Here is a 57,671-nt window from a genome sequence, read left to right on the forward strand (position 1 = left end):
GCAATGGAAACCCTCTATCGAAACAATTCTATATAAAATATGCTGAACCGCCGTATACGGAACCGTACGTACGGTGGTGTGAGAGGACGATAAATAAAATAATTATTTATCTCCTACTCGATTTTATCCTAAAATTGATAATTTCAAAGATTTATTTACGTACAATTTGCAAATATATAGCGTGATAGGGTTTTCATGATGGAATTTATCCAAAGCAATACAGAACATTAACTTTGTGTTAACGAAAGTCGTTCGAAAACAAGGTACACTACGTTTGTAACATAAGGAGGATCTATGAAAAGAAAAGAACGCTGTGAAATATTGATACATTGTAAAGAAAACTTTCTTGATAAATGGGCGGATAAACTAGAAAACAGTGCACAGATGACATTGTTAGAAGAACCAGCAACCGGACTTGTTATGGTCAAGATGAGAGAGAGTGCTCAAAATTCCTTGTTTTATTTAGGAGAAGTATTTGTTTCAGAGGCAAAGGTATCTTGTAATGGACATATTGGAATTGGCATCATTACTGGAAATCAGCTACAGAAAGCATATGACTTGGCAGTGATTGATGCGGCTTATAAAGCAGAGCTGCCCTTGTTAAGTGAGTTTGAAATAGAGTTAAAGAAAGAAGCGGTACGTTTACAAGAAGAACGTACACAAAAACATCGAAAGATTATGAAGACCAAAGTGAACTTCGATACGATGGATGTATAGGGAGAACAATATGAAATTTGATATGGTATTTGATGTACAGAAAGCATTTCGTAAGGTAATAAAAGCATTCTCCTATCCAGGAGATATTCACTCCCTTGCGGAAGAAGTGCAATATATGGATCATGATTGGAGTTGTTATCCATCGACACGTTTGCTTATGCATATGTTGTTGGATACAGATACAAGTTTTGCATTAGCAAGTAGTGATTCAACACTTGCGGTGGGGTTTAGTAATATGACGTATTGTCCTTGTGTGGATGTGAGGGAAGCTGCCTATATCTTTGTATGTGGTGCTTCTTCTACCTCTTTACAAGAACTCATTGAACAAGCAAATGAGGGAACCCTAAAAGATCCTCAACTAGGCGCAACGATGATCATTGAATGTGAAGAATTAAGTTCTAGTCATCAGTATCGCGTGCAAGGTCCAGGGATTCAAACAGAAAAATCAATTGGTATTCGAATGAAAGAAGAATGGATGCTGGCAAGAAATGAAAAGAATAAAGAATTTCCACTGGGAATCGATTTGATTTTTGTGGATCGTAAAAACAATATGATGGCGTTACCAAGAACCACAAGGATAGAGAGGAATTAGCACATGGCATATGTAGCAGTCAAAGGTGGCAGTGAAGCCATTGAAGAAAGTATTCGTCGTTTGAAGTATGAAAGAGTCAAACAAGGCGTATGTGCAGATGTAAAAACGATTGAAGGAAGTATGCGTCTATTGATAGATCAAGTGATGAGTGAAGCTTCTCTATACGCTCCTGAACTAGCAGCACTAGCAATCAAACAGGGAGAGGGTTCTATGGAAGAAGCAGTCTTTCTTTTAAGGGCATATCGATCCACTCTTCCTAGAAAATATTATTCCACAATCATTGAAAGTGAAAGCATGCAAGTAGAACGTAGAATATCCGCAGCATTTAAAGATATACCACAAGGACAGATTTTAGGATCTACGTATGATTATACGCATCGTTTGTTGGATTTTACATTGAGTAAAGAGAAAGAAAAAGATATCAAAAAATACCTACAGGAATTCTTAAATGAAAAAGAAATGGGGACAAGTGATGATTTGCGAATTCCTAAAGTAAGTGAATATTTAAGAAAAGAAGGGTTGTTGCCTGAAGTTGAAATAAATAATCAAAAACCAAAAGATACAACGAAACAGATGTTAACCTTTCCAACCGTGCGTAGTGAACGCCTTCAAATCTTAAGTCGAGGAATGACGCAGGCAGTTACGGCATTGGGGTATGCATCCTTACGAGGATATGGCGTTGTACATCCTACGGTAAGTGAACTTCGTGTTGGTGAATTACCAATTTATATCGCAGATCCTTATGGAGAAAGCAAAGATGAAGATTGTTATTATATTGGAGATATCAAGGTAACAGAAGTAGAAAGTTTGATTCCTGTAACGAAAACAAATAGTAAGGGAGAAAAAGAGTTAGAGTTTCAAATTGGATATGGGCTTACGTATGGGCAAAATGAAACAAAGACCATTGCGATGAGTATATTGGATCATTGTTTGGAAAGTGAAGAAAAGAAGTTTGCGGTAAATGATGAAGAGTTTGTGCTTTATCATATCGATTCTATTGAAGCAACAGGCTTTATTTCTCATTTAAAGTTGCCACATTATGTAACTTTCCAATCCAAGTTGAATGCGATGCGAAAAACTAGAAAAGAGGCAGACGATGAAAAAGAAATATAATTATGCATTCTTTGATGAAGGAAGTAAGCGTGAAATACGCCGATCCATCCTAAAAGCAATTGCGATCCCTGGGTATCAAGTACCTTTTGCCTCAAGAGAAATGCCCATTGCTAGAGGTTGGGGAACAGGTGGTATTCAGTTGACCTTATCCTTGATAGGACCAAAAGATAGTGTGAAAGTGATTGATCAGGGTAGCGATGAAAGTGTTAATGCCATTAGTATCAAAAATTTAATACAAGAAACTACAGGAGTAAAGTTGGTAAATGATAGTGAAGAGGCTAGTTTGATTCAATCAAGACATCGTATTCCAGAGATTGGGTTGCATCAAGACCAAATCTTAATCTTACAAGTGCCGACTCCAGAACCATTGCGAGAATATGAACCAAGTGAAAGGGTTACGAAACAACTTCATGCGGAAAAAGAATATACAGGAGCTTGGTTGATGTTGTATGAACAAATTATGAAGTTTGATGATATGACAAGTGGAGCGGATCATCCTGTGATGGTACATGATCGTTATGTGATGGCACCTTCTCCCATTCCTAAGTTTGACAATCCAAAAATGCATGAGAGTGAAGCTTTAATTTTGTTAGGGGCAGGAAGAGAAAAGAAAATCTATGCAGTTCCACCTTATACAAAAGTAGTTTCACTAGACTTTGAAGATAAACCATTTCAAAGGGAAAATTTTCAAGGGAAATCTTGTCGTTTATGTGGGGCAAAGCATGTGTTCCTAGATGAAATCATTCATGAAGAAAATGGAACTGTCTATTATCAATGTAACGATACAAGCTATTGTTTGCAAAGAAGAAATAAGAGAGGATAAGTATGGAGCAGGAAAAACCAATGATGCGTGTACGCAATCTAAACAAACAGTTTGGAGATGGATGTGTACATTGCAAAGATAAACCAGATGCATTACAAGGAAATTATTGTCCAGTTTGCGGGACCGTATATGCTTGTCAAGATATTAGCTTTGATGTATACGATGGAGAAATTTTAGGAGTCGTTGGAGAGAGTGGAAGTGGGAAGTCAACGATGATGAAGTGTTTATACTTTGATCAAGATGTAACGAGTGGGGAATGTAGCATCCGTACCTATCAAAATGGGGAAGCCAATATGTTTGCACAATCATCTCAACAACAGCGCTATATTCGTAATCATGTATTAGGTATGGTGTATCAAAATCCGTATTTGGGATTACGTATGAATTTTACAAGTATCGCAAATATTGCGGAGAAATTGATTGCGGCAGGAAATCGCAACGTTGCCTTTATGAAACAGCGCGGAGAAAATCTATTGGATGAAGTAAAAATACCTGTATATCGAATGAAAGAAGAACCTCGTAATTTTTCTGGAGGTATGCAACAAAGAGTACAAATCGCGAAAGCATTAAGCAACAATCCGCCAGTCTTATTACTTGATGAAGTGACAACTGGATTGGATTTGAGCGTACAAGCCAATGTATTGGACCTAATCAAATCAATACAACGAGAATTGCATGTATCCATGATTGTTGTTTCACATGATTTAGGCGTCATTAAAATGTTGGCTGATCGCACGATTGTGATGTTGGATGGAAAGATTATTGAACAAGGATTAACTGATCAAATCATGGAAGATCCACAACATCCATACACGCAACAACTTGTATATTCACTACTATAAAGGAGCTCATATAAGATGAAAGCAATTACAAATGGAATCATTGTTTTAGAAGATAAAATATTGAGGGATCATGTAGTACTTATTGAAAATGATTGTATTGTGGGGATATTACCAACGATGGATATGCCATTGGTGGATGAAGAATATAACGCTTATGGTGGGTATGTGACACCTGGTTTTATTGATATTCACTCTGACCATATTGAAGCTATGGCTGCACCTCGTCCAAGTAGTGTTATGGATATGGAATTGGCGGTTTATGAATTTGAAAAAGAATGTTGTACACATGGGATTACAACGATGTTTCATTCTGTAAGTATTTGGGAAGGTGTAGGTGCATCTCCTATGAGAAAGCCAGAACATGTAAAGAAATTAGCAGATATCATTGAGAAGAGCCATTCTCAATTGCATTTGATTCATCATCGCTTTCATATGCGTTTCGAGATTGATAATATCGCACAATTTCCTTTGATGATGGAATATTTGAAAGAGAAACGTGTACACTTGATTTCATTTATGGATCATACACCAGGACAAGGTCAATATCGTAATATTGAAACATATCGTAACTATGTACGCTCTGCGAAGAAATTAAGCGAAGAAGAGGTTGAACAAGAAGTACAACGTCGTATGGATGGAGAAAAACTTACCTTAGAAATGATAGAAGAAGCAGCGACGCTAGCGAAACAACAAGGAATTTCTATCGCATCACACGATGATGATACGATAGAGAAGTTGGATATCGTAAAGGGGTTTGGTGCAGTGATTTCAGAGTTTCCTATTACATTAGAAGTTGCGAAGAGCGCAAAAGAAAAAGGGATGTACACAGTTGTAGGTGCCCCAAATATCTTGTTGGGTGGTTCTCATTCAGGGAATTTGAGTGCGAGTGAGGCAGTAGAAGCAGGGGTTGCGGATATTCTATGTTCAGATTATTATCCAGCAAGTTTATTACATGCCATATTTATTATGGAAGAAAAGGGACAGACAATTTGGGATATGGTCGCAAAACTTACGATACATCCAGCACGAGCAACAGGAATTGATCATATCGTGGGTTCTATTGAAAAAGGAAAAAAGGCAGACTTGTTGATCATACGTAAATTACCGAATGGATTACCTGCCATTACAGATGTGTTTGTGGATGGAACTTGCATTGCGCAAAACCATTATAGGGTATAAAAATGAAATTAGGTAAAGAGGTTGTCATCGGGGAAGATGTGGTATTGGATGAGGTAGAATTTAGTACATATAACAAAGTGGGAGATAATAGTGTTTTAGAACATGTTGTGATGATGGATTATTCCTATTGTGAACCAAATTGTATGTTGCAAAATACAACCGTTTTAAAGTTTGTGGATATTGCGAGAAATGTTCGTATTGGAGCGACGCAACATCCTTTAGAAAGAGTGAGCGATCATCATTTTACATATCGAAGGAAGATGTATGATATGGATGATCATGATGATGAAGAGTTCTTTGAGCGAAGAGAAATGAAGCGTACTTATATTGGAAATGATGCTTGGATTGGACACGGTGCGATTATTGAAGCTGGTGTGAAAATAGGAAATGGGGCAGTCGTTGGTTCTGGGGCAGTGGTGACCAAAGATGTTCCTCCTTATGCGATTGTTGCAGGTGTTCCCGCAAAGATACTCAGATTTCGCTTTGACTCTGAACAAATAGCCGCATTAGAAGAAATCAAATGGTGGGATTTTGAGGATGCATATATACGAGAAAATTTTCAGGATTTTCTGTTGGATATTGATGCGTTTATAAAAAAATATAAAGGAGATTACAAACATGGAGAAAGATAACTTGTTGGAAATAGAGAATCTAGGTAAAACATTCCACATGTATGTCAATAACGATAAGGTGATTCATGCGTGTAAAGGGATATCTTTGAGTATTAAAAAAGGTGAATTCGTTGGTATTACTGGAAAAAGTGGTAGTGGAAAATCAACAATCTTAAAAGGTATATATCGAACAAATCTTCCGGATGAGGGTTCTATAGTATATGATAGTGAACGCTTTGGAAAGATGGATATATGCCATGCGAGTGAGCGTGAAATGATGTATCTTCGAAAGCATGAAATTGGTTATGTTTCTCAGTTTCTTCATATTATGCCAAGAACGAGCGCAAGAAGTATTATCGAAAATGCGGTGATGGAAATGGGGAAAACAAAAGAAGAGGCGCAAGAAGAGGCGATTGCGATGTTGAAGCATTTTGAACTTGATGCCTCGCTTTGGGATATGTATCCAAACACTTTTAGTGGTGGAGAAAAACTTCGTTTAAATATTGCGGCTGCCATGGTAAAACGTCCAAGATTATTATTGTTGGATGAACCTACCGCAAGCTTGGATGCGAGTAGCAAACAGAAAGTTCGAGATTTGATTGAACAATTGAAAAATGAAGGAACAACGATGTTGGGGATATTTCATGATTTAGAGTTTATGGAAGGTCTTTGTGATAAAGAATTTAATATGCAACAGGGCTTGATGGTATGAACACAGTAGATTTACACATTCATAGTGAATATAGTGATGGATCTTGTAGTGTGGATGAAATCTTAGATATAGTCGAAGAAAAGGGGATGTATGCTTTTTCGATTACAGATCATGATACCTTTGCGGTATATGAGGAATTAAAGAACAAAAAGTTTTCTGGACAGTTAATCAAAGGAATTGAACTTTCTTGTGTAGATACAAGGACACAAAAGGATGTTCATATCCTTGGATACTGTCTGCCAGAGAAGACAGAGCATATTGATATTTTATGTGCGAAGACAAGAGAGAGATTGCATGAAAAGGCATTATGGCAAATTCAACAATTGCGAGCGCATGAATATGAGATAACAGTAGAAGAAGTACAACAATATGCGAAAAAAAGTGGGACGATTTATAAACAGCATATTCTTCAGGTTTTGGTAGATAAAGGGTATTGTGATGAACTATATGCTCCATTGTATCAGACATTATTTAAAAATTCTGGTATCTGTCAAAAAGAAATGGAATATCCAAGTGTTAAAGAGGTGATTGAGGCAATTCATGAGGATGGAGGTATCGCTATATTGGCGCATCCATATCAAAGTCATGTGGAAGAGGAGTTGTTGCGGTTTTATGAACTTGGTATCAACGGAATCGAAGTTTATCATAGTTCACACAACAAAGAGCAAGTGGAATATCTCCATGCATTTGCGAAAAACTATCACTTGTTACAAACGGGGGGGAGTGATTTTCATGGTAAGTATGGCAAGGAGCCGATGATTGGTGAAGTTCAAAGTGAATGGAGAAGTGAGGAGCATTGTTTATGCAAAATGAAATACTGGAAAGCACAATATTATTTGTAAAAGAATGCGGCAAGTTTTTACGTAAGGAATATACCAACCAAATACGTGAAAAAGAGGGATGTTTTGACTTGGTAAGTGATTTGGATGAAGAAATAGAGAGAAGGATTACGACTTACCTGTCTACGAAATATCCTACTCATTATTTTCTTGGTGAAGAACAACATCGAGAAATGGGGGAAGATTTATGGATTATCGATCCGATTGATGGGACAACAAATTTTATAAGTGCACATCAGGACTTTGCGATATCTATTGCATATTATCATGATTATTTGCCAGTGTTTGGAATTGTATATGATGTGATGAAAGACGAGATGTTTGTTGGGGTTTATGGGAAAGGCGCTTATTTGAATGGAGAAAAGTTGGAAGTTATAAAAGATAAAAGGTTATCAGAGTGTGTGGTGGATGTAAGCTTGCATACCATGGCTAGCGTTTATGAGCGTTATGGGAAACATTTGATAGCTCTTCAAGGAAATATTCGTGGTCATAGAAGCTTAGGGTGTGCTTCTCTTAGTATTTGTCATATTGCGAGTAGGGCGTTAGATGCGTATATATCGATGCATGTGAAATGTTGGGATTATGGGGCTGCTATGATTGTTTTAAAAGAGGCTGGTGGGTTTTGTGAAATACAGGGAGACTTTTTCACATCATCTTCTACTGGAGCTGTGTTTGCGAATACAGATGGGGTGTGCAAAGAATTAGTAACGTTTTTATCAAACTAGATGAGGGTATAGGTAGATACAGCAAGTTTGATATGAAATCTTATAGGATATAGTTCCATGTTAGTAAGGCGTGTATGTTCTGGATAGAGGATATGCACTTTTTTTTAGGTTAGAAAGGATGTGTGATAGGGGAAGGAAAATCAAATTGAGGGAGAAATTGGAAATATAAAATTTTTATTCGCAAAATTCAGCGATAAATAAAGGGGAATTTAGAAATATATTATAAAGTGAATGGAGAATTTTTTTGAATATGCTATACTTCATTTACATTATAAAAAACGTTTACTATACGTTATAAATGATTGCGAGATAGGACAAGAAAAAAGAGTTTTGTGATAGTTTTATAGTATTTAAGGATTTTTTCATAATTGGATTGTTATACTTGAGACATCTTAAGGAGATAGAAAGGAACTGAATATATGTTATTTCAAATATTAAAAAAAGATATGATGAAAAGAAAAGGCGTAAATGCTATCCTCTTTTTGTTTATCACATTAGCTACTATATTTCTATCAAGCAGTGTAAATAATATTATGATTGTCTCATCTGCCGTTGATTATTATATGGATTATGCAAACATTCCTGATACTAATGTTGTATTGAACTCAGAAAAATATAATGCAGAAATTAACGCATGGTTAAATACGCAAAAAGAAGAGGGATTGGTTACAACGTATGATTATAGTACTTTTCGAATGCTTCCAAACAAAGCGTTGGCGCAAGTAGATGGAGATGAAAAGAAAAGTATTGATAGCAATGGAGCTTCCTTATATATATGTGCAATGGATGTTGATTATAATAAAGTATATGATCAACAAGGAGAATCATTTGCACTAGCTTCAGGAGAGGTGGCGATGTCCACATCGCTTATGAATCGCAATAAGTTGAAAGAAGGAGACAACTTAATTTTATCAGTAGATGATAAAGAACGTTCGTTTAAAGTAACCGTGGAAATGAAAGATGCGGCTTATGGAAATGAAATGGTTGGAATGAGTCGTATTGTAATGAATGAGGATGATTACAAGGAAGTAGGAGAACATTTTACGACACTTGGATTATATTACATCATGTCTCCTGATGAAGTTACATTCTCTAAAAAACTTGATGATCAAGGGTTTCCAAGTATCTTTAATGCAGTTTCAAAGAGCATGTATAAGATGGTGTATTCGTTTGATATGATTATGGCAGGGCTTCTGATATTGATTGGTGTATGTCTAATTTTGATTGCGATGTTAGTTCTTAGATTTACTTTGGTATTTACGATGGAAGAACAATATCAAGAGATTGGAATATTGAAAGCGATTGGTCTTCGAGATTTTCAAATTAAGAAATTATATCTAATTAAGTACTTGGCCATTGTAAGTGTTGGTGCGTGCTTGGGATTGTTTATAAGTATTCCAGTAAGCAACTTTATGATTGCAAGTGTAAGTGAAAATATGATTATGGCAAGTGGGGATATTAATATAGGTATCAACCTATTATGTGCAGCCTTTATCATTATCATGGTGTTATCGTTCTGTTATTTCTGTACACGCAAACTAAATAAAGTTTCTGCCATAGCAGCAATCCATGGAGGTAGTAAAGGCGAAAGCTTTCATGAAAGACCAGGGTTGAGCTTGGCAAAACGTCTCCATATGCCAGTTTTCCTATATTTAGGACTCAATGACATATTTGTTCATATTCGTCGATATGCAGTTTTGATTATCACATTTTGTCTTAGCTGTATTCTTATGACGATACCTTTGAATACACTTAATACTATGACAAGTAGCGAGATGGTTACCAAGTTTATGTTAAATCCGAATAGTTCTGTCTTTGTACGTGAAATAGAATCAAAAGATGAAGGACAGTATTTGAGTGTAGATGATTTACAAAAAGGGATTACCAGATTACAAAAAGAAATGAAAGAAAAAGGATATGAAGCTGAGTTTACATCTGATTTAATTTTCTTCTTGAAATTTCGTGAAGATGAAAACGCAATGAGCCGCAAAGCCATGAGTGTTCAAGTGATGGGGAAAGAAAACGATTTTGCGCATTATTCCCAAGGAGAGGCGCCAAAGCTTATCAATGAAATTGCATTTTCAAAATCTATCATGGAAGAAGAAGGCTGGGGTGTTGGAGATTATGTAGAGACAACCATTAATGGGAAAGAACAGCGTATGTTAATCACAGGTTCTTATACTGATTATATGCAACTAGGAATGAGTGCACGTTTGAACCCACTTGTGGATACAAGCGAAGAAATTATGTTTGATTATTGGAGTGTGATGGTTCATTTGGATAGTGATTTATCTCAAGAAGAACTTGCGAAGAAATTGAGTGTAGACTTTCCAAATTATGAGTGGTTAACAGGACAAGAGTTGGTAAATCAAAATGTGGGAGGAATACAAGATATTTTAGGACAACTTGTGGTTCCAATGACTGCGATGCTATGCTTGGTGATTATGTTGATTACATTGTTGATGGAAAAGTTATTTATTACTAGAGAAAAAGGGGAAATCGCGATGATGAAAAGTGTTGGATTCCGCTATCGTTCCATTTGCAATTGGCAAGTAGGTAGAATGACTTTGGTAGTATTGGCTTCCTTCCTGATTTTGGTGCCTTTAAGTTTATTGAGTAACCAATATCTATTAAAACCTATCTTTGCTATTATGGGTGCAGAAGTAGATATACAAATTGACTTTTTACAAGTATATGTTGTGTATCCTGGGATTTTATTAGCGGGTGTTATGATTGCGACATTATTGGCAGTTCATGGTGTTAAACGAGTAGATATTCGTGAAATGAATAATCTTGAATAGGAGGAGAATCAAAATGCAAACATTAAAGATAACGAATCTATGTAAAACATATATAGTAAATAAACGACAAAACAATGTGCTACGTAACGTGAATTTTGAAATACAAAATGGGGAAATGGTCGCTATTATGGGACCTTCAGGATCTGGGAAGACGACATTATTGTATACTGTAAGTGGGATGGATCAGGCAACAGCAGGAAATGTTGACTTTTTCGGGAAGGAACTCACATCTTTGAAATCAAACGAAATGAGTGATCTTCGTTTACAAGAGATGGGATTTGTTTTTCAACAAATGTATATGCTGAAAAATCTTTCTATCTATGATAATATTGTATTACCAGCATATCAGAGTAAAGAAGGGAAAAATGCACAGGGAAGAAAAGAAATCAAAGAGCGGGCACAGCTACTTATGAGTAAACTTGGTATCAATGAAGTAGCCCATAATGGGGTAAATGAAGTTTCTGGTGGGCAATTACAACGTGCATGTATATGCCGAAGTTTAATCAATAACCCTAAGATTGTATTTGCGGATGAACCTACAGGGGCTTTGAATAAACAAAACTCATTAGAGGTTATGGAAGAGTTGAATCGTATCAATGAAGATGGAACTAGTATTATGCTTGTTACGCATGATATGAAAGTTGCGTCCAAATGTGAGCGAGTTCTCTATATTGAAGATGGAGATATTCGTGATGAAATCTCCCTTGGAAAATGGAGTACTGCGCAAGATTTATATGCAAGAGAGCGAATGCTGAATGAGTGGTTGATAAAACTTGGATGGTAGCAAAATGAAAGATATCTTACTGATTGAAGATAATAAAGAATTAGCAGAATTAATGAAAGCCTTTCTAAACAAGGAAGGTTTTTCGCTATACCACGCGACCAGTGGCGAAGAAGCTATTCTTTGGCTCAATGAACATACTACAAAACTACTTTTGTTGGATATCATGTTACCAGAAATGGATGGTTTTGCTGTTTGTAAAGAGGTACGAAAACAACAAAATATACCAATTATCATTATCAGTGCGAAATCAAATAAAAGTGATCAATTGATGGGATTTGAATTAGGTGCTGACGATTATTTAGAAAAACCAGTTGATATAGATATCCTTTGTGCAAAGATACGTGTTTTAATGCAGCGGTTTTATACGAAACAAATACAGAGTGATTTGTTATATTCTGGCGCAATTTGTATTCATGAAGAAGCTCATCGTGTTTTCCTTCATGACAAAGAACTTGAACTTAATGTAAAAGAGTATGAATTGCTTATGTTACTTGTGAAAAATACAGGAAAATCTTTACAAAAGGAATACATATTTAATCAGATTTGGGGATTTGATAGTTTCAGCGAAAATCAAACATTAACGGTGCATATCAAAATGCTGCGTTCAAAAATAGAGGATGATCCTCGCAACCCAAAACGTATTCAAACTATATGGGGGATAGGATATCGCTATGAAGAAGTATAATCAAATGATTATCATAGTGATTCTATTGTACTTTGGATTATCAATATTTGCAGGAGCTTCTTTAGTGAAAATGGAGCATGATAGTCAAAATCAATATCGAATTGAAATAAATCGTATATTAAAACAATTAAAGGATAAGGAATCATTAAAAAATTTACAAATAGAAAAGTTTACGTATGTTAAAAATGTAGACTTTTTAAGTGATTTTGAAAATAATGCAACTGTAATTAGTGAGTTTTATCAAGAAGAAAGTAGCCTCAATGTGATGATAAAACCATGGCTTGAGGATAATCAGTTAAAAGGTTATTTAAAATTCACATATCAACTTCCTAGATATAATGAAAAAAATATACTTGTCTTGGTCGAGGGATGTCTATTGTCTTTGTTCATCTTCATATTATGTATTATGCTTTACATTCGTAAATTCATAGTTCGTCCTTTTCACCAACTAAGTGATTTGCCAGAGAAATTAGCATATGGACATTTTAAAGGGGATATAAAGATAGAAAAAAGTAGATATTTTCAAAAATTTCTATGGGGGATGAGTCAACTTAAAGACACGTTAGATACATCAAAAAATCGACAGTATGATGTGTTGAAAGAAAAGAAACAAATGCTTCTTTCTTTATCACATGACATAAAGACTCCATTAAACTTGATAAAGCTATATGGGAAAGCTTTGGACGAAAACCTGTATGAGGATGAGAAAACTCGAAAACATGCCATCCATCAAATTCAATCAAAGAGTGAAGAAATCGATAGATATGTTGAGCAAATTATAAAATCTTCAAAGGAAGATATAATCGATTTTACGATAGAAAATACAGATTTTTATCTAGCTGATTTAATAAAAAATGTAGTTACAATCTATGAAGAGCAATGCGTATTACGAAATATTACATTACATGTAAATCCTTATAAGAATCGTTTGTTGAATGGGGATATTCATCGTGCACAAGAAGTGTTCGAGAATTTGTTTGAGAATGCATTTAAATACGGAGATGGAAGATTGATTGAAATTGATTTCTATGAGGAAGACTATTGTCAGTTAATCAAAGTTTACAACACAGGGAATTGCGTATCAGATAATGAATTCAATCATTTGTTTGATAGTTTTTATCGTGGCTCAAATATAGATGGGAAATCGGGAAGTGGACTTGGATTGTATATATGCAAAGAATTGATGAGGAAGATGAATGGCTCTATATTTGCGCAACAAGAGATAGAAGGAATGTCATTTGTACTTGTATTTCGTTGATGATAGATGTTACACTAAAGCTATAAGTGTGAGGTATCATGAATACAGAAAACATAAGAAAACGATTGAGAATTGATTGCGAAAAATGCTGCGGACTGTGTTGCGTGGCGTTTTATTGTGCAAAGTCAGACGGGTTTCCACAAGATAAACAGGCAGGAGTACCTTGTGTGAATTTAGATGATAATTTCAAATGTATCAAACATGAAACTTTGGTGTCAGATAAACGAAAAGGGTGCATATCATTTGATTGTTGTGGTGCAGGTCAAAAAACATCACAAATTTTTGAAGATCAGACTTGGAAAAATCATAAAATTGATTCCAATGAAATTTATCAAACGTTTTATAAGGTTATGAGACTTCATCAAGTGATTTGGTACTTATTAGAAGTATATGATAAAACTGAGGTCCAACAGTTACGAGATAGAGTTTTGCAATTATTGAATACATATGAGAACATTGATTTTAATGAAAAAGATAATTTCAATAATTTTGATGTGGAGAATTATCAATCATCTGCCAATGTTGTTCTAAAAGAATTTACGAGAGAGTATTTCCATAAAAACAGAACGCACTTTAGCAAGAAAAAAGATTATGTGGGTAAAGATATGCGTGAAATAGCTACAGCAGGCATGGATTTCACTATGGCATATTTGATGGCAACCAATTTTGAGAAATGTAATTTACGTGATATTAATTTCCTTGGAGCAGATATAAGGGATGCTAATTTTAAGGGTAGTGACCTAAGCGAAAGTCTGTTTCTGACTCAAATGCAGATTAACTCATGTATCGGTGATAGCTCTACAAAGCTTCCTAGATACCTCCAATTTCCTAAGCATTGGAATCGATAGGATATAAGATGATAAGAAGAGCATAAACTATTACGAGTGGAGGGATGATCATGCGTTTAAAAACATCTATGATATGTGTTGTGATTGTAAGTTTAACAATGATAACAGGTTGTAAAGTCCGTGAATATAAAGTTAGCGAACAAAAGGTAACATCACAAAAAGTAGATAAATCCAGCTATTCATTAGCAGATCAAGAGATAAAAACTATTGAAAAGAGTGAATATGAAGAGAGTGATATAGTCTATTATGTAGAAGACGAATTTGAGCTAGCGAGGATACTTGAATACAATATCAATAAAGGTGTATCAAAAATTTCATATCAAGCGCCAGATAAAATGGATATGGATAAGACTGCAAATTATTTAAGTTATATTGAACCCTATGATATTTCTTTACAATTATCTACGACAGATTATGAAAATCATCAAGGAAAGCTAATTTATCGCTCTAATGAAGTGGAAATAATAAATCTAGATGAAAGATACCAACAAGCAAAACAATCTGCAAAACAAGTGTATAGTGAAATAATCACTCCGGATATGGACGCAGATCAGAAAATAAAAGCAATCCATGATTATCTAATTAAAACGACCATATATAGTGAAATTGGTGAAGGGAACAATTCCAAATATCCAAATGTATTTAAAGCAGCTGGAGCCTTAGTTGATAAGAATGCAGTGTGCTCTGGCTATAGTAGAGCATTTATGATGTTAGCACGACTTGCGGATATACCGGCTATCTATGTATCTAGTGATACAATGAATCATGGATGGAATTTAGTATATGGTAATGCAGGGTGGAGATATATAGATGTAACATGGGATGATCCAGTTCCTGATAAACCCAATCATGCAGAAGAACTTTATCTGAATGTTTCTATAAATGAGTTTATGAGAGATGGGAAACACATTTTTGATGAAGATAAATCTAGTGACTATTTTTTAGATGTCGCAAAAAGTTATTTTAACAAAAACGAGGAAGTATTTCGTTGAGTATTATGGTATCATTATAAACGAGGTGATTTGATGAAATTGATAATGTTAGTAGCTGGTGACGAGTATGCAGATGAAATTACCTCTATATTGGTAGATAACAATTATTATGCTACAAATATTGGGAGTAGTGGAGATTTTTTGCAATATGGACATACTGTGTTGTTGTTAGGAGTTAAGGAAGAAGAAGTTGAGAAAGTTACGAATTTAGTCAAGAAAAAAGGACAAATTAACTCTGATGATTTTGATTACCGCAATGAAGTAATGATTCATGTACTTAACATAGATGACTATGTTAAAATTCATAAGGGAATTGTTGAATAATTTCTTAGTAATATTTTTAAAATAAAAATTTCAGCATGATTTTTGATTGGAAGAAAAGCCTGTATTTATCGGTTTATTTGATGTTTTTTTAAGCCAAATATAAATTTATAAAAAAAGCTAAAAAAATATTGACAGAAGAAAGTTCAGATGGTATTATATATGAGCGCTGTTCCCCAAAGGGAAGTGGCTGCACCGATAAAATCGTGGAGGTTTAGCTCAGTTGGGAGAGCGTCTGCCTTACAAGCAGAGGGTCGGGGGTTCGAGTCCCTCAACCTCCACCATGATGTGCCGACTTAGCTCAATTGGTAGAGCAACTGACTTGTAATCAGTAGGTTGTGGGTTCAATTCCTATAGTCGGCACCATTATTTAAAAAGAGCTGGGGAGGTAGCGAAGTGGCTAAACGCGGCTGACTGTAACTCAGTTCCTTACGGTTCGGCGGTTCGAATCCGTCCCTCCCCACCATCTTAAATTTTTTATTGGGGTATAGCCAAGCGGTAAGGCACCAGACTTTGACTCTGGCATTCCACTGGTTCGAATCCAGTTACCCCAGCCAATATTTATTTTCGCAACTATAAATGACCCGTTAGCTCAGTTGGTAGAGCATCTGACTTTTAATCAGAGGGTCGGGCGTTCGAATCGCCCACGGGTCACCATTTATTGTTGCGGGTGTAGTTCAATGGTAGAACTTCAGCCTTCCAAGCTGACTACGTGAGTTCGATTCTCATCACCCGCTCCATATAGCGAACCTAAGATAGATCATATGATGGTCTATCTTTTTTTGCGCGAGGCTGGTGTTCTCGTGGCGATTAAACATGAAAGTCAGATTTAAGGCTGGCTGGGGTAATGCTTTATATGGCTGAGTGGAATGCTTGTGCGCTTGGCTCCCCAAAAAAAATCGCTCTTTTTAAATTGTGGAGGACACGTGCTTCCCGACCCTACATTTTCGAAGAACTTTAAAAATTCACAATTTTTTAAAATAATTTAGGATTTTTCATTTTTGATTTCGTATATAAATAGTATAAGAGATAAAAAGGAAGAATCTTATGAGGTTGTTTTGGTATAGGTGATTTATCTTCTACGCCAAATTAAGGAGAAATTTCAACTTTTTTAATTTTTTTCAAAATTATTTAGGATTTTCAACTTTTTTTCTCGTATATAAATAGTGTAAGGGATAAAAAGGAGGACTTTTATGTATTTGTGTTTGAAGTTATATTTACAAGTAGATGCTACATTAGAGAAGTATTTGTTAACGTATGAACAAGGTTTCAAAAAGGAAGTAGTGAGAATTTGTGATTTGTTTAAACAACGGGGAAAAGTATTTGAATATCCATATCGTTACTTCAATAAATCGATTTCTTATAATAGCAAGCATTTAGTTCTTGCGACAGCAAAAGAAATGTATTTAGCAGATATACAAAAGAAACGCTTTACATATGGATTTTCAAGTTATTGGAGTAATTCCTCATATACAATAGATGATGATTTAAAATTAGAGCTTGGTTTAGATTTCCATCGTGATAAACTTTTGGTGCCATACTATCTCAATGCACATACCTTGAAAAGAATCAAAGAAGGTAAGTTGATGAATATGAAGCTGATCAAAAGAAAATCTGGATGGCATGCGCTTATATATGTTTGTTACGAACCAGAGCCTACGAAAAGTGAGCGTTGTATGGGAGTAGATATTGGCATCAAAGTCCCTGCAGTATGTGCTATATCGCAAACACAGTATCGATTCTTTGGAAACGGTAGACAAATCCGCTTTGAACAAAGGCGATATTGTGCTCATATAAAAGCAATGCAAAGAGGTAAGCAGTTTGGAAAACTGAAAAGATATGAGCATAAATTGAGTCACATTTTGAATAACTTCGACCACCATATATCTAGCGAAATCATTGCATATGCAATAGAAAACGATATTGGAGTTATCAAGTTAGAAAATCTTACTGCAATCAATCAGAAATTTAAAGTATCAGGCACGCCTAATATTTATCTTTGGTCATATCGTCGTCTTCAAGAGTATATCGCATACAAGGCGAGTTTAAATGGCATAAAAGTAAAATATATCAATCCATACCACACCTCTCAGATTTGTCCTTCTTGTGGACAGCTGAATCATGCGAAGGATAGGAAATACATATGTAGTTGTGGCTATCACAATCACAGAGATATTGTTGCGGCAATCAATATATTGAACGCACTTTGAGCTGTTTTTTAGCTTGGCCTACAGTATTCTTAAGGGATACAGCTGTAGGATGGATGAAGGCGCATCCTATTGTTTGAAAAAACGAAATCCTGCCATACGGTTCGAACCTCAGCCTGCACGAAAAGCGTAGCTAACTTTTTGTGTGGGTTTTTAATTCTTTAGAATGAGAACGAAATTAATCAACATACTATTTATGAGGTGATAATTATGGAACAAAATAATTTGGTAGAAGAGATAAATCAACTGTTGAAAGGCTCTCATATGGGAGCATATGTATTTCAAGATTTAAAAGAAAAACTGAAAAGTAAAGAATTGAGAGATGTATTTAATCAAATTTTGGATAATTTGCATACACATGAAAGAGCCTTAACAGCGCTTGTGATTTCAGAACATGGCGATCCACAAGATAGTGCTGGTGTAAAGGGCACAATTGCGGATTTTATGCAATCCGTGAAAAACATGGCATTATCCAATGATAAAGAGATACTCGATGAAGCGGTGAAGGCAATGGAAATGGCAATCAAGGCGATCAAGGATTTCGATGAAAAGCATTTCACATTGAAAGAGGATATGGAGAAAACCATACGTATTATGATGGATGACTATAGTAGCACCTACCATATGTTGCATAAATTTAGTATCGAATATAGGTAAGATAGTAGAGACTTTTCTGAATTCATTGTATAATCGTGTATAAGGAAGGTCGATAATTATGAACGTACAAGAACGATTTTTAAAATATGTAACATTTGATACACAATCTGATGAAAACTCATCAACAACTCCTAGCACTTTGAAACAACTGGAGTTAGGGAAGTTTTTAGTAAATGAACTTCATCAATTAGGTATTGAAAATGCGCATTTAGATGAGTATGGTATTGTGTATGCATCTGTATCTGCGAATACACAAGGATTGCCTAAAATTGGTTTCATTGCCCATATGGATACATCTCCTGATATGTTAGGTAAAGATGTAAAGGCAAGAGTCATCGAGAATTATGATGGTAATGATATTGTGTTAAGCAAAGAACTTAAAATATCTATGGGACCACAAGAATTTAGTAATCTTTCTACAAAAAAAGGAAAAAGACTGATTGTTACAGACGGTACTACGTTGTTAGGTGCTGATGATAAAGCAGGTATTGCGGAAATTATGACGATGCTGGAGCGATTGTTGAAGGAAGATAAGGCACATGGAGACATACGTATCGCTTTTACTCCTGATGAAGAAGTAGGTAGAGGTACAGAACATTTTGATATCAAGAAATTCGATGCGGATTTTGCGTATACTGTGGATGGTGGAAGTGTGGATTGTGTCGATTATGAATGCTTCAATGCAGCAAGTGCACATGTAGAAATCCAAGGAAATAGTATTCATCCTGGTGATGCAAAAGATAAAATGATCAATGCATCTTTAGTGGCGATGGAATTTCATTCGATGTTGCCAGTGCAACAAAATCCAGCTTATACACAAGGGTATGAAGGTTTTCACCACTTATGTGATATGCAAGGAGAATGTGAACATGCATCCTTATCTTATATCATTCGAAACCATGATGAGCAGCTTTTTGAACAACAGAAAAAGACATTCTTAGATGTTGCGCAGTTTTTGAATAAAAAGTATCCCGCTAACACAATACGGATAAAGTTAGAGGATAGCTATGCGAATATGCGAACAATCATTGAGAAAGATATGCGTATTGTAGATTTGGTTAAGACATCTATGAAACAGCTTGGAATAGAGCCATATTCTCAAGCTATTCGTGGAGGAACGGATGGTGCTCGTTTAACCTTTGAAGGACTTCCATGCCCGAATTTAGGAACTGGTGGCTACAATTATCATGGGAAATATGAGTATGCTTGTATTGATGAAATGGAACAAAGTGTAGAACTTTTATTGAAAATTATAGAAAACGCGTCTACCTATCAATAAAAAGATACCATAGGATGTGGTAGTATTCACATTCTGGTATCTTTTCTTATTCTGAATCAAATTCATCTTTTATAACAACACCAAGTAGGCCAATCAATTGCAGTGCTTGTTCACTATTTAAAATAACACCTTTCATATGTTCCATCGTCAAACTGATGCCTTCAATATTACTTGTAGAAAGATCAATTCCGTTCAAAGAAGTATTATGAAATTCACATTTACTTAAGTTGCAATGATCATAGATAGTTTTCTTGTACTCGCACATAATGAAACTACCATCGTTGAAATCACAATTATCGAAGATAACTTGTTTGAATTTTGAGCCTGACATATTCGCATAACGTGCTTTTAAGTCTTTCATTCTCACGTTATTGAGTAGGCAGTCCGAAAAATCAATCCCCATACAACGACAATTCTTAAATTCACAACGATGTATTGCGCCCATAGTGAAATGAACATTACTCATTTCGCAGTTCTCAAATACGACGTCAATCATGTCGACATGGTCAAAATTACAATCTTCGAACGCTACATTTTGAAACTGACATCCATCTAAGTGGAGGGAAGGGATCTCTAGCGAAGAAATGCAACTATCTTTAAATAACTTTCCTTCGACATATACATCATCTGCTGTACAAGCTTCTAAAGAAGATTCAACTTCATAATCTGGACGGATTTTTACTGCATCAATTTTTAGCATATAGGTACCTCATTCTATTTGTAAGTAATATTGTAACGCATTGTTCTTGGAAATGATAGAGAAAATCTACAAGCATAAACTTTAAGATTTGTGAAGTCTTGTTTTCAACGAGTTAAAATTCTATAATAAATGCATTGAAAGAAGGGATATCAAATGTTGAATGAAATTGATATTCATGGTATGCGTGTTCTTGAAGCAAGTGCAATGATAGATCATTATCTAGCTACATTACCTAAAGGTATCCATGAAGTGAGTGTTGTTCATGGGTATCGCGGAGGAACAGCTTTACAAACTTTTATTAGGAAGCAATACCACCATCCACGCGTTTTGCGTAAAATGATGAGTATGAATCCAGGAGAAACGATTTTAGTTTTAAAGGATAAATAATGGAAATTAAAACTTACATAAGGAAAAGAAAGAGGTATCGTTATGGAACATATCATAGAGCCAATTGCTAAACAGTTGGGTATTACTACAGAACAAATCAAAAATACATTATCTTTATTACAAGAAGGGAATACGGTTCCTTTTATTGCACGTTATCGTAAAGAAGTTACGAAAGGACTTGATGAGGAACAAATTCGAGTTATTCAAGAGCGTTATGAATATCAGGTTAATCTTGAAAAGCGTAAAGAAGATGTACTTCGTTTAATTGAACAACAAGGAAAACTAACAGAGGAAATCAAACAAGATGTATTACAGTGCGAAAAACTATCACAAGTTGATGATATCTATCGTCCTTATCAACAAAAACGTAAGACTAGAGCTACGGATGCGGTTGCGAAAGGGTTACAGCCTTTGGCAGATTGGATTTTAAAACTACCAAATGGCGATGTGATGAAAGAAGCGCAAAATTATGTAAGTGATAAGGTAAGCAGTGTAGAAGAAGCACTGCAAGGCGCTAAGGATATCATTGCGGAAATGGCGAGTGATGATGCCAGTGTTCGTCAGCGTATTCGCTCCAGTATGGAACGTTATGGAAAGATTGTTACCAAAGAAAAGAAAAAACATGAAGATGAAAAGAAAGTTTATAAAATGTATTATGATTACAATGAACGACTTTCAACGTTAGCAAGCCATCGCATCATGGCAATTGATCGAGGCGAAAAAGAAAAAGTAATCAGTGTGTCCATTGACTTCGATGAAGAATATATCATGAATTGGACAACACGTCGCTTTACAAAAAATCGCCAAAGTTCTGTAAATGAAATCTTACAAGAAGCTGTTTGTGATGGATTAAAACGTCTTGCGTTTCCAAGCGTAGAACGTGAAATTCGTAACGAACTAAGCGAGAGGGCGCATGAACAATCCATTGAAGTATTCTCTTTAAATCTTGAAAGATTATTGTTACAACCACCAATGAAAAATAAGATGGTACTTGGTTTTGACCCAGCATTTCGTACAGGTTGTAAGCTTGCGGTCATTGATAAGAATGGAAAAATGTTAGAGATTAGCATCGTATATCCAACGCCTCCTAATGCGAAAATTGAGGAAGCAAAGAAAACGATGTTGGCATTGTTGAAAAAATATCCAATTGATATCATTGCGATTGGAAATGGTACAGCATCTCGAGAAAGTGAAGCATTTGTGGCAAATTTGATCAAAGAATTTCATTTGAATGTTGCCTATACCATTGTTTCAGAGGCAGGCGCTTCTGTATATTCTGCTAGTAAATTAGCTCGTGAAGAATTTCCTGATTTGCATGTTGAACAACGTTCTGCAATTTCGATTGCGCGTAGAATCATTGACCCATTGAGTGAATTGATTAAGATTGATCCACAATCCATTGGTGTTGGACAGTATCAACATGATTTACCTACAGCTCGATTGAAAGATCGTTTGGACTTTGTTGTATCAAAAGCAGTGAATCGCGTTGGTGTAAATGTAAATACTGCATCTGCAGAACTGTTGAAAAACATCTCAGGCTTAAATGCGTCCACAGCAAAAGCGATTGTAACCTATCGAAATGAACATGGTGATATTCACAGTCGTACAGAGCTTAAAAAAATTCCAAAAATCGGAGCGAAGTCGTTTGAACAATCTGCAGGATTCTTGCGTATAGAAGATGGAAAAGAAATACTTGACCGTACCTCTATTCACCCCGAATCTTATGCCCTAGCAAAGGAAGTCCTAAAGAAATTAAGCCTGACTCCAGCGAATATGGGAAGTGAAGAAGCCATGGAGGCTGTAAAAGCATTGGATGTTAAAACACTTGCGGAAGAAATGAAAGCAGATATGTATACGTTACAAGATATCGTAGATGCTATTGGCTCACCATTAAGAGATTATCGCGAACAATATGACGGACCGCTTCTTCGCAGTGATGTTCTAGAATTGAGCGATTTACATATTGGAGAACAATTAGAAGGCGTTGTAAGAAATGTTGTGGATTTTGGAGCATTCGTGGATATTGGACTACACGAAGATGGTTTGGTTCATGTATCAAAAATGAGCAGACAACGTGTCTCTCACCCAAGTGAAATGGTATCGGTTGGAGATATAGTAAAAGTGTGGGTCTACAAGATAGATGAAGAAAAACAGAAAGTACAATTATCCTTACTACAACCATAAGGGACAAAAAAGTCCCTTTTTCTATAATTTCACATAATTTTGCTTGTAAAATATAGTATAATATTTTTGTCAATTAATAAGGAGGACAAAAGAATGTACGATATCGAAGTACTAAAGGGACACGCCAACAATATCCGTAAGAATATTGTGAAAACAGTCACAGAAGCAAAATCTGGACATCCTGGCGGAAGCTTGTCATCTGTTGAATTTGCGACAGCAATTTATTTTACACAGATGGACATCAACAACGATAACATCAACTCAACGAATAGGGATCGTTTCGTGTTATCTAAGGGACATGCATCACCATTAATGTATTCTGTATTAGCAGAAAAGGGATTCATTGAAGAAAGTGAACTTTCTACATTCCGTAAAGTGAACTCTCGTTTACAGGGACATCCTAGTATGAGAAAATTAGCAGGCATTGATATGTCTACGGGTTCTTTAGGACAGGGGATTTCTGCTGCAGTTGGTATGGCAATTTCAAACAAATATCACAATGAACCAAGTCGCATTTATACACTTCTTGGAGATGGTGAATGTCAAGAAGGTCAAGTATGGGAAGCAGCAATGGCTGCATCACATTATAAATTAGATAACTTACTAGCAATCGTAGACCACAATGGTTTACAGATTGATGGAAAAGTTAGCGATGTTATGAATCCAACTCCAATTGATGAAAAATTCAAAGCTTTTGGATGGAACGTAATTACATTGGAAGATGGAAATGATTTAGAAGCAGTAATCAAAGCTTGTGAACAAGCAAAAACAGTTAAAGGACAACCAACTGTTATCGTTGGAAAAACGGTAAAAGGTAAGGGTGTATCCTTCATGGAAAATCAGGCAGGTTGGCATGGTGTAGCACCTAGTGCTGAACAATGTGCAGACGCTTTGGCTGAATTAGAAGGAGGATGCAAATAATGGCAAAGATGGCTACCAGAGAAGCTTATGGTAAAGCATTAGCTGAATTAGTAAAAGAAAATAAAAATGTAATGGTATTGGATGCGGACTTATCTGGCTCTACAAAAACTGCAGAAGCTAAGAAAGTAGCACCTGGACAACATTTTAATATGGGAATTGCGGAAGGAAATATGATTACGGTTGCGGCTGGTATGGCAACAAGTGGAAATATTGTATTTGCTAGTAGTTTCGCAATGTTTGCGGCAGGACGTGCATTCGAACAAGTACGTAACTCTATTGGATACCCACACTTAAATGTAAAAGTATGTGCTACACATGCTGGTATTACGGTAGGTGAAGATGGTGCAAGTCACCAGAGTATCGAAGATATTGCATTGATGCGTTCAATTCCTGGAATGGTTGTTGTTTCTCCAGCAGATGGTGTTTCTACGACTGCGGCTATCAAAGCAGTAGCAGCATATGAAGGACCATGTTATGTACGTTTAGGGCGTATGGCTGTAGAAGATGTTTATAATGCTGATAGCGTAGACTTCCAAATTGGAAAAGGAAACGTTCTTCGTGAAGGTAAAAATGTTGCGATTATTGCAAATGGTATCATGGTAGAAGCAGCATTAGCTGCGTATGACCAATTAAAAGAAAAAGGTTATGAACCAACCGTTGTGGATATGCACACAATCAAGCCAATCGATGAAGAATTGTTAGTAAAACTTGCAGCTACTCACGATTTGTTTGTGACATGTGAAGAACATAGCGTAATTGGTGGATTAGGTTCTGCTGTTGCTGAAGTACTAAGCAAAAAAGCACCAAGAAAAATTGCTATGGTAGGTATTCAGGATACATTTGGTGAAAGTGGAACTCCTGCATCACTATTAGAAAAATATGGTTTGACAGCAAACGATATTGTCAAAGTAGTTGTAGAAGCAAAATAAAAAACTTACATCTTAAAAAGAAGTCGGGATCAACGTACCCAACTTCTTTTCTTTTTTATTATAATTATCTTGTACTTGCTATGGCTTCATATACCTTTTTAGCATCCTTGATATGATTGTGATCACCAACAGGATCTCCTCCAGCTTTTGCGCTGATCATCATATACATATGATCATCATCCATTCTAGCAATACTAATCAAACAACATTGCGCTTCAGGAGTATATCCACTTTTACCACCAATGATTTCTCCACCTTCAAAGGTGATATCTCCACCATATTTCAAAAGAGAACTTTTAATTTCCATTCCATCCGGATGGCTTGCCAAACCCTCAATCGTATAATTTAATGTACTCATCATCTTCTTAAAGACAGGATTCTTCAACGCATGAACCATCATCATCTTCATCTCGTTTAAGGTTGTATAATGTTGATCATTATGTAACCCAATGGTATTTGTAAAATGAGTTTGTAACATACCCAAGGTATTCGCTTTTTTATTCATTTCTTCCACAAAGGATGGCGTATCTTTTGCGAGATTGTTCGAAAGGAAGTTTGCGGCATCTGCACCTGAAGATAAAATCAAAGCATATAAAGCCTGTTCATATGTCAACACATCCCCTGCTTTTAATCCTACTACATAGGCATTCTCTTCCCATAAACCAGCCAGATCTTTTTCTTGTACTTCACCTTTACTTTGTAAATTGGAAATTGCATCCAAGGCGACAACAGCAGTGAGGACCTTCGTCAAAGAGGCTGGATAAATTTTTTCATCAGCACCTTTTTCATACAATGTTTGATAATCTTCTAAATCAATCAAAATTGCATAACCACTATGCAGTTCTATATTTTTTAAGGCTTTAGATATCGCGTGTTGTTCATCACTCGCCTCAACTTTTGTATCTAAAATTTTCGTCTCTTTTTCCCAAACATCAGGGAAATATTGCTGGATACCCCACAATAAGGAAATATCAATCAGCAACAACACCAAAGAAACAATCGCAATGATGTACCATCTTTTTCGTATGTTCTTTAAATGTTTCAGTTGTTCATAATTTCGCATAGTATCCACTCCTAATGTACATGATACCACAGGAAAGTGATGAAATACAGAAAGAATAAAAGGAAATATCCCTTAATATTTTCTTACAATCGAAAAGTCGTCTCCCTAAGTGGTTGTAGATTTGCTATAATAGACACAAGGAGGGATCTATCATGCAAACAAAAATATTAGTTTTAGATGATGAAAAAGAAATTGCAGATTTGGTCACCTTGTACTTAAGCAATGAAGGTTATGAAGTACATGAGTTTTATGACAGTGAAGATGCAGTACGCTTTATGGAACATAACACGGTAGATCTGGCACTTCTCGATATCATGATGCCAAAAATCAATGGATTCGAGATTTGTAAAATGATTCGTGAAAAGTATACATTTCCAGTGATTATGTTAACTGCTAAAGTAGAAGATATGGACAAGATTCAAGGGTTGTCTTTAGGAGCGGATGATTATATCACAAAGCCATTCAACCCATTAGAAATGGTTGCGCGTGTAAAGGCGCAATTACGTCGTTATAAAAAGTATAATCAACAAAGTGAAAATGTAAATATCATAGATTTCAAAGGTTTGATTATCGATAACGATTCCCATCGAGCTTCCTTATATGATCAAACGTTGATGTTAACACCAATCGAGTTTTCTATTCTGTGGTATTTATGCAAAAACCGTGGAAAAGTGGTGACGAGCGAAGAACTCTTTGAAGCTGTTTGGAAAGAAAAATATTTCGACAGTAATAATACCGTTATGGTACATATTCGTCGTTTGCGAGAGAAAATGCATGAACCGCCAAGAAACCCCAAGTTTATTAAAACCGTATGGGGCGTAGGGTATCAAATTGAAGAATAGTGAATACAGACAGCTTCAAAAGCGTCTGATTTTCTTATTTTTGTTATTGAGTGTTCTTGTACTTGGAGGTATTTTCGTACTTATAGCTACGACCAATTATTATGCTAGTTTGTACGCAAGCCAAAGCTTGTTAAGTGATTCGGATTTTCTCATGTTTTATCTAAATTATTCGTGGGAGATCAATACCTTTCTATTTGTAGGGGCATTGACTCTTTTACTGTATGGTTTTTTGAGCTTATTCTTCCATAATATGAATGTTTTATTGAAAACCTTACAAGGAGAACAAAAGCGAACACCGCTTAATTTTAAGTTGTTTCCGCAATTTCAGAATGCAAAGGATAAAGTTGATGCGATGCTTTGTAAACGAAATGAAACACAAGAGCTATCCATTCAAGAGAAAGAACATAAGAATCAATTGTTAATGTATTTGGCGCATGACTTAAAAACCCCACTAACCTCAATGATTGGTTATATCAATCATATTTTAGATCATCGTGTAGATGAAACCCAACAAGAAACATCCATTCGTATCGCTTATGAAAAGGCTGAAAGATTGGATGATTTGATTGATGAGTTTTCGGAAATCTTACGTTATGATGATCGTGTATCACAATTAAATCTAGCTAAGATTAATGTGAACCAAATGTTACAACAACAACTTGCCGGTTTTTATCCCCTTATGGAAAAGCGAGGCATTACCATGCAAGTGGATTTGCCAGAAGAATTCTATGTTGTTGGAGATTACGATAAACTCCTCCGTGTGTTTGATAACCTTATGCGTAATGCGATTACATATAGTAATGAGAATTCTATTATTGAAGTCCAAGGCATTCAAAAAGATACTTCGATTCAATTGATTTATCAAAATGAAGGAGAAGCCATTGATGAGGAAACGGTAAAACATTTGTTTGATAAATTTTATCGTGCTTCTACTGCTCGTACCTCAACCAGTGGAGGGGCAGGTCTTGGTTTAGCCATTGCGAAAGAAATCATAGAATTACATCATGGGAAGATAGTCGCAAATGCGAATGATCATCACATTACTTTTACCATTGATTTACCTATTTCACAGGGGGTGTTTTTATGAGAAAAAATTACCTTCGTGAAGTAAAACGTAAACTATTTCTTAAATACTTCCTAGTAGTAGCGGGAATCACGCTTGGTGGAATCAGTGCCATTTATATCTTTGATAAAGTATTAAATGGAGTTGTTGTCGATTTTATTCATCTATTCGATGTAAGCGGAGATCCCTTTGAAGCAGTAAGAAAATTATATTCAGTCATCCTTCCTGCAGTGATAGTGGCAGCTGGGTTCATTATTATTTATTACTTATGCAAGGATTTAGTGAAATACATGCGTATCCTGATGGATGGAATGGATGATGTCATGCGTAAAGAACGCGTGAAAATTAACTTTCCAGCGGAGATGAAAAAAACAGAAGAAATTGTTCTTCAAATTGCAGATGAATACCAGATTTATTTATCCTCTGCACAAGAAGATGAGGAAAAGAAAAAGGATTTAATTTATCTATTAGCACAAGATATTAAAATGCCTCTTTCCAATATCTTAATGTATTTGGAATTCTTAAACGAAGAAAAACGCATTACTCCCGATATCAAACGTGACTATATCGTGAAAGTACTTCATAAATCAATGAATTTAGAAGATATGATCAATGAGTTCTTTGATATCACCCGATTTAATCTTCAATATGCAAAATGGAATCCAGATACGATGTATTTGGATCGTATGTTGGAACAAGTCGTAGATGAATACTATCCATATTTTGAAGAAAAAATGATGAGTGTAGATTTGCAAAGTCCAAAACATTTAGAGTTATATGCGGACAATGATAAGATTGCGCGTGTTATGCGTGATTTACTCCGTAATCTAATCGAATTAGGAAAAAGTGAAACGACCATAAAGATCGTTGTAGAACAACATGAGGATGCGTATGATGTTGTTATGCGTTGTGATTCCTATCATTTATCAGCGTATCAAATTGCACATATCTTTCACAATTATTACCGTTTAGAAGACATGCATGGAAATGATAAGTCACACGTGTTGGGGCTTGGTATTGCTAATCAAATCATTGATATGCAGAAGGGAAGTTTGCGTGCTTCTTCCATTGCAGATGAGTTGAGCTTTTATATCAGTATCCCAAAGAAACAATCCCCACAACAAGAAACTATTTCACAATAAAAAAAAGAAATATTGTGTTATAATGAACGAAAAAGAGAGGGCATAAAATGAACGCAGAAGTAGGAAGTGTGTTTCCAGTCAATATAGAAACTGAGGGAACCGTGATGGATTATGTCGATCATGAGTTCATGTTCGTAGTAAAAGATGAAGCATGGAGTGATTTTGAATGCAACGCACTCAAGAAACAACCTTTGCAAATAGATTTTGTATATAAATATGATATCGCAGTGTTTTTATTAACACTAGAAGATGCAATCGATACGAGCGATTTTATCTTTAGTTGTCATGATAATGAGTATGATGAATCCCTTTGGAGAAGTTTTACGGATGGAGATGGATATACTTGTGTATTGTATCTTATTGATGCAAATAACATCATCAAAGGAAAGCGAAAAGTGACGTTATCCCAGCCAGTATCCAACTTAATTTCATCAAAATTAAAGGCTCAAAAAGAAGCCCCTTATTATGAAGAAGAGTTCACCTGTAATCTAGAAGGATTGCAAAACGCATACGAGCCATTTGAAATGCAACCGCTTGCTTTAGCAACCCAAAGATTCAAATAAAAACATTTTCTATGAAATGTACACATATGTTTATCAAATGTGTACATTTGTTATATTTTACCTTGTGCTTTTAAAGATCTTACAGTATAATTTAGAATAAGATTTATAAAGGAGGAGAGCGGTATGAGAGCTGTCGTTAGTGTTATCGGAAAAGATATGGTGGGTATCTTAGCAAAAGTAAGCGTTGAGTGTGAAAAAGCAAATATGAATGTGATTGAGGTATCCCAGACATTGTTGCAAGATATGTTTGCGATGATCATGTTAATTGATATAACAAAAGGGAATTCTTCTTTGGCAGATTTTGCTGCACATATGGAAGAAGTAGGGAAAACATCAGGATTGACCATTCATGTTATGCATGAGGATATCTTCAATTCTATGCATAAAATATAGGCGGTGACTACATGATCAATGTACATGAGATATTAGAAACAATTAAAATGATTGATGAGGAATACTTAGATGTTCGTACCATAACGATGGGTATTTCTTTGTTGGATTGTGCAGACAGTGATATTGATAAATCTTGTGAAAAGATTTATAACAAAATCACTCGTTTAGCAAAAGATTTAGTAAAAACAGGGGATGATATCGAACGTGAATATGGTATCCCTATTATTAATAAAAGAATCTCTGTAACTCCAATTGCGATGTTAGCGGCAGTTAGTGGAGGAGACCCAGTGAAATATGCGCATACATTAGAACGATGTGCACAAAGCGTTGGTGTTAACTTTATTGGTGGCTATTCTGCTCTCGTTCAAAAAGGATGTGCTGCAGGAGATCGTGAATTGATGGAATCAATTCCTAGAGCCTTAGCAGAAACAGAGCATGTATGTGCTTCTGTAAACGTTGGTTCTACAAAAGCAGGTATTAATATGAATGCAGTAGAATTGATGGGGCGTATGGTAAAAGAAGCCGCAGAACTTACAAAAGATCGCAACTGTATTGGTGCTGCTAAACTTGTAGTGTTCTGTAATGCTCCAGAAGATAATCCATTTATGGCAGGTGCTTTCCATGGTGTTGGAGAAGCAGACTGTGTTATCAATGTAGGTGTTAGTGGACCAGGTGTTGTTCGTGCTGCATTAGCGAAAGCTGATAAAACACTTCCAATGAATGAACTTGCGGACATCATTAAGAAAACTGCATTTAAGATTACTCGTATGGGACAATTGGTTGGATCTATTGCGAGTGAACGTTTAGGAGTACCATTTGGTATTGTAGATTTATCCTTAGCTCCAACGCCTGCGGTTGGTGATTCCGTTGCCTATATCCTAGAAGAAATGGGTCTTGATGTATGTGGTGCCTATGGTACAACTGCTTGTCTTGCGATGCTAAATGACGCTGTTAAAAAAGGTGGCGTTATGGCAAGTAGTAATGTCGGTGGTTTATCTGGTGCGTTCATTCCTGTGAGTGAAGATGCTGGTATGATTGCGGCTGCACGTTCAGGAGACTTATGTCTTGAAAAACTAGAAGCAATGACTGCTGTATGTTCTGTTGGATTGGATATGATCGTTGTTCCAGGAGAAACAAAGGCTGAAATTATATCAGGAATTATTGCGGATGAAGCTGCCATTGGTATGGTAAACTCAAAAACAACAGCGGTACGTCTAATCCCAGCAATTGGAAAAGATGTTGGAGATGAATTAGAGTTTGGTGGATTGTTAGGAAGTGGACCTGTTATGAAAATCAATCAAGCAGATTGTTCTGTTATGATTCATCGTAAAGGTAAAATTCCTGCACCTCTTCAAAGCTTAAAGAATTAACACGTGAGAAGCGTGTTTTTTTCTTGTTTCACTCATCTTGCCATGATATGATAAACATATCAAACCACAACAATATTATGGGAAGGAAAGGGATACAATTATGAATGAACAAATCCAAGTAATAAAAAAAGAACTTAAGAAAGTCGCATCTGCAAAAGTGTATATGGAAACATTGAATCAACAACATCAACAAATATTGGCAGATATTGAAGTAGCCAAACAACAATTGGAAAAAGAAAATCAAGACGTTGAGAAATTACAAACCCTATCTTTTACTTCCATATTGGCACACTTTTCCAATGATAAAGAAGAACGCCTTGCGCAAGAAGAAACCCAAGCAATGCGTGCTGCTCTACATTTAAAACAATTACAGGCAAATCAAGATGCTATTGAAAAAGAAATGCGCTCCTATGAAACCTTTATCGCACAAGAAAAAAGCCTACAAGAACGTTTGAAAGCCCTCCAAACAGAAGATATTCACGCTTCCCATGCGGAAGGTCAAACACTATGTAAGCTTATGGAAGACATGGATAACAATCGTATACAAGATAAAGAACTTCAAGAGGCTATTGATGCTGGAGAAGTAGTACTTACAAAATTAGAAGAAGCGATAAAAAAATTAGATAGCGCAAGCAATTGGGGAATGTTTGATATCTTTGGAGGAGATTTGATTTCCTCTATGGTCAAACATTCTAAAATTAACGATGCACAAGAAAAAATCGCAGCTGTACAAGTAAGTGTTCAACGTTTTCAAAAGGAATTAAAAGATGTACAGGCACAGGAACTTTCTAATATCTCCATCAGTGTAGGGCTAGAAATGTTTGATATAGTGTTTGATAATATTTTCTCTGACTTTATGGTACAAAACAAAATTGAAAAAGCGAGAGACAATGTACATTCTTTTTTTCAGGATGTAAAGAAAATAGTAACTTCTTTGCATCGTCGTAAGGAAGAAAATCAAAAACAATACGAAACTATTAGAAAAGAATACGAAGCGAAACTTTAATTCATATAATTGAAGCAAATTAGAACAATACAAATCACGAAGTTCTTAGTATTACAAATGTAATGTTTCGTTCTCTACTATTGAATTCGTGGACTGTGAACAGTAGATAAGAATCAAGTGAGAATACAAGGCATCCTATGGTAACACTATAGAAGAAATAGATATACAATTTATAGACAATAATAGAAGAGTATTTCATAGGGTTAATCCTTATAGAAATGCTTTTTTTCATCTAAAATGAAATTTAATTTTCTCGAGCAAATCATTTCCATTGAAATAAAGTTTATTGTAAAATTAATTCGTAAAGTTATAACAAGGAGGAAAATTTAAAATGGAAAAATTTGTTTGTAACGTATGTGGTTATGTATATGAAGGAGATGCAGCACCTGCGCAGTGTCCTATCTGTAAAGCACCTGCAGATAAATTCACAAAACAAGAAGGTGAAATGACTTGGGCTGCAGAACACGTTGTAGGTGTAGCACAAGGTGCTAGTGAAGATATTATGAATGATCTTCGTATGAACTTTGAAGGTGAATGCAGTGAAGTTGGTATGTATTTAGCAATGGCACGTGTTGCACATCGTGAAGGATATCCTGAAATCGGTATGTATTATGAAAAAGCAGCTTATGAAGAAGCAGAACATGCAGCTAAATTTGCGGAATTATTAGGAGAAGTACTAAGTGATTCTACAGAGAAGAACTTACGTATGAGAGTGGACGCTGAAAATGGTGCGACAGCAGGTAAATTCGACCTTGCGAAACGTGCAAAAGAGGCTAACCTAGACGCAATTCATGACACTGTACATGAAATGGCTCGTGATGAAGCACGCCATGGAAAAGCATTTGCTGGATTATTAGATCGTTATTTCGCTAAGAAGTAATTTATCGACGTATTTGTGAAATTCACAGATACGTCTTTTTTTTGCGAACTACGGATAGTTTTGCTTTCTTCACAATTTATGGTAAAATAACAGTCGTTGATAGAAAAAGGAGTTTTAGTATGCTAACATTAGAAAATATATCCTTTGAAGTAGAGGGAAAAAAGATATTAGAAAATATCAATTTAACAATTGAAGACAATGAATTTACAGTCATAACAGGACCTAATGGTGGAGGGAAATCTACCCTAGCAAAAATCATCATGGGAATTGAAAAGCCAAGTGAAGGTAAAATTTTCTTTGATGGAGAAGATATTACTGAACTAAGCATTGATGAACGAGCAAAACGAAAGATTGCATTTGCCTTTCAACAACCACCTCGTTTCAAAGGTATGAGCGTACGAAAACTATTATCCTTAGCTCATGGCAAAGATTTAGATGAAGAACGTTGCTGTAGCTTCTTAAGCGATGTAGGGCTATGTTCAAAAGATTATCTAGATCGTGATGTAGACGTTAGCTTATCTGGTGGAGAGGTAAAACGTATCGAAATCGCAACCATCCTTGCTAGAGAAGTAAAGTTATCTATTTTCGATGAACCAGAAGCTGGTATTGATTTATGGAGCTTTGCCAAACTTGTAGAAACCTTTCAAAAGTTACAAAAAGATTCAAAACAATCCATTGTTTTAATTTCCCATCAAGAACGTATTATGCAACTTGCGGATGAAATAGTAATCATTGAAGGCGGTCATATTAAATCAAAAGGAAACAGGGATGAAATTCTACCTCAGTTAATGAGCGAGTTTGATACTTGTGAATATAAGAAATAGGTGAATTTATGGAAAAAATGGAAAAAGAACTTCTACATACAATTGCGGATATTAAAGGATTTATGCCAGGAAGTGCATTTAACCTTCGCAAAAATGGACAAGGAGTAGAACGACATTCTACAGAGAATATCAAAATTCAAGCAAAAACAGACAAACCAGGAATCGATATCATCATTGCGCCAAATACCATTGGTGAAAATGTACATATTCCTGTTATCTTAACAGATTCAGGAATCAACGACCTTGTGTACAATGATTTTTATATCGGAGAAAATGCAGATGTAGAAATTATTGCTGGTTGTGGGATTCATAACGATGGATGTCATCCTTCTCAACATGATGGGATTCATGTATTCCACATTGGGAAGAACGCAAAAATCAAATATGTAGAAAAGCATTATGGTGAAGGAACTGGAAGTGGAGAACGTATTTTAAATCCACAAACCATCATTCATATGGAAGAAGGCTCTTTCGCACAAATGGATATGAGTCAAATCAAAGGTGTTGATTCTACAAAACGAAATACAGAAGCATACATCGGGACAAATGCAAAACTTGTCATCAATGAAAAGCTTATGACTCATGGGAAACAAGAGGCAATCTCTGATGTATCCGTTCATTTAAATGGAGAAGATAGTGTGGTTCAAATTGTTTCACGCTCTGTTGGAAAAGATGAATCTATACAAACCTTTCATCCAATTGCCGTTGGAAACAACAAATCACGTGCACACATACAATGTGATTCTATCATTATGGATCATGCAAAAATCAGCAGTATTCCAGAAATAGCCGCAAATCATGTGGATGCAGAAATCATTCATGAGGCTGCCATTGGAAAAATTAACAACGACCAGTTGTTGAAACTGCAAACATTTGGTTTAAATAGTGAAGAAGCAGAAAAAGTAATCGTTGAAGGTTTCCTAAAATAAAGAAAAAAAGATATCTCTACTCATTTGTACTTATTACGAATGAACTATAGGAGATATCTTTTTAAATTTCAAAGTTTGTTTTAGTATTTTGTAGTATTTAAATTTGTATATGCATCAAGAGCTTTTTTTATTTCCAAATGAATGCTATTCAAATTTTCTTCTGGAATATCTGAGAAATTTTCATATCGAGAATCAAGGTCATAAAGACTAACAGTTCCATTGATATAATCATGTCCCATTTTTAAATAGTAGGTAGCAGAAAGCCCAGATATTTGCTTTTCAATGATTTCTTTGGAAGTATCAATCAGTATATCATCATATAGGTAGTACTTGATTTCTATTGTATGACTTCCATAAGAGATCGATGAATGTTGAGTAGCAATAGCTGATGCTGTTTTGTTATTAACAAATATATCTGAGACATTATTCGTAATAGCAAACTTATTATCTAACAGTACTCCTGTTTGCTTATAGTCTTCATTTATGATGTGACAGGAAGCGTCAGAAAACTCTTCCATTTTAAAATAGCGTACATTGCCTTTTAAACTAGAAGGACACTCTGTTTGCTTCCCCATTTCTGCCTTTACTTCACTGGGTTTTCCACACGCTGTACAAACGCATAAGATAGAGATGATACAAATCAATGCCCTTGTTTTCATTGCTTGATGACAAAATTGCATATTTGCTCTTGTATGATATTCTTGTACACTTGATACAGATATCATACTTCTCCTTTCTATCTTTTTGATTTATTATTAAATAGACACGTGTACTCTCTATATTTTGTGTAGTTTAACTACTGCAAGGAGACTATTGCCATTGGCCTATTTAATTTTTGATTGGTTGGATAAGTTGTAGAACTTTTATATCTAGCAAGAGTATTAGAATAGATCACCAATGGATTTGTATCACTGTGTCCAATGAAAGGTGGTCTTTTTTATGATCTACGTAGGCATCGATATTGCCAAACACAATCACTATTGTGCTATCACCACAAATTATGGTGAAGTACTATACTCCCCATTCTTAGTTAAGAATGACTACTCTAGTTTTAAAGAACTAGAAACTATCCTTTCTCAATTTGAGAAATCTGAAATCTTAATTGGTTTTGAATCTACTGCTCACTACGCAAATAATTTAAGCAGTTATTTTTCCTCTAGAGATTTCAATTGCGGTATCATTAATCCTTACCGTACTGCTCAGTTACGTAAGGTGTTAAATCCTGATACCAAAAACGATAAAGTTGATGCATTACTTATTTGCCAAGCTCTTCAAATGAAACTACATACTCCCATTAGATATCATCTTTTAATGTATGAATTAAAGGGTCTCTGTATTTCTTATCAAAACATCATGACTTCTAGGTCTCGCTCTAAAATTCAACTTACTACTTATGTTGACCGTGTGTTTCCTGAACTGGCTGCTTTTTTTAAGGGAAACCTTCATTTAAAGGTTTCATATGAGCTTTTAAAGCACTATCCTTTGCCTTCTAACATAAGTAAAGCCCGAATTGATACTCTCACTAACTTACTTTCAACAGCCTCTCACGGTCGTTACAAAGCAGACAAAGCTGTTTCCCTTAAGAACCTCTCCAAAAATTCTATAGGCATCAATAGTTCATCTGTTGGATTTCAAATCCAGTTAGCAATTTCTCAAATCGAGCTTTACACAAATCAGTTAGAAGAAATAAAATCTAGAATAACAGCAATGATGATTGAAATAGATTCGCCCCTATTATCAATCTCTGGCATTAATACCATTATGGCTGCCCTGATTCTCTCTTCTATAAAAGATATTACCTTATTTTCTAACTGGTGTAAACTCTGTTCGTTCGCTGGATTGAATCCAAAAGTTGTCCAATCTGGACATTTCAGTGCAAGCACTACTCGTATGTCAAAACGTGGAAATCGCATGTTAAGATATGCATTGATTTATTCTGCACACAATGTAGTTAAGAATAATCAAACCTTTAAAGAATACTATACCTTGAAGCGTAGTCAAGGTAAGAGTCACTATAATGCATTAGGTCATTGTGCTACAAAGTTGATTAGAATCATTTATAAACTCTTGAATGAGAATAAGAAATTTGATTTAGCATAACTACCATTACATCATATTTTCGAAATTCGGCTTACCTTAAGTCTTTTTAAGTGCGAATTATTTTATTTGATAATTTTATTAAAATTTATCTTGACTCTTCATAGTTGGTCTCCTTGTAACTTTCAATTTTTTTTAGCTTTTTCATAAAATAAATGATTTTTTAATATCCAACCTTCACAGCTCCCATCGCCCAAGAACTGCTAATTTGTTTATTATAGACACCCCAATTATCTATGCATTTATAATATCCTGTATAAATACCTGTTTCATAATACTGGTATACAGTTACCCAATGATTTCCATATGATGAGCCGTTAGAGTTTAACAAACCAACACAAATTGGTCGTAGAGTAGAACATTCATTAGAAACGGTGGAGAATGGGTTTGTAAGAGTAAATGTAGGCTTTACATATTTGTTAGGGCTATATTTACTAATAAAACCGCTTATTCCAGTGGAAACAAAATTTGGTATAGTGTTGGTCGAAAATGGAGTTTCACTAATCATTTTAGTAATTAGAGAACCAGGAGAGGTACTATTTACTTTACGTATACTATCAGGGATTAAATCATACCCAATATAATCATCATAGTATGCTAGCATTATTGATGCTGCGATAGGGCCACATACATTTGAAGTGTTTCTCCAACTTGTACCGTTATATCTTGAAAATCTTGTTTCCGAAATCCCTCTCCAAGATGCTGTAGCACGTGTTTTTCCAGAAATAGGAGAAACCTCATTTAAAAACTTACGATTTTTATCTTGTAATTCTATCAAATTATCATCACTTCTTAGTTTAGAGTTTGTAACAGGCTCTTTAGAGTTAATGTCTATCATAGTATTTCCATCTTTATATATGTAATTTAAAGGGCCATAATAATACAACATTTTATCCATAAACTTTTCATAAGGATTACTATTGTTAGCAAGAGAAAATTCTGAAATAGCTCCATTATTGACGTTTGAAATTATATAGCCATGATTTCCGGTCTGTATCAAGGTATAGTTTTCATCGTTATTTATATCATAAAGTGGCAGATAAGTATCAAATATTAATTCATTTGGATCAATATTTTCATCTAATAAAAGGATTTGTTCTTTAACATTTTTTAAATATTCAGATGTTAAATTAGTGGATGCATACAATTTAGAAAATGGAATTGATACATATGATAAGCATAGAAAAGATAAAAGCAATATCTTCATTAAAGTAATCATATGGTTTATGAGGCTTAATGAATATAAGCCCTGAAGGCATTATATTAAAATTATAGATTTTAATTTTCCTTCCCTCCCTTTTTTTGCGTATATACTATATACCTACAAATACATATATAGTATATAATGCATAACCCATAATTATAATCCCTATATTTATTATCAGTATAACATTTCATTATTGAGAAAGCAAAGATTTACAGCAAATAAAAATTCAAAATGAATATTTGAATCTAAAGATAATAAAACATACATTTGTAAATGCATATCAGTAATTTTAAGAATTTTAAAGAAGAGTTCTTATAGTGTCTGGTGTCTTATAGTGGAGAATATTCTTGTTCTATGACTATGCGAAAGTTTATCGAATATTTTGATGGGGAGATGAGATAATATAAAGGAATATTTTGGGATGATTTGCTTTATTTTGAGATTACATTTTGTGATTTTGGAATATTTTTATCCGATATTCTCTTATGTATAATGAAGGGAGGTAATTAGATGGATGAAATGATTCCAAAAGATATGGAGTTTAAAGATTTAAATCACGATGTTTGTGGGAGGGCAAGTGATGTCAGCTATTGATTTAGCAGAATTGTAAGGTGTTGATTCTACAAAACGAAATACAGAAGCATACATCGGGACAAATGCAAAACTTGTCATCAATGAAAAGCTTATGACTCATGGGAAACAAGAGGCAATCTCTGATGTATCCGTTCATTTAAATGGAGAAGATAGTGTGGTTCAAATTGTTTCACGCTCTGTTGGAAAAGATGAATCTATACAAACCTTTCATCCAATTGCTGTTGGAAACAACAAATCACGTGCACACATACAATGTGATTCTATCATTATGGATCATGCAAAAATCAGTAGCATTCCAGAAATAGCCGCAAATCATGTGGATGCAGAAATCATTCATGAGGCTGCCATTGGAAAAATTAATAACGACCAGTTGTTGAAACTGCAAACATTCGGTTTAGATAGTGAAGAAGCAGAAAAAGTAATCGTTGAAGGTTTCCTAAAATAAAGAAAAAAAGATATCTCAAGTCATCCGTACTTATTAGGAATGATACATAAAGAGATATCTTTTTCTATACTAGAATTTTATTTGAAATGGGGGCATTCAAATACTTTGATGTACTTTTTAAAAAGTTGCTAATAGGTATGGTTTGTGTTATAAATAAAAGAGGAGGGTGGGAGCTATGTTTCTTTATATTATTACTGATAATGATTTGGTTGGAAAAGAATTACTGGGGATATTAAACGAATTCTATAGTAACAAGTATGATATCTTACTACAGGAATCATTTGATGATTTAAATATACAACATTGTAAAGGTGTAATTCTTGATATAAATCTATTGTCGAATATAACGAACTGCGAATTTATATTGAGATTTGCTAGTATACCGTTTGTATTCTTAGCTGAGGATACAAATCCCTATAAAGATAAAGTGGAGTTTAGCTTTATTAATAAATCCCAGTTGGATAAAGATTTAAGCGCGATACTTTCTAATTTTGAAATGAAAGAAACAGATAAGCGAGAATTCATTATATATCAGCATGGTGTTCGTTATAAAATTGCATTCTCAGATATTGTTCACATATTTCATGATGGAAATTATATTCGTTTTGTAGATAAAAATAACAAAAGCTACAAGAAAAGAGGAAGTGTCATTGATATAATTACTTTCTTACCTAATTGTTTTTTTGAAGTATCTTACCATACGTTTGTTAATTGCGATTATGTTTTCAAATATGATGATAAATTATCGATAATTACATTGGATAATAATGCAGTGATTACAGTTTCTAGGACAAAGAAAAAAGAGATAAAAGAAGCTCTTAATTTTATAAATAGTAATTACATATATGATTTAGTACCTAAAAAGTAATAGAGTAATACCAAAGCATTGAAATAAAACTAAGATATTATATAATTCAATTAAAGTAGAAGCTTGTATTTCAGGAATATAAGTTAAACATTCTAAACGCTTCTTTTTTATCCTGGGTTTGTTGGCTACGGAAAGGAGAAGACCATGAGTAAATTAATGAAATCATTTTTTGCAGTAGGAATCTTCTTATCTGCGTTTGGTATTATCGGAGTAAGTGCTGGTGGAGGGTATTATGGACATAATTCTAGGATGAATGGAACTGTTGGATATGCAACGTCAACATGCTCTTCAAATTCTGCTTCTGTATCATATACTTTGCAAAAAAGTAAAGCAGCGGGTGCAGTATATTTGCTCACCACTAACGGAAGTACCATTGCTTCTTGCTCGGAGAGTACTGTTGGTAGAAGTTGCTCAGTTTCAACATACAATTCAGGTTATTTGGGTTCTAATCATCAACATAGCTTTGGTGATGCTTATATTTACTGATATATGCTGTAGTAGGCAAATTCGACTTAGAATTTGCCTATTATCCATTTTTTATAGCAAATGATTATTTAGTAATTAACATTCAAAAGGTAAAAGAGTTGGAATTCATTAAGGAGGGGAGTATATGAAAAAATTACTATATATAATTACTGTTATATTATCGATGCTAGTGTTTTATAACAGTTTTTCAGCAGAGAGTTTTGTGAACAAAACAGAGATTCAATCATTGAATTATAGCATAGGAACTACTATCTCAAAAAAGCCCTATATCCTTGGCTTCCCTCAAAATCCAATATCTTCACAGAGTAGAGAAAATATCATTCAAAGTTTTCTTGAATTTGCTAAGGAACATGATTTAATATTGATAAGTAGTGAAGATATAACACAGAATTTTATCACTGCGAAGGAAGTGTATCTTTACTCACAAAATGAAAGCATTCTCAAAAATATTCCTTTAGAGAAAACAAATACTATAGATTTTTCAAGAAATTCAAATCATTATATAAGCACTGATATGTATGATGAGAATGCCATGAATCACTATGACTTTATAGATAAGGCATTTAAAGAAAGTGAAAAGAAGGAGATTGTTCGTATCTATCAGATGGAACAATATATTGACAAGTTTATTGACAAAGAAAATTTTGGTATTGGAATACTATGTGAAAATCCAGAAAGTGTAAAGGAGTTAATTCCTAATTCTTCAATATCACAATATGTTCCTAATATTGATGCATTACCACCTGCATCTGAAGTTATGCCATTTGAAACTGACAACAATCAAAGTGTTCTGTATGCGTTGATTCTAATTATTTTCGTCTTATTTATGTTGTTGATTTTTTGCTATATTTCGAGGAGTAGAAAAGAAATTGGCATTCGTTATTTGATGGGAAGTAAGACTTCTAAGATTACAAGAAAGATGTTCATGAAAACACTTATGTTTTGTATAATTTTATATGCAATCATACAAATCGTCTTATTTTATTTCTTCTGTGGATCTGTACGTCTAGTAAATGAAAATTTAGTTCGAATTTTATTCTACTACTATATCATTTTTATACTGGCGAATGTTTTATCCTATATTATCGCGCGTATCATGATACAGAGATATACGATATCAACGATCTTGAAAAGTAAAAAGTCTAATCAAATTATCGTCGATGTTAATTTGATATTAAAGGCGATTATGACCTGTTTTATCATTGGGCCATTCTTGAGTGTGATGCCTTTTGTGTTAGGTAAAGGTTCCATGTATCTTACATTAGTTCAGAATAAATCTGAAATTGAGAAATATGCAACTATGTCTTCTATGGATAATGGAGGTAACATAAGAGAAAACGAACGAATGTTATATGAAATTGGCAATGCATATGGGGCAATTTATGAAGACTTTGATACCTATCTAATGGTATCTAATGTAGGAGACAATGAAACTAATGAAGTTATTTACCCGCATATTACAGTGAACAAAAATTATCTGAAGGATTATCAAATATACAATGTGAATGGAGAAAAAATTGATATCAATGATTATGGTGAGAAGTATACATACTTCATTCCTGAAACCTGTGATTATGATAAAGCTGATATCAAAGGTTTGAATGATTATGGCGGGGTCGTTGTTAAAATAAAAAATCCACCAACTATGTACTCACATGCTGCTTTAGGTCTATGGGGATCCATCGATCATCAAATTATTCTTTTGTTACCGGATAAACCAAAATATTTCAGTAGTTTTGGATCATGGAAATTTTATATTCCTCTGGGTGAATCTATGACCTTATTTCAAAATGAATTAAAGAAAACAGATATGAATGGAAGAGTGTTTTTCTCAGACAATGCAATTCCTTTGGCGACTACTCTAAGTGACTACCAATACCAGATTTTACAAGGAGCATTGTTGGTAACTGTTTATTTATCAACTTATATTGCATTTACGTATCTTACACTATCCTTGTATTTTGAAGAAAACAAAAAACAATTATCATTGCGGTATTTATATGGTAGAAGTTTCTTTCAAAGATATGGGAAATTCCTTTTGTTAAATGCCTCAATCTATCTTGTTCCAGTGATGCTTTCCTTCGTATGGTTGCATTTGAACCTTCTACATGTAATTGCTTATGTTTTATTCTTTGGAGTTGTAGAGTTAGGAATCGCACTTTATAGAATCTATAAATTTCAGAAAAACGGTATTGCATACGTTTTGAAAGGAGAATGACATACTGGTCGATGAAATAAATCATTTCATGATATTATAGGTTCGAAGATTTTATAATCTGATTAATGATTTGACTTACATTATGGAAATATAAGATAAACATTCTTTATTCAAACAACACACAGTAATGAATTACTTGCTCTCATAACGCAAAAACTATTATAAGATATGCTTTATGTATAGATGAATGACATATACATAGGAGGAAAATATGAAAAAACTATTATATATTATTACGATTATCTTATCTATGCTAATATTTTATAACAATTTTTCATCTGAGAGCTATATCAATAAAGCTAACATACAAATGATAAATTATAAGATAGGAACTGTTATCACAACAAAGCCATATATACTTGGATTGCCTCAAAATGTTGATTCACCTCAAAATAGAGAAGAATTCATTACTACAATGATTGAGTTTGCTAGAGAAAATAATCTTACATTGGTTACTAGTAAAATATTTACGGAAGAATTTGTAACAAATACCGAAACGTACATTTTTTCCAAAGATAAAGATATATTGAAAAAATTGTCAATGATTAGTAATGAAAAAATAGATTTTTCAAAAGATACAAACAAATATATTTCTACGGATAGATACGATACGAAAGCATATAATTATTATGATTATATAGATAAAATGTTTAATAATACAAGAAAAAAAGAAGTTGTTCGGATTTATCAAATGGAACAATACATCCAAAAATTTAGCAATGAAGAGTCATTGGGAATTGGGATACTATGTGAAAATCCAGAAAGTGTAAAGGAGTTAATTGCTAATTCTCCATTATCACAATATGTTCCTAATATTGATGCATTACCACCTGCATCTGAAGTTATGCCATTTGAAACTGACAACAATCAAAGTGTTCTGTATGCGTTGATTCTAATTATTTTCGTCTTATTTATGCTATTGATTTTTTGCTATATTTCGCGGAGTAGAAAAGAAATAGGCATTCGTTATTTGATGGGAAGTAAGACTTCTAAGATTACAAGAAAGATGTTCATGAATACACTTATGTTTTGTATAATTTTATATGCAATCATACAAATCGTCTTATTTTATTTCTTCTGTGGATCTGTACGTCTAATAAATGAAAATTTAGTTCGAATTTTATTCTACTACTACATTATTTTTATACTGGCGAATGTTTTATCCTATATTATCGCGCGTATCATGATACAAAGATATACGATATCAACGATCTTGAAAAGTAAAAAGTCTAATCAAATTATCGTCGATGTTAATTTGATATTAAAGGCGATTATGACTTGCTTTATTATTGGACCATTCTTAAGCATGATACCCTCTGTATTGAGTGATAGTTATGATTATATTGAATTCATACAAAGAAAATCTGAAATAGAAAAATATGCATTCATGACATCCTTAGATTATGGAGAACATGCAATCGCAAATCAGCGAACACTTTATGAATTAGGCACAAAACATGGCGCAATATACGAAGATTTTGCGACCTATCAATTACAAAATGAAATGGAAATAAAGACAACAGATAAACCTATATATCCATTTATAACTGTAAACAAAAATTATTTGAAAGAGTACGAATTATATGATACTGATGGCAAAGGAATCAGCATAAACGATTATGGAAAAAAATATACATACTTTATACCAGAAACTTGTAGTTATGATAAAGCTGATATCTTTGGTTTAAATGATTACGGAGGAGTTGTTGTTAAAATTAAAGATCCAAAGACAATGTATCCACATAACGCATCTGGGTTTTTGACATCGTTAAAGAATCCAATCATTGTTTTAATGCCTGATGACTTTGATTCTTTTGATACGATTGGTTCTTGGGATAATTATGTTCCTCTGGGTGAATCTATGACCTTATTTCAAAATGAATTAAAGAAAACAGATATGAATGGAAGAGTGTTTTTCTCAGACAATGCAATTCCTTTGGCGACTACTCTAAGTGACTACCAATACCAGATTTTACAAGGAGCATTGTTGGTAACTGTTTATTTATCAACTTATATTGCATTTACGTATCTTACACTATCCTTGTATTTTGAAGAAAACAAAAAACAATTATCATTGCGATATTTATATGGTAGAAGTTTCTTTCAAAGATATGGGAAATTCCTTTTGTTAAATGCCTCAATCTATCTTGTTCCAGTGATGCTTTCCTTCGTATGGTTGCATTTGAACCTTCTACATGTAATTGCTTATGTTTTATTCTTTGGAGTTGTAGAGTTAGGAATCGCACTTTATAGAATCTATAAATTTCAGAAAAACGGTATTGTAAACGTTTTGAAAGGAGAATGATGATGAACGTTGTTAAAGTGAGCCGATTAAGTAAGTCATTCAATGATGTAAAAGTTTTTGAAGATTTTAATTTAGAAATAGAAGAAGGTACAATCACTATTATCAATGGTCCTAGTGGTTGTGGGAAATCAACGCTTTTGAATATGCTAGGTTTGTTAGATAAACCAGATAAGGGAGATATTACATTGTTTGGAATATCGGGAATAAAACCTTTTAGTAAAAAGGCAGAAAAAATGCTTACGGAAAAACTTGGTTACCTTTTTCAAAACTTCGCCTTAGTTGAAGATGAAACAGTGGAATATAATTTATTGCTAGCGATGGAAAATTTAAAAGGAATTGATAAAAAGGCGGTTATAGGTGAAGCATTAGCACGTGTTGGACTTAAGGACTATGAAAAAAAGAAAATATATAAGTGTAGTGGAGGAGAACAGCAGAGAGTTGCCATTGCGCGTTTATTATTGAAACCTTGTGAGTTGGTATTAGCAGATGAGCCTACTGGTAGTCTGGATGCTGAAAATAAGATGTTAGTAGTTTCTTTATTAAAAGAACTACAACAGATGGGGAAAACGATTATTATTGTTACTCATGATCAGGAACTAATGGGAATCGGTAATAACCATATAAAATTAACAAGTTTGCGAACTGCATAGATTTTATCATTGGTTAAATCAGGAAAAGATGAAACACAGATAGACACATCTAACTGTAGTAAATGTGGCATACTCTTGAAAGGTGTCAAAAATGAATTTCCACTTTATGTATTGACCTTCATCTAAGACGAGGGTTTATACTACATATGGAGGTGGTTTATATGAAAATAAAAGAATTAGCAAGGATGGCAGGTATGGAGGAAAACGTACTTCGCTTCTATGAAAAGAAAGGACTTTTATCTCCAAAACGCGATGATAATAGTTATCGTAATTATGATATCCAAGACTATCATATTCTTATGATTATACGTTTGTATCGTAAAATGGATTTTTCGATCGCTCAAATAAAAGAAATGCTATATGGTGAAGAAAGTAAAAATCCAATGGAACTCTTTTTTCATCAACAAGCCGCATTGAATCAGCAAATCAAAGAACTTAGTGTAATACGTGAGGGAATCAACCAATGTTTAGATGAAATGTTAGTCGATGAACATCAACAAGAAGTCATTACAACCCTATTACAAAATACCGCAGATCAACTTCAAACCCTACACTCCTGGGAAGATGAATGGGATTTCGATACATGGGCAGAACATTATGATGAAGATGTACATAAACCAGTTGGTGATGGATTAAAGTTTTATGAGCATTACGAAGAGGTATTGGATACATGTGCACAAGTTGTTTGTGAAGAGAATGGACATGTATTAGAGATAGGTATTGGTACAGGTAATCTTGCGCAAAGAATTGCTAAGAAACAACCAATTACAGGCATTGATCAATCCATTAAAATGCTTATGATTACAAAACGAAAATATCCAAACATTCCTGTACGAACAGGAACCTATGGAAACATTCCATTCAAAGAGAATAGCTTTTCTACAGTTGTTTCTTCTTATGCATTTCACCATAATAATGACCAAGAAAAAGTGAGAGCTGTGCAAGAGATGGATCGTGTTTTATGTAACAATGGAAGGATTATCATCTGTGACTTTATGTTTCAAGATGCACAGGATGAAAAAGTATTTAAGGAAACTTGTTCACCACAAGAAAAAATCGAGGTAGAAGATGAATATTTTGCCCATATTGATAAACTAAAGAACATATTTCATAAGTTACACTATCGTTGTGAAGTTCTTGTATTAGAACATCACCTCCATATTTTGACTGCCTACAAGACTGAAAATTTATGAAAATAAAAAAATAGGTTGCAATTTGCTTACATGTGTGTATAATAATGTACATAAACAGTGAACAGAAGTAGTAACTATGGATGCCCTTATAGAGAGTTGCCAAATGGTGAAAAGGCAATAGGATGGAAGTAGTGAACGTGTCTGGGAGTTAAATTGGCAAAGGATAACCTGAGACAATTTCGTATACCATACGTTACATGGGTTGAGAGCTGATAACAATGTTATCAGAAATAAGGTGGTACCGCGTAAATTTACGTCCTTGTAGTTAATACAAGGGCGTTTTGTTTTATATACTTAGTATAAAGGAGGGAATCATATGAGCTTTAATTTTGAAATTATCAAAGATTACTGGCAATTAATCATCAGTGGAATGCCTTTGATTCTAGCATTATCGTTGATTGCGGCATTGTTAGGGACAAGCATTGGTCTTGCGACTGTATTTTTACGAAAAAAGGGATTCCTGTTTGAAAAGATCGTTGCTGGTTATATCGATATATTTCGAGGAACTCCAGTCTATGTTCAACTTGCGTTCTTCTATTTTGGATTACCAAGCTTATTTCCGGGATTAAATATTTCCGCATTTGTAAGTGCGTTTGTTATTTTCTCCTTAAACTCAGGAGCATACTTATCAGAAATTATCCGTGCTGGTGTAGAGAACATCGACAAAGGGCAGATAGAGGCAGCGAAAGCGTTGGGTGTTAGTAAAACAGATATCGCAAAAGATATCATCTTACCACTTGCTTTCCGTAATGTACTTCCTGCAGTCGTGAATGAATTTATCACGCTTACCAAGGAAACTGCAATTGTAAGTGTCATTGGTTTACACGATATGATGTACTACAACAATGCAGTAAACAGTAAGTTCTACTCTATGTTTGAACCAATGTTGGTGGTATTCATCGCTTACTACTTAATGAATAAGGTACTAAGCTTTATGGGAAAACTTATAGAAAGGAAGTTGAAATATGATTAGAGTTGAAAATCTATATAAAGAATATAGTGAAACTGTAAAAGTACTCTTTGATGTCAATTTCACTTTTGAAGATTCTAAAACCTATGCGATTATAGGAAGTAGTGGTGGAGGTAAATCCACATTAATCCGTTGTTTGAATTTATTAGAAGAGCCAACCAGTGGTGGTGTATATTTCAATGATATTAAAATTAATGATCCTTCCACAAACCTTGCGCAAGTACGTGAAAAGGTTGGAATGGTATTTCAAAACTTCAATCTATTTGAACATATGAAAGCATTAGATAACGTAACGTATGCGTTAAAGAAAGTAAAAGGCATAAACAAAGAAGAAGCAGATAAAAAAGGCGTTGCCTTACTTGAGAAAGTAGGTTTAGGACATCGTATAGATGCATATCCCCATCAGTTAAGTGGAGGAGAGAAACAACGCTGTGCCATCGCTAGAGCACTTGCCATGGAACCTGAAGTACTATTGTTTGATGAACCAACAAGTGCCTTAGATCCAGAGATGACAAGTGAAGTATTAAAGGTTCTACAAGATTTGAATCATACAGGAATGACCATGATCGTAGTTACCCATGAAATGAATTTCGCAAAACATGTGGCAGACTATGTAATATACATGGATAAGGGAAACATTGAAGAATGTAGTAAAGCAGAAGAATTCTTTGAAAATCCAAAGACGAGAAGAGCAAAAGAATTCTTATCAAACATGATTTAATAAAAACAGGAGGAAAGAAAGATGAAAAAATTATTAGGAATTGCTTTAATTGCAGGTTTATTAGTTACGGGATGTGGATCTAGTGACACAGAAAAAGAAGCTGGAAAAGACAAATTGGTGGTATTAACAAACTCAGGTTACCCTCCATATGAAGAATTGGATAAAGAAGGAAACTTATATGGTTTTGATATTGATGTGATGAACCAAGCTGCTAAAATTGCTGGATATGAAATCGAAATCAAAGACGTTGACTTTGATTCTATCATTCCATCTATCAAAACAGGGAAAGCGGATATTGCCATCGCTGGTATCACTCCATCAAAAGAAAGAAAAAAATCAGTAGACTTCTCTGATGTATACTATTCAGGAGAAGATTCACAAAACTACTTGTTATACAAAGAAGCAAGTGGAATTAAGACACAAGATGATTTAGCTGGTAAAACAATTGGATGTCAAAGTGGTACTGTTCAATTTGAAGCCGCAACATATTTCCAAGATAATGTTGGTTCAAAAGTAGATGCGAAAAAAGACTATGCATCTATCATCGCAGAAATCAACAAAGGAAATAACGACGCTGCTATCGTAGAAAAAGCAGTTGCTCAAGAATTCTCCGCAAAAGATGCTGAATTCAAATATTTCAAAATCGAAGGACTTGCTGCTCTAGAAGGAAATGCAATGGCATTCAAACAAGGATCATCTTTAAAAGAAGAATTCAACAAAGCAATTCAAGAAATGAAAGATAATGGCGATATGCAAAAACTTATCGACAAATATTTCAATAAAAAATAAAACAAAGAAAGAGATATACTCCATAGTTTATACATTGGTAGTGTATCTCTTTTATTTATGATGAAAAGGAAAATACATAAATAGTAGAAAAAAACGAATCAACTTGATGTTGATTCGCATAAGTTTGTTGCATATGACTCTGTTTCTTTGGCATGAAATTCTCCTGCCCATTCAAATCCTTTTTTTGCCATAATGACCGCAATCACTTCGTTGATAACGGCAGCTGCCGCAATCGTTCCTTGCACGATCTGTGCGCTTTCAAATGCAGGTACACTAAGTACTGATACCGCAATACCAGTAAAGACGAGAGATACACCAGAATGAGGTAATAGAGTAAATCCTAGATATTTCTTAACGGTGGTAGGGGAGTTGGTAATACTTGCGCCAAAGTAAGCACCAACGTATTTGCCTATACCTCTTGATAGGATGTAAATCGCGGTAAATAAACCTGCCCCAAAAATCAAGTGATAATCCAAAGGAGCACCTAAGTTTAAAATAACAATGATCATAGAGAAGCCCAAGAATGGATTGAACGCTTCCATAATTTGATCTAATCTTTCTCCTGAAATCATGTTAGCAAATGTTGTAGAAAATGACATTCCCATCAACATGAAATTTAACACAGGTTTAGGCATCAAATATTCATTACATACAAACCCAATTCCAGCACATAAGAGTAAGGTCAAGATTAAGTACGTAAGAGAAGTAGTGTTGTTGTTATCTTTCTTTAGTAAACGACCTGCAATAAATCCTGGAAGTATCCCAATGAGGATAGGAAGTAGAACAGTTAAGACAATCATATAGATAGGAATGTTTTGATCTGATACGCGTGTTGCCACAACGGAAATCACAGTAAAGAACACAATCACGCCAACCATATCGTCTAATGCGGCCATAGGAATGAGTGTCTTCGTAACAGGTCCATCCGTTTTAAATTCTCTAACAACGGATAAAGCAGGAGCTGGTGCTGTGGCTAAAGCAATACCTCCAAAGATAAGTGCTAAATAAAGCGGGATGTTTGTGAAGTAGAATACGATAGCAAAGACTAGACTTACAAAGAAGAAAGTACCAAGGGATTGTGTAAGGGTTGTGATGATGATTTGTTTCCCCATAATTCGAATTCTTTTCCAAACCAATTCTGTACCAATTAATAATCCGACACTGCATTCTAATATATGAATAAGAGTTTCATACCATGAGGTTTGTAGTAAATCGGTGTTGATGATGGAAAGAGCGTGAGGACCAACCATCATTCCTGTAAGTAACCATCCTAAAATAGCAGGGAGTTTAATTTTTGAGACAAGCTTTCCTACAAAGAAGGCAAGTAGGATAGAAAGTAATAGTCTAATGATGAGTAGATTCATGTGTAGTGTTCTCCTTTACGATTCCATATAATAACATATCGATCATTTTTCCTAGTTTTGTTTCGTGTTCTTTCATGAGGGTATCAAAATCAACCCCTTCGTATATTTTATTGCCCCAATCGTTGTGGAACATATCTTGAAAGTAGGTAAAATACATAAGGGAGTCTTCTTGTGTGATTCCTTGACGAAGAGTGACATGTTGTAAGATGTTTGAGAATTGAATTACATTGAAGGCATCAAAGTCTTTTCGTATATCTTTGATTTGATTGATCAAATGCTTTGGTGGTTGTAAGATAGCGTGGAAAAAGAATTGACCATATGCAGGGTTTTCATGAAAGAACTGAACACGCAAATTTAGGTAGTTCTTTAGATACGTATTCACATCTTTTATATTGGTGTCTATTCGAGATAAATAATCACTTAGTTTTTGAAAACATGCACTTGTACATTGTAAGTAAAGATCATCTTTATTTTTAAAGTTATGATAGATGAGTCCTTTTGATATATTGTACTCGTTACATACATTATTTAAAGAAGCGCCTTCATAGCTTTTACTTCCAAACTCAAGGATTGCGGCGTGCAATATTTTATCGTATGTTGCTTTGCTTTTTTCTGCTTGTTTCATCATATACCTCCAATAATTGACTGTGTGGTCTATTTTAACATAAATAAACTAGGTGGTCAATTATTGGGTTAAAAAAAGCTACGATTTTTTTCGTAGCTTTACATCTTCTTGATTTCTTCTGCAATTTCTTTTCCTGCTTCAACAAGAGCATCCAAATCTTCTTCGCTCGGTGTATAGTTTTGCGCAAGAATCTTATCGTTAAGTAATGGAATACCAGCTTTTTCAATGCGTTCATTTATTTGTTTGGTAATCCCGTTAAACCAACCATAGGAACCAAATCCTAGCGCTTTTTTACCTTTTACTTTACAGCTAATCAAACGTTCCATGAATCCTGCAATACTAGAAGCCATGGTATTGTTGTAGTTTCCACTTCCTACTAAGATTACTTTTGCGTCTAGTAATTCTTTCATAATAACGGCTGGAGAAGTCTGTGAGCATTTGAATACTTTTACGCATACACCATTTCTTCCCAATCCTTCTGCTAAAGCCTCGGCCATCATTTGTGTATGTTTCCAAACACTCTCATAAACAATCACTGCTTTATCTACGGATTGAAATGTCGCAAATCCTTGATAAGCTTCCATGAGTTCTTTTACGTAAGTTCTCCAAATGATTCCATGTGCTGGAGCAATCATATCAATTTCAATTCCCATATCTTGTATCTGTTTTAATTTACCTGCGACTTGTGTACCATATGGCATAACGATGTTCGCATAATAATCTTTTGCTTTATCAATACATTTTGATACACCATGTGCATCATCGAAGATATCAAAGCTTGCGATATGTTGTCCAAAGGCATCGTTAGAGAATGCAATCTTTTGTTCCTTTACATAGGTTAACATATTGTCAGGCCAATGAATCATAGGCATTTCCACAAAGGTTAACGTATTCTTTCCAGTGCATAAAGTATCTCCACTTTTTACCTTGTGATAGTTATAATCTTTGAAGTATTGTTTTAACATGATACCAACACCAGCATTGCTTGCGTAAGGCTTTGCCTTTGGGTAAACTTCCATTAGCTTCATAAACCCACCAGAGTGATCTGGTTCCGCATGTTGTACAATCACATTGTCAATTGGCTTATCTTGAATAACTGAGCGAACACGTTCCATCATCACATCAAAAAATTCTTCTTCTACTGTATCAATTAGGGTTATTTCTTCATCCACGATCAGATAGGCATTGTAACTAGTACCTTCTGATATAGGGAATAAATCTCCATGAAAATGACGACAGTTAAAATCATGAACACCAACCCAGTACATATTTTCTTTTATTTGTATTGCTTTTCTCATATGAACTCACCTCTTCTATTATTTTAATATGATAACCCTCACTTGTCCACTTATTTGATAAGGAATTCACGAGCCTTGAAGAAAGGATTTGAAAACAAGAATGTACTGTGAATTTTATGATAAATAATAGTGTTGATTTGTCATCTTTTGCATTTTTTAACGAAAAGCGTATCTTATTTAAAAATAAACTTGCATTTGCGTTTAAAAAAAGGAGTATGGGGAGTATAATAAAAGTAATAAACAAGGAGGAACTCTAGATGATTATACAAAGTAAGAGAGTTTGGGTTTTAGGACAATTTTTAGAAGCACAAGTTGAAATCGAAGACGGAAAGATTAAAAACGTCTTAGCGTATGGTACAAAACCAGCAGATAAAGATTATGGAAACAGAAGAATAGTACCAGGGTTCATTGATATTCACACACATGGTGCTTATGGATATGATACAAACGATGCAACAGAAGAAGGGCTTCGTAACTGGATGAAAAATATTACAGAAGAAGGTGTTACGGGTATTCTTCCAACAACTATTACACAAAGTGAAGAAGTACTTACAAACGCTGTGAAGAATGTTGCAAAAGTAGTAAAAGATGGATATGAAGGTGCAGAAATATTGGGTATTCACTTTGAAGGACCATATCTTGATATGGTATACAAAGGAGCACAACCTGAACAATTTATCGCAAAACCAAGTGTCGAACAATTCAAACGTTATCAAGATGCTGCGGATGGATTGATTAAAATTATTACAATGGCAACTGAACAAGATGATGATTTTGCGTTAACAAAATATTGTGCAGCCAATGGTGTTGTAGTTAGTATGGGACATTCTGCAGCTACGTATGAAGAAGCAAGCATGGGGATTGCGAATGGCGCAAAATCTATGACACATATCTTTAATGGTATGACTGCATTCCATCACCGTAAACCAGGTTTGGTAGGAGCAGCAATGCGCTTTCGCGATACGTATGGAGAAGTCATCTGTGATGGAAATCACTCAGAACTTGCGGCATTAAATGATTTGTTTATGGCGAAGGGAAGAGACTATACCATCATGATTACAGATGCCTTAATGGTAAAAGGATTACCAGTAGGGACAAAAGTATTATTCGGTGGAAATGAAATTGAATTATATGCGGATGGAAGTGCACATCTTACATCTACAAAGAACTTAGCAGGTTCAACGCTAAAAGTGAACCAGGGTCTTCAAGTATTGGTAGAAAAAGCAATGATTCCATGGGATTATGCAATCAATTCTTGTACCTTAAATCCAGCAAGATTATTAGGTGTAGATGATCGTAAAGGAAAGATTGTCGCAGGACATGATGCAGATATCGTTGTCTTGAATGATGATTATTCTGTAGAGATGACTTATATCAGAGGAAAACAAGCATTTTAAGAACGATGAAGAGCTGAGAAATCAGCTCTTTTATAAACTCATATCCACATAATCTAACATAATTTCGACATATTTAAAATGAAATATTTTCGTATACTAAAGGTGCAAGTAAAGAACAACTTGCATGTATGAAATACTCCCTCAAAAATTTTTCATACTTTCTCCCTTTCATAAATGATAATATACAAAGAAGATGTTTCCCCAAGACATCTTTTTTGTTTGTGTACCCCTTTGATTTAAGATATAATAGAACTTGAAATGAGGGTTCGCTATGAAACAAATAAAGGCAATTTTTTTTGATGTAGATTCTACAATGTATTCTCATCAAAATCATGATTTACCAGAAAGTACAAAACAAGCACTAACGAAGTTGAAAGAAAAAGGATATAAAATCGCAGTCGCGACAAGTCGTTGTCGTTGCGAACTTGATAATCTTCCATCCTTTTTTCGCTCTTTTGACTTTGATGCGAAGATATTTGATGGGGGAGCACTTGTGCTTGCGAAAGATACCTGCATTGATCAACACCCCATACATCCCTTACAAGTAGAAAAACTTGTAAAGCTCTCTGAAGAAGAAGGATTTACAATGCGTTATTCGACCATGAATGGAGATTATTTTGATCGTAAAAGCACATGGCGCATTGAAGATGAGTTCTTTCGTTTATACTTAAATATACCAAAAGTCAAAACATATGAAGGGGAAGATGTTTTCAATATGTTAGCGTATATCGAAAATGATGAACAAGAAAAGAAACTACGCCAACAATTGGATCGTTGTGCCATTGTAAAACATAGCAGTGGAACATTTGAAATCACAGCGTATGGAATTGATAAGAGTATAGGAGTTAAAAAGTTGTGTGAGCATTGGGGCATTGATATGGAAGAAGTGGCATGTTTTGGTGATGGCGCAAATGACGTGATTATGTTACAAGAAGCGGGACTTGGAATTGCGATGGGAAATGGAAATCCTAAGGCAAAAGAAGCTGCTGATATTGTTTGTGGACATATTGATGAAGATGGCGTTTATAAGATTTGTGAAGAATTGCATTTATTCTGAAATTCAAGGAGGACAATGAAATGAAATTACAGAATGATCGTTATGAAGTTACCTTTGTGAACAAAGGTGGAGAAATTCAAAGTTTTACAGATAAACAAACAGGGATACAATATATGTGGCAAGGAGATGAAGCAAACTGGTCTGGTAAGAATCCTAGTTTATTTCCTATCATTGGTAATACATTCTCAAAAACATATGAAATCGATGGAAAAGAATATGCGATGAATAATCACGGATTGATTCGTGGATTGGATTTAACATGTGTTAAGGATGATGGCGAAGAAGTCATTATGGAATTGTGTAGTGATGAAGATACGCTTGCAAAATATCCATTCCCATTTCATTATGAAATCAGTTATCGTTTACAGGATAATCGTTTAACGATTACGTATCGCATTACAAATACAGGGGATCAAGAGATGCCATTTACCTTTGGATTACATCCAGGGTTTAATTGTCCTCTTACCAGAGATGAAAACTTTGAGGATTATACGTTAAAGTTTTCAAGCCCTGAAGATTTTGAACAATTGATCTTTGACCCGAAAAAAGAAACTCCGTATACATTAGAAAAAATACAACTACAAGAGATTCCTTGTGATTATGATTTAATTGAAAAGTATGCGACCCTTGTCTATAAACACCCAAAGAGTTCTTATATGACTTTAGAAGGGAAACAAGGACATGGTGTGCATGTATCCTTAAGTGGATATCCATACATCGCGATATGGACCGCAAAACAAGGGGCACCATTTATTTGTATTGAACCTTGGTATGGACATGGAGATTTTAGTAAAGTAGATGTAGATTTCTATCATCGTGAAGGTACCATGATATTATCTCCTAATAAAACATTTACAACTGCGTATACAATTGAAGTTTTCTAGCTTTAAAAAATACAAAGAATATCACGCGATTATGATTCATTAAGAATTGTAAAATTACTAATAACTAGCTTTAAAAGACTTCACATGCCTATGAATTAGAGGTATAATAAGTACGTGTAATAGCAGGAGGAGACTTGAAATGAAAGTAATCAAAGTAAAAAATTACGAAGAAGTAAGCAAAGAAGCATTCAATGTAATGAAAGAAGTTGTTACAAATAAGAAAGATGCAGTTCTTGGGTTGGCTACAGGATCTAGTCCTATTGGGCTTTATGAAAACATGATCAAAGATCATAAAGAAAATGGAACAAGCTATGCGGCTTGTCAGTCTTTCAATCTTGATGAATATGTAGGAATCGATCGTAATCACGAACAGTCATATTGGACATTCATGCATGAAAATTTATTCCATGGAATTAATCTTCCAGAAGATAAAATTCATGTACCATTTGGAAGTACAAAAGAAGATTGTGAAGCATACGAAAAAGCAATGGAAAATGTAAGCGTAGATGTACAAGTATTAGGAATCGGTGGGAATGGTCACATTGGTTTTAACGAACCAGGAACTCCATTCAGCGAAGAAACTCACATCGTAGAATTAACAGAGAAAACACGTCAAGACAATGCACGTTTCTTTGAAGATGATATGAACAAAGTACCTACTCATGCGATTACAATGGGTATTGCGACAATCATGAAAGCAAACAAAATTTTATTAGTGGCAAGTGGCGCTAACAAAGCAGACGCAGTTGCGGCAATGGTAAATGGAGCTGTTGATGAAGCATGTCCAGCATCCGTTTTACAGAACCATAAAGATGTTGTAGTAATTGTGGATGAAGCTGCAGCAGCAAAATTATAAGATAAGGAAGTAGACCATTTTGGTTTACTTTTTTTCGTGTGCCGGGCATGGCATACATCTAAGTGGTGAAAGTCCACTGTGGAGGTTTAGTCGCTAACCACTAGTCGAAGACAAGGGTGTCCATCGTGAGATGGAATCTGAAGGAAGTCCTAGGCGAAATACCGACTTGAGGGACACGAATCACATCAGGCGAGGCAAGTAGGACGAGTATGCGAAACAATACAAATCCAAAAGACTATGAAAGAAAAGAGATGCTTGGAGCGTAAATGTGGCAGGTACATGGTAGGAAAGATGTATGACCTTACCCCGGGAGGCCTTACTAGCGAAATAGTAGTAACAACGAATAGTAAGGAGTCAGCAAGTGTAGTAGTAGCTATGAAGTTACGGTAATGCGTAATGAGCAAAGGACACTACAGTATAGAAGTATACAAAAGATTTAATTGCGAGTATTACCTCAAAAGTGTTA

At 34.7% G+C, this 57,671-nt stretch carries 56 protein-coding genes, 6 tRNA genes and 1 other annotated feature; of the genes, 55 read left to right on the forward strand and 7 right to left on the reverse strand.

Going from position 1 to position 57,671, the window contains the following annotated elements; genetic code table 11:
- The first annotated feature begins 294 nt into the window (after positions 1 to 294).
- From phnG to pepT, 26 genes are all read left to right on the forward strand, one after another.
- Positions 295 to 717, forward strand: coding sequence for a phosphonate C-P lyase system protein PhnG (gene phnG / locus ACWG42_RS10225; RefSeq protein ID WP_455792081.1), 423 nt, complete (start codon positions 295 to 297; stop codon positions 715 to 717).
- Between the two features lie 10 nt (positions 718 to 727).
- Complete coding sequence (gene phnH / locus ACWG42_RS10230) at positions 728 to 1,309, forward strand: phosphonate C-P lyase system protein PhnH (protein WP_455792083.1); 582 nt, start codon at positions 728 to 730, stop codon at positions 1,307 to 1,309.
- Between the two features lie 3 nt (positions 1,310 to 1,312).
- On the forward strand, positions 1,313 to 2,422 hold the full coding sequence (locus ACWG42_RS10235) for a carbon-phosphorus lyase complex subunit PhnI (RefSeq protein WP_455792085.1): 1,110 nt from the start codon (positions 1,313 to 1,315) through the stop codon (positions 2,420 to 2,422).
- Positions 2,406 to 3,245, forward strand: coding sequence for an alpha-D-ribose 1-methylphosphonate 5-phosphate C-P-lyase PhnJ (locus ACWG42_RS10240; protein ID WP_455792087.1), 840 nt, complete (start codon positions 2,406 to 2,408; stop codon positions 3,243 to 3,245). The genes ACWG42_RS10235 and ACWG42_RS10240 overlap by 17 nt, the downstream gene beginning before the upstream one ends.
- A 2-nt stretch (positions 3,246 to 3,247) precedes the next feature.
- Positions 3,248 to 4,087, forward strand: coding sequence for an ATP-binding cassette domain-containing protein (locus ACWG42_RS10245; RefSeq protein ID WP_455792088.1), 840 nt, complete (start codon positions 3,248 to 3,250; stop codon positions 4,085 to 4,087).
- A gap of 15 nt (positions 4,088 to 4,102) precedes the next feature.
- Positions 4,103 to 5,266: a phosphonate metabolism protein PhnM gene (gene phnM, locus ACWG42_RS10250; RefSeq protein ID WP_455792090.1), complete on the forward strand. Its 1,164-nt coding sequence runs from the start codon at positions 4,103 to 4,105 to the stop codon at positions 5,264 to 5,266.
- 2 nt (positions 5,267 to 5,268) lie between these two features.
- On the forward strand, positions 5,269 to 5,898 hold the full coding sequence (locus ACWG42_RS10255) for a DapH/DapD/GlmU-related protein (protein ID WP_455792091.1): 630 nt from the start codon (positions 5,269 to 5,271) through the stop codon (positions 5,896 to 5,898).
- On the forward strand, positions 5,885 to 6,589 hold the full coding sequence (locus ACWG42_RS10260) for a phosphonate C-P lyase system protein PhnL (RefSeq protein ID WP_455792093.1): 705 nt from the start codon (positions 5,885 to 5,887) through the stop codon (positions 6,587 to 6,589). Before ACWG42_RS10255 ends, ACWG42_RS10260 begins: the two co-directional genes overlap by 14 nt.
- Complete coding sequence (locus ACWG42_RS10265; RefSeq protein WP_455792095.1) at positions 6,586 to 7,431, forward strand: PHP domain-containing protein; 846 nt, start codon at positions 6,586 to 6,588, stop codon at positions 7,429 to 7,431. Before ACWG42_RS10260 ends, ACWG42_RS10265 begins: the two co-directional genes overlap by 4 nt.
- Positions 7,392 to 8,153: an inositol monophosphatase family protein gene (locus tag ACWG42_RS10270; RefSeq protein ID WP_455792096.1), complete on the forward strand. Its 762-nt coding sequence runs from the start codon at positions 7,392 to 7,394 to the stop codon at positions 8,151 to 8,153. Before ACWG42_RS10265 ends, ACWG42_RS10270 begins: the two co-directional genes overlap by 40 nt.
- A gap of 446 nt (positions 8,154 to 8,599) precedes the next feature.
- Positions 8,600 to 10,954 carry an FtsX-like permease family protein gene (locus ACWG42_RS10275; RefSeq protein ID WP_455792098.1) on the forward strand — a complete coding sequence of 785 codons (2,355 nt, stop codon included), beginning with the start codon at positions 8,600 to 8,602 and terminating at the stop codon, positions 10,952 to 10,954.
- Positions 10,955 to 10,967: 13 nt separating this feature from the next.
- A complete protein-coding gene (locus tag ACWG42_RS10280; RefSeq protein WP_455792099.1) occupies positions 10,968 to 11,738 on the forward strand; it encodes an ABC transporter ATP-binding protein in 771 nt (256 codons plus the stop codon).
- Positions 11,739 to 11,742: 4 nt separating this feature from the next.
- On the forward strand, positions 11,743 to 12,423 hold the full coding sequence (locus ACWG42_RS10285; protein ID WP_455792100.1) for a response regulator transcription factor: 681 nt from the start codon (positions 11,743 to 11,745) through the stop codon (positions 12,421 to 12,423).
- A complete protein-coding gene (locus tag ACWG42_RS10290) occupies positions 12,410 to 13,681 on the forward strand; it encodes a sensor histidine kinase (RefSeq protein WP_455792102.1) in 1,272 nt (423 codons plus the stop codon). The genes ACWG42_RS10285 and ACWG42_RS10290 overlap by 14 nt, the downstream gene beginning before the upstream one ends.
- Before the next feature lie 38 nt (positions 13,682 to 13,719).
- Entirely contained in the window at positions 13,720 to 14,529 is an 810-nt protein-coding gene (locus ACWG42_RS10295) for a pentapeptide repeat-containing protein (RefSeq protein ID WP_455792104.1), read from the forward strand.
- A gap of 50 nt (positions 14,530 to 14,579) precedes the next feature.
- Positions 14,580 to 15,521, forward strand: coding sequence for a transglutaminase domain-containing protein (locus ACWG42_RS10300; RefSeq protein WP_455792106.1), 942 nt, complete (start codon positions 14,580 to 14,582; stop codon positions 15,519 to 15,521).
- A gap of 33 nt (positions 15,522 to 15,554) precedes the next feature.
- Positions 15,555 to 15,845 (forward strand): cyclic-di-AMP receptor, encoded by a 291-nt coding sequence (locus ACWG42_RS10305; protein ID WP_455792108.1) that lies wholly within the window; start codon positions 15,555 to 15,557, stop codon positions 15,843 to 15,845.
- 205 nt (positions 15,846 to 16,050) lie between these two features.
- A tRNA-Val gene (locus tag ACWG42_RS10310) sits at positions 16,051 to 16,126 on the forward strand.
- A gap of 6 nt (positions 16,127 to 16,132) precedes the next feature.
- Positions 16,133 to 16,208: transfer RNA gene (locus ACWG42_RS10315), tRNA-Thr, on the forward strand.
- 16 nt (positions 16,209 to 16,224) lie between these two features.
- A tRNA-Tyr gene (locus ACWG42_RS10320) sits at positions 16,225 to 16,308 on the forward strand.
- A 15-nt stretch (positions 16,309 to 16,323) separates the two neighbouring features.
- Positions 16,324 to 16,399 (forward strand) — tRNA-Gln (locus ACWG42_RS10325).
- Between the two features lie 24 nt (positions 16,400 to 16,423).
- A tRNA-Lys gene (locus ACWG42_RS10330) sits at positions 16,424 to 16,499 on the forward strand.
- Between the two features lie 9 nt (positions 16,500 to 16,508).
- Positions 16,509 to 16,582 (forward strand) — tRNA-Gly (locus tag ACWG42_RS10335).
- Positions 16,583 to 17,035: 453 nt separating this feature from the next.
- A complete protein-coding gene (locus ACWG42_RS10340; protein WP_455792110.1) occupies positions 17,036 to 18,052 on the forward strand; it encodes an RNA-guided endonuclease TnpB family protein in 1,017 nt (338 codons plus the stop codon).
- A gap of 207 nt (positions 18,053 to 18,259) precedes the next feature.
- A complete protein-coding gene (locus ACWG42_RS10345; protein ID WP_455792112.1) occupies positions 18,260 to 18,706 on the forward strand; it encodes a DUF2383 domain-containing protein in 447 nt (148 codons plus the stop codon).
- Positions 18,707 to 18,764: 58 nt separating this feature from the next.
- Positions 18,765 to 19,985 (forward strand): peptidase T, encoded by a 1,221-nt coding sequence (pepT, locus tag ACWG42_RS10350; RefSeq protein ID WP_455792113.1) that lies wholly within the window; start codon positions 18,765 to 18,767, stop codon positions 19,983 to 19,985.
- Between the two features lie 46 nt (positions 19,986 to 20,031).
- Here pepT and ACWG42_RS10355 read toward each other — a convergent pair whose 3' ends face one another.
- Entirely contained in the window at positions 20,032 to 20,685 is a 654-nt protein-coding gene (locus ACWG42_RS10355) for a pentapeptide repeat-containing protein (protein WP_455792115.1), read from the reverse strand.
- A gap of 153 nt (positions 20,686 to 20,838) precedes the next feature.
- Here ACWG42_RS10355 and ACWG42_RS10360 point away from each other — a divergent pair, with 153 nt between their 5' ends.
- From ACWG42_RS10360 to ACWG42_RS10375, 4 genes are all read left to right on the forward strand, one after another.
- Positions 20,839 to 21,072, forward strand: coding sequence for a Smr/MutS family protein (locus ACWG42_RS10360; RefSeq protein WP_455792117.1), 234 nt, complete (start codon positions 20,839 to 20,841; stop codon positions 21,070 to 21,072).
- 42 nt (positions 21,073 to 21,114) lie between these two features.
- Positions 21,115 to 23,256: a Tex family protein gene (locus ACWG42_RS10365; RefSeq protein ID WP_455792118.1), complete on the forward strand. Its 2,142-nt coding sequence runs from the start codon at positions 21,115 to 21,117 to the stop codon at positions 23,254 to 23,256.
- Positions 23,257 to 23,349: 93 nt separating this feature from the next.
- The gene (locus ACWG42_RS10370; RefSeq protein ID WP_455792120.1) at positions 23,350 to 24,177 is read left to right on the forward strand and encodes a transketolase; all 828 of its coding nucleotides are present in this window, start codon (positions 23,350 to 23,352) and stop codon (positions 24,175 to 24,177) included.
- A complete protein-coding gene (locus ACWG42_RS10375) occupies positions 24,177 to 25,106 on the forward strand; it encodes a transketolase family protein (protein ID WP_455792121.1) in 930 nt (309 codons plus the stop codon). The genes ACWG42_RS10370 and ACWG42_RS10375 overlap by 1 nt, the downstream gene beginning before the upstream one ends.
- Before the next feature lie 64 nt (positions 25,107 to 25,170).
- Here the strand turns inward: ACWG42_RS10375 and ACWG42_RS10380 are convergent, their stop codons facing one another.
- The gene (locus tag ACWG42_RS10380) at positions 25,171 to 26,169 is read right to left on the reverse strand and encodes a D-alanyl-D-alanine carboxypeptidase family protein (RefSeq protein WP_455792123.1); all 999 of its coding nucleotides are present in this window, start codon (positions 26,167 to 26,169) and stop codon (positions 25,171 to 25,173) included.
- A gap of 152 nt (positions 26,170 to 26,321) precedes the next feature.
- Between ACWG42_RS10380 and vanR the strand changes: the two genes are divergently transcribed.
- The 10 genes from vanR to ACWG42_RS10430 all read left to right on the forward strand — a co-directional run bounded on the left by vanR (position 26,322) and on the right by ACWG42_RS10430 (position 35,181).
- The gene (gene vanR / locus ACWG42_RS10385) at positions 26,322 to 27,011 is read left to right on the forward strand and encodes a VanR-ABDEGLN family response regulator transcription factor (protein ID WP_455792125.1); all 690 of its coding nucleotides are present in this window, start codon (positions 26,322 to 26,324) and stop codon (positions 27,009 to 27,011) included.
- On the forward strand, positions 27,001 to 28,098 hold the full coding sequence (locus ACWG42_RS10390) for a sensor histidine kinase (RefSeq protein ID WP_455792127.1): 1,098 nt from the start codon (positions 27,001 to 27,003) through the stop codon (positions 28,096 to 28,098). The genes vanR and ACWG42_RS10390 overlap by 11 nt, the downstream gene beginning before the upstream one ends.
- The gene (locus tag ACWG42_RS10395; RefSeq protein WP_455792129.1) at positions 28,095 to 29,216 is read left to right on the forward strand and encodes a sensor histidine kinase; all 1,122 of its coding nucleotides are present in this window, start codon (positions 28,095 to 28,097) and stop codon (positions 29,214 to 29,216) included. Before ACWG42_RS10390 ends, ACWG42_RS10395 begins: the two co-directional genes overlap by 4 nt.
- Before the next feature lie 47 nt (positions 29,217 to 29,263).
- Positions 29,264 to 29,779, forward strand: coding sequence for a hypothetical protein (locus ACWG42_RS10400; protein WP_455792130.1), 516 nt, complete (start codon positions 29,264 to 29,266; stop codon positions 29,777 to 29,779).
- 123 nt (positions 29,780 to 29,902) lie between these two features.
- A complete protein-coding gene (locus tag ACWG42_RS10405) occupies positions 29,903 to 30,172 on the forward strand; it encodes an ACT domain-containing protein (protein ID WP_455792132.1) in 270 nt (89 codons plus the stop codon).
- Between the two features lie 11 nt (positions 30,173 to 30,183).
- Positions 30,184 to 31,542: a DUF711 family protein gene (locus ACWG42_RS10410; RefSeq protein WP_455792134.1), complete on the forward strand. Its 1,359-nt coding sequence runs from the start codon at positions 30,184 to 30,186 to the stop codon at positions 31,540 to 31,542.
- A gap of 100 nt (positions 31,543 to 31,642) precedes the next feature.
- Positions 31,643 to 32,548 (forward strand): hypothetical protein, encoded by a 906-nt coding sequence (locus ACWG42_RS10415; RefSeq protein WP_455792136.1) that lies wholly within the window; start codon positions 31,643 to 31,645, stop codon positions 32,546 to 32,548.
- A gap of 331 nt (positions 32,549 to 32,879) precedes the next feature.
- Complete coding sequence (locus ACWG42_RS10420) at positions 32,880 to 33,428, forward strand: NADH peroxidase (protein WP_455792138.1); 549 nt, start codon at positions 32,880 to 32,882, stop codon at positions 33,426 to 33,428.
- Positions 33,429 to 33,547: 119 nt separating this feature from the next.
- The gene (locus ACWG42_RS10425; protein ID WP_455792140.1) at positions 33,548 to 34,252 is read left to right on the forward strand and encodes an ATP-binding cassette domain-containing protein; all 705 of its coding nucleotides are present in this window, start codon (positions 33,548 to 33,550) and stop codon (positions 34,250 to 34,252) included.
- Between the two features lie 8 nt (positions 34,253 to 34,260).
- The gene (locus ACWG42_RS10430; protein ID WP_455792142.1) at positions 34,261 to 35,181 is read left to right on the forward strand and encodes a SufB/SufD family protein; all 921 of its coding nucleotides are present in this window, start codon (positions 34,261 to 34,263) and stop codon (positions 35,179 to 35,181) included.
- A gap of 80 nt (positions 35,182 to 35,261) precedes the next feature.
- Here the strand turns inward: ACWG42_RS10430 and ACWG42_RS10435 are convergent, their stop codons facing one another.
- Positions 35,262 to 35,906: a hypothetical protein gene (locus ACWG42_RS10435; RefSeq protein ID WP_455792143.1), complete on the reverse strand. Its 645-nt coding sequence runs from the start codon at positions 35,904 to 35,906 to the stop codon at positions 35,262 to 35,264.
- Between the two features lie 214 nt (positions 35,907 to 36,120).
- Between ACWG42_RS10435 and ACWG42_RS10440 the strand changes: the two genes are divergently transcribed.
- Positions 36,121 to 37,281 (forward strand): IS110 family RNA-guided transposase, encoded by a 1,161-nt coding sequence (locus ACWG42_RS10440; protein ID WP_455792145.1) that lies wholly within the window; start codon positions 36,121 to 36,123, stop codon positions 37,279 to 37,281.
- A gap of 160 nt (positions 37,282 to 37,441) precedes the next feature.
- Here ACWG42_RS10440 and ACWG42_RS10445 read toward each other — a convergent pair whose 3' ends face one another.
- Positions 37,442 to 38,497: a cysteine peptidase gene (locus ACWG42_RS10445; protein WP_455792147.1), complete on the reverse strand. Its 1,056-nt coding sequence runs from the start codon at positions 38,495 to 38,497 to the stop codon at positions 37,442 to 37,444.
- 634 nt (positions 38,498 to 39,131) lie between these two features.
- Between ACWG42_RS10445 and ACWG42_RS10450 the strand changes: the two genes are divergently transcribed.
- The 10 genes from ACWG42_RS10450 (at position 39,132) to ACWG42_RS10495 (ending at position 49,724) form a co-directional block, all read left to right on the forward strand.
- Entirely contained in the window at positions 39,132 to 39,524 is a 393-nt protein-coding gene (locus ACWG42_RS10450; protein ID WP_455792176.1) for a SufB/SufD family protein, read from the forward strand.
- 175 nt (positions 39,525 to 39,699) lie between these two features.
- A complete protein-coding gene (locus ACWG42_RS10455) occupies positions 39,700 to 40,392 on the forward strand; it encodes a LytTR family transcriptional regulator DNA-binding domain-containing protein (protein WP_455792149.1) in 693 nt (230 codons plus the stop codon).
- Between the two features lie 144 nt (positions 40,393 to 40,536).
- Positions 40,537 to 40,878, forward strand: coding sequence for a hypothetical protein (locus ACWG42_RS10460; protein WP_455792151.1), 342 nt, complete (start codon positions 40,537 to 40,539; stop codon positions 40,876 to 40,878).
- 124 nt (positions 40,879 to 41,002) lie between these two features.
- Complete coding sequence (locus ACWG42_RS10465) at positions 41,003 to 43,096, forward strand: DUF1430 domain-containing protein (RefSeq protein ID WP_455792152.1); 2,094 nt, start codon at positions 41,003 to 41,005, stop codon at positions 43,094 to 43,096.
- Positions 43,097 to 43,307: 211 nt separating this feature from the next.
- Positions 43,308 to 45,401: a DUF1430 domain-containing protein gene (locus tag ACWG42_RS10470; protein ID WP_455792154.1), complete on the forward strand. Its 2,094-nt coding sequence runs from the start codon at positions 43,308 to 43,310 to the stop codon at positions 45,399 to 45,401.
- 2 nt (positions 45,402 to 45,403) lie between these two features.
- Entirely contained in the window at positions 45,404 to 46,051 is a 648-nt protein-coding gene (locus ACWG42_RS10475; RefSeq protein ID WP_455792155.1) for an ATP-binding cassette domain-containing protein, read from the forward strand.
- Positions 46,052 to 46,212: 161 nt separating this feature from the next.
- Positions 46,213 to 47,244, forward strand: a complete 1,032-nt coding sequence (locus tag ACWG42_RS10480) for a MerR family transcriptional regulator (RefSeq protein ID WP_455792157.1) — start codon at positions 46,213 to 46,215, stop codon at positions 47,242 to 47,244.
- 48 nt (positions 47,245 to 47,292) lie between these two features.
- Positions 47,293 to 47,508 (forward strand) — a binding site (T-box leader).
- A 52-nt stretch (positions 47,509 to 47,560) separates the two neighbouring features.
- Entirely contained in the window at positions 47,561 to 48,217 is a 657-nt protein-coding gene (locus tag ACWG42_RS10485; protein WP_455792159.1) for an amino acid ABC transporter permease, read from the forward strand.
- A complete protein-coding gene (locus ACWG42_RS10490; RefSeq protein WP_455792161.1) occupies positions 48,210 to 48,935 on the forward strand; it encodes an amino acid ABC transporter ATP-binding protein in 726 nt (241 codons plus the stop codon). Before ACWG42_RS10485 ends, ACWG42_RS10490 begins: the two co-directional genes overlap by 8 nt.
- Before the next feature lie 21 nt (positions 48,936 to 48,956).
- Positions 48,957 to 49,724, forward strand: coding sequence for a transporter substrate-binding domain-containing protein (locus ACWG42_RS10495; protein ID WP_455792163.1), 768 nt, complete (start codon positions 48,957 to 48,959; stop codon positions 49,722 to 49,724).
- Between the two features lie 98 nt (positions 49,725 to 49,822).
- Here ACWG42_RS10495 and ACWG42_RS10500 read toward each other — a convergent pair whose 3' ends face one another.
- From ACWG42_RS10500 to ACWG42_RS10510, 3 genes are all read right to left on the reverse strand, one after another.
- Positions 49,823 to 51,088, reverse strand: a complete 1,266-nt coding sequence (locus ACWG42_RS10500; RefSeq protein WP_455792165.1) for a cation:proton antiporter — start codon at positions 51,086 to 51,088, stop codon at positions 49,823 to 49,825.
- A complete protein-coding gene (locus ACWG42_RS10505) occupies positions 51,069 to 51,713 on the reverse strand; it encodes a TetR/AcrR family transcriptional regulator (RefSeq protein ID WP_455792167.1) in 645 nt (214 codons plus the stop codon). The genes ACWG42_RS10500 and ACWG42_RS10505 overlap by 20 nt, the downstream gene beginning before the upstream one ends.
- A gap of 98 nt (positions 51,714 to 51,811) precedes the next feature.
- Positions 51,812 to 53,011 carry an FprA family A-type flavoprotein gene (locus ACWG42_RS10510; RefSeq protein WP_455792168.1) on the reverse strand — a complete coding sequence of 400 codons (1,200 nt, stop codon included), beginning with the start codon at positions 53,009 to 53,011 and terminating at the stop codon, positions 51,812 to 51,814.
- 257 nt (positions 53,012 to 53,268) lie between these two features.
- On the opposite strand from ACWG42_RS10510, the gene nagA reads away from it, so the two are divergent.
- The 4 genes from nagA to nagB all read left to right on the forward strand — a co-directional run bounded on the left by nagA (position 53,269) and on the right by nagB (position 57,205).
- The gene (gene nagA / locus ACWG42_RS10515; RefSeq protein WP_455792170.1) at positions 53,269 to 54,408 is read left to right on the forward strand and encodes an N-acetylglucosamine-6-phosphate deacetylase; all 1,140 of its coding nucleotides are present in this window, start codon (positions 53,269 to 53,271) and stop codon (positions 54,406 to 54,408) included.
- 271 nt (positions 54,409 to 54,679) lie between these two features.
- Complete coding sequence (locus ACWG42_RS10520; RefSeq protein WP_455792172.1) at positions 54,680 to 55,465, forward strand: HAD family hydrolase; 786 nt, start codon at positions 54,680 to 54,682, stop codon at positions 55,463 to 55,465.
- Positions 55,466 to 55,485: 20 nt separating this feature from the next.
- Positions 55,486 to 56,349: an aldose 1-epimerase family protein gene (locus ACWG42_RS10525; RefSeq protein WP_455792173.1), complete on the forward strand. Its 864-nt coding sequence runs from the start codon at positions 55,486 to 55,488 to the stop codon at positions 56,347 to 56,349.
- A gap of 139 nt (positions 56,350 to 56,488) precedes the next feature.
- Entirely contained in the window at positions 56,489 to 57,205 is a 717-nt protein-coding gene (nagB, locus tag ACWG42_RS10530; protein WP_455792175.1) for a glucosamine-6-phosphate deaminase, read from the forward strand.
- The last annotated feature ends 466 nt before the right edge of the window (positions 57,206 to 57,671 follow it).

The sequence above is a fragment of the Amedibacillus sp. YH-ame10 genome, assembly GCF_053848885.1.

Bases quoted from the DNA above. Each gene is read 5' to 3' on its own strand.
- phnG (WP_455792081.1), top strand. From the start codon at position 295: ATGAAAAGAAAAGAACGCTGTGAAATATTGATACATTGTAAAGAAAAC.
- phnH (WP_455792083.1), top strand. From the start codon at position 728: ATGAAATTTGATATGGTATTTGATGTACAGAAAGCATTTCGTAAGGTA.
- ACWG42_RS10235 (WP_455792085.1), top strand. From the start codon at position 1,313: ATGGCATATGTAGCAGTCAAAGGTGGCAGTGAAGCCATTGAAGAAAGT.
- ACWG42_RS10240 (WP_455792087.1), top strand. From the start codon at position 2,406: ATGAAAAAGAAATATAATTATGCATTCTTTGATGAAGGAAGTAAGCGT.
- ACWG42_RS10245 (WP_455792088.1), top strand. From the start codon at position 3,248: ATGGAGCAGGAAAAACCAATGATGCGTGTACGCAATCTAAACAAACAG.
- phnM (WP_455792090.1), top strand. From the start codon at position 4,103: ATGAAAGCAATTACAAATGGAATCATTGTTTTAGAAGATAAAATATTG.
- ACWG42_RS10255 (WP_455792091.1), top strand. From the start codon at position 5,269: ATGAAATTAGGTAAAGAGGTTGTCATCGGGGAAGATGTGGTATTGGAT.
- ACWG42_RS10260 (WP_455792093.1), top strand. From the start codon at position 5,885: ATGGAGAAAGATAACTTGTTGGAAATAGAGAATCTAGGTAAAACATTC.
- ACWG42_RS10265 (WP_455792095.1), top strand. From the start codon at position 6,586: ATGAACACAGTAGATTTACACATTCATAGTGAATATAGTGATGGATCT.
- ACWG42_RS10270 (WP_455792096.1), top strand. From the start codon at position 7,392: ATGCAAAATGAAATACTGGAAAGCACAATATTATTTGTAAAAGAATGC.
- ACWG42_RS10275 (WP_455792098.1), top strand. From the start codon at position 8,600: ATGATGAAAAGAAAAGGCGTAAATGCTATCCTCTTTTTGTTTATCACA.
- ACWG42_RS10280 (WP_455792099.1), top strand. From the start codon at position 10,968: ATGCAAACATTAAAGATAACGAATCTATGTAAAACATATATAGTAAAT.
- ACWG42_RS10285 (WP_455792100.1), top strand. From the start codon at position 11,743: ATGAAAGATATCTTACTGATTGAAGATAATAAAGAATTAGCAGAATTA.
- ACWG42_RS10290 (WP_455792102.1), top strand. From the start codon at position 12,410: ATGAAGAAGTATAATCAAATGATTATCATAGTGATTCTATTGTACTTT.
- ACWG42_RS10295 (WP_455792104.1), top strand. From the start codon at position 13,720: ATGAATACAGAAAACATAAGAAAACGATTGAGAATTGATTGCGAAAAA.
- ACWG42_RS10300 (WP_455792106.1), top strand. From the start codon at position 14,580: ATGCGTTTAAAAACATCTATGATATGTGTTGTGATTGTAAGTTTAACA.
- ACWG42_RS10305 (WP_455792108.1), top strand. From the start codon at position 15,555: ATGAAATTGATAATGTTAGTAGCTGGTGACGAGTATGCAGATGAAATT.
- ACWG42_RS10340 (WP_455792110.1), top strand. From the start codon at position 17,036: ATGTATTTGTGTTTGAAGTTATATTTACAAGTAGATGCTACATTAGAG.
- ACWG42_RS10345 (WP_455792112.1), top strand. From the start codon at position 18,260: ATGGAACAAAATAATTTGGTAGAAGAGATAAATCAACTGTTGAAAGGC.
- pepT (WP_455792113.1), top strand. From the start codon at position 18,765: ATGAACGTACAAGAACGATTTTTAAAATATGTAACATTTGATACACAA.
- ACWG42_RS10355 (WP_455792115.1), bottom strand. From the start codon at position 20,685: ATGCTAAAAATTGATGCAGTAAAAATCCGTCCAGATTATGAAGTTGAA.
- ACWG42_RS10360 (WP_455792117.1), top strand. From the start codon at position 20,839: ATGTTGAATGAAATTGATATTCATGGTATGCGTGTTCTTGAAGCAAGT.
- ACWG42_RS10365 (WP_455792118.1), top strand. From the start codon at position 21,115: ATGGAACATATCATAGAGCCAATTGCTAAACAGTTGGGTATTACTACA.
- ACWG42_RS10370 (WP_455792120.1), top strand. From the start codon at position 23,350: ATGTACGATATCGAAGTACTAAAGGGACACGCCAACAATATCCGTAAG.
- ACWG42_RS10375 (WP_455792121.1), top strand. From the start codon at position 24,177: ATGGCAAAGATGGCTACCAGAGAAGCTTATGGTAAAGCATTAGCTGAA.
- ACWG42_RS10380 (WP_455792123.1), bottom strand. From the start codon at position 26,169: ATGCGAAATTATGAACAACTGAAACATTTAAAGAACATACGAAAAAGA.
- vanR (WP_455792125.1), top strand. From the start codon at position 26,322: ATGCAAACAAAAATATTAGTTTTAGATGATGAAAAAGAAATTGCAGAT.
- ACWG42_RS10395 (WP_455792129.1), top strand. From the start codon at position 28,095: ATGAGAAAAAATTACCTTCGTGAAGTAAAACGTAAACTATTTCTTAAA.
- ACWG42_RS10400 (WP_455792130.1), top strand. From the start codon at position 29,264: ATGAACGCAGAAGTAGGAAGTGTGTTTCCAGTCAATATAGAAACTGAG.
- ACWG42_RS10405 (WP_455792132.1), top strand. From the start codon at position 29,903: ATGAGAGCTGTCGTTAGTGTTATCGGAAAAGATATGGTGGGTATCTTA.
- ACWG42_RS10410 (WP_455792134.1), top strand. From the start codon at position 30,184: ATGATCAATGTACATGAGATATTAGAAACAATTAAAATGATTGATGAG.
- ACWG42_RS10415 (WP_455792136.1), top strand. From the start codon at position 31,643: ATGAATGAACAAATCCAAGTAATAAAAAAAGAACTTAAGAAAGTCGCA.
- ACWG42_RS10420 (WP_455792138.1), top strand. From the start codon at position 32,880: ATGGAAAAATTTGTTTGTAACGTATGTGGTTATGTATATGAAGGAGAT.
- ACWG42_RS10425 (WP_455792140.1), top strand. From the start codon at position 33,548: ATGCTAACATTAGAAAATATATCCTTTGAAGTAGAGGGAAAAAAGATA.
- ACWG42_RS10430 (WP_455792142.1), top strand. From the start codon at position 34,261: ATGGAAAAAATGGAAAAAGAACTTCTACATACAATTGCGGATATTAAA.
- ACWG42_RS10435 (WP_455792143.1), bottom strand. From the start codon at position 35,906: ATGATATCTGTATCAAGTGTACAAGAATATCATACAAGAGCAAATATG.
- ACWG42_RS10440 (WP_455792145.1), top strand. From the start codon at position 36,121: ATGATCTACGTAGGCATCGATATTGCCAAACACAATCACTATTGTGCT.
- ACWG42_RS10445 (WP_455792147.1), bottom strand. From the start codon at position 38,497: ATGATTACTTTAATGAAGATATTGCTTTTATCTTTTCTATGCTTATCA.
- ACWG42_RS10455 (WP_455792149.1), top strand. From the start codon at position 39,700: ATGTTTCTTTATATTATTACTGATAATGATTTGGTTGGAAAAGAATTA.
- ACWG42_RS10460 (WP_455792151.1), top strand. From the start codon at position 40,537: ATGAGTAAATTAATGAAATCATTTTTTGCAGTAGGAATCTTCTTATCT.
- ACWG42_RS10465 (WP_455792152.1), top strand. From the start codon at position 41,003: ATGAAAAAATTACTATATATAATTACTGTTATATTATCGATGCTAGTG.
- ACWG42_RS10470 (WP_455792154.1), top strand. From the start codon at position 43,308: ATGAAAAAACTATTATATATTATTACGATTATCTTATCTATGCTAATA.
- ACWG42_RS10475 (WP_455792155.1), top strand. From the start codon at position 45,404: ATGAACGTTGTTAAAGTGAGCCGATTAAGTAAGTCATTCAATGATGTA.
- ACWG42_RS10480 (WP_455792157.1), top strand. From the start codon at position 46,213: ATGAAAATAAAAGAATTAGCAAGGATGGCAGGTATGGAGGAAAACGTA.
- ACWG42_RS10485 (WP_455792159.1), top strand. From the start codon at position 47,561: ATGAGCTTTAATTTTGAAATTATCAAAGATTACTGGCAATTAATCATC.
- ACWG42_RS10490 (WP_455792161.1), top strand. From the start codon at position 48,210: ATGATTAGAGTTGAAAATCTATATAAAGAATATAGTGAAACTGTAAAA.
- ACWG42_RS10495 (WP_455792163.1), top strand. From the start codon at position 48,957: ATGAAAAAATTATTAGGAATTGCTTTAATTGCAGGTTTATTAGTTACG.
- ACWG42_RS10500 (WP_455792165.1), bottom strand. From the start codon at position 51,088: ATGAATCTACTCATCATTAGACTATTACTTTCTATCCTACTTGCCTTC.
- ACWG42_RS10505 (WP_455792167.1), bottom strand. From the start codon at position 51,713: ATGAAACAAGCAGAAAAAAGCAAAGCAACATACGATAAAATATTGCAC.
- ACWG42_RS10510 (WP_455792168.1), bottom strand. From the start codon at position 53,011: ATGAGAAAAGCAATACAAATAAAAGAAAATATGTACTGGGTTGGTGTT.
- nagA (WP_455792170.1), top strand. From the start codon at position 53,269: ATGATTATACAAAGTAAGAGAGTTTGGGTTTTAGGACAATTTTTAGAA.
- ACWG42_RS10520 (WP_455792172.1), top strand. From the start codon at position 54,680: ATGAAACAAATAAAGGCAATTTTTTTTGATGTAGATTCTACAATGTAT.
- ACWG42_RS10525 (WP_455792173.1), top strand. From the start codon at position 55,486: ATGAAATTACAGAATGATCGTTATGAAGTTACCTTTGTGAACAAAGGT.
- nagB (WP_455792175.1), top strand. From the start codon at position 56,489: ATGAAAGTAATCAAAGTAAAAAATTACGAAGAAGTAAGCAAAGAAGCA.